Origin of the sequence: Pseudoclavibacter sp. AY1F1, from assembly GCF_002931075.1 — a bacterium.
Classification (GTDB): Bacteria; Actinomycetota; Actinomycetes; order Actinomycetales; family Microbacteriaceae; genus Pseudoclavibacter.
The window spans coordinates 227,422-285,092 of record NZ_PSTQ01000001.1 but is presented as its reverse complement, the minus strand read 5'-3'; the positions used below and the strand labels follow the sequence as shown (position 1 = coordinate 285,092).

At 67.4% G+C, this 57,671-nt stretch carries 52 protein-coding genes and 1 tRNA gene; 14 read left to right on the top strand and 39 right to left on the bottom strand.

Annotated elements, in window-relative coordinates:
• Positions 1–63: 63 nt before the first annotated feature.
• From C5B85_RS01350 to C5B85_RS01340, 3 genes are all read right to left on the bottom strand, one after another.
• Entirely contained in the window at positions 64–558 is a 495-nt protein-coding gene (locus C5B85_RS01350; protein ID WP_104284265.1) for a prepilin peptidase, read from the bottom strand.
• A gap of 236 nt (positions 559–794) precedes the next feature.
• A complete protein-coding gene (locus tag C5B85_RS01345) occupies positions 795–2,114 on the bottom strand; it encodes a PhoH family protein (RefSeq protein WP_258070576.1) in 1,320 nt (439 codons plus the stop codon).
• Between the two features lie 258 nt (positions 2,115–2,372).
• A complete protein-coding gene (locus C5B85_RS01340) occupies positions 2,373–3,155 on the bottom strand; it encodes an isoprenyl transferase (protein ID WP_104284263.1) in 783 nt (260 codons plus the stop codon).
• A gap of 64 nt (positions 3,156–3,219) precedes the next feature.
• On the opposite strand from C5B85_RS01340, the gene C5B85_RS01335 reads away from it, so the two are divergent.
• Positions 3,220–3,960, top strand: coding sequence for a hemolysin III family protein (locus tag C5B85_RS01335; protein WP_374953070.1), 741 nt, complete (start codon positions 3,220–3,222; stop codon positions 3,958–3,960).
• On the opposite strand, the gene C5B85_RS01330 is transcribed toward C5B85_RS01335, so the two are convergent.
• Positions 3,957–4,325 carry a hypothetical protein gene (locus tag C5B85_RS01330; protein ID WP_104284262.1) on the bottom strand — a complete coding sequence of 123 codons (369 nt, stop codon included), beginning with the start codon at positions 4,323–4,325 and terminating at the stop codon, positions 3,957–3,959. The genes C5B85_RS01335 and C5B85_RS01330 overlap by 4 nt on opposite strands.
• Positions 4,325–5,221: a mycothiol conjugate amidase Mca gene (gene mca, locus C5B85_RS01325; protein ID WP_181064220.1), complete on the bottom strand. Its 897-nt coding sequence runs from the start codon at positions 5,219–5,221 to the stop codon at positions 4,325–4,327. Before mca ends, C5B85_RS01330 begins: the two co-directional genes overlap by 1 nt.
• A 96-nt stretch (positions 5,222–5,317) precedes the next feature.
• On the opposite strand from mca, the gene C5B85_RS01320 reads away from it, so the two are divergent.
• Both C5B85_RS01320 and greA read left to right on the top strand, forming a co-directional pair.
• A complete protein-coding gene (locus C5B85_RS01320) occupies positions 5,318–5,767 on the top strand; it encodes a DUF4307 domain-containing protein (RefSeq protein WP_104284260.1) in 450 nt (149 codons plus the stop codon).
• A 67-nt stretch (positions 5,768–5,834) separates the two neighbouring features.
• Positions 5,835–6,320, top strand: coding sequence for a transcription elongation factor GreA (gene greA / locus C5B85_RS01315; RefSeq protein WP_068479509.1), 486 nt, complete (start codon positions 5,835–5,837; stop codon positions 6,318–6,320).
• Positions 6,321–6,442: 122 nt separating this feature from the next.
• On the opposite strand, the gene ilvA is transcribed toward greA, so the two are convergent.
• The 4 genes from ilvA to C5B85_RS01295 all read right to left on the bottom strand — a co-directional run bounded on the left by ilvA (position 6,443) and on the right by C5B85_RS01295 (position 10,089).
• Positions 6,443–7,690, bottom strand: a complete 1,248-nt coding sequence (ilvA, locus tag C5B85_RS01310; protein ID WP_104284259.1) for a threonine ammonia-lyase — start codon at positions 7,688–7,690, stop codon at positions 6,443–6,445.
• Complete coding sequence (locus C5B85_RS01305; protein WP_181064219.1) at positions 7,687–8,919, bottom strand: AI-2E family transporter; 1,233 nt, start codon at positions 8,917–8,919, stop codon at positions 7,687–7,689. Before C5B85_RS01305 ends, ilvA begins: the two co-directional genes overlap by 4 nt.
• Before the next feature lie 40 nt (positions 8,920–8,959).
• On the bottom strand, positions 8,960–9,529 hold the full coding sequence (locus C5B85_RS01300; protein ID WP_104284257.1) for a LemA family protein: 570 nt from the start codon (positions 9,527–9,529) through the stop codon (positions 8,960–8,962).
• Positions 9,530–9,720: 191 nt separating this feature from the next.
• On the bottom strand, positions 9,721–10,089 hold the full coding sequence (locus C5B85_RS01295; RefSeq protein ID WP_104284256.1) for a hypothetical protein: 369 nt from the start codon (positions 10,087–10,089) through the stop codon (positions 9,721–9,723).
• A gap of 482 nt (positions 10,090–10,571) precedes the next feature.
• Between C5B85_RS01295 and C5B85_RS01290 the strand changes: the two genes are divergently transcribed.
• A complete protein-coding gene (locus tag C5B85_RS01290; protein WP_104284255.1) occupies positions 10,572–12,068 on the top strand; it encodes an ATP-binding cassette domain-containing protein in 1,497 nt (498 codons plus the stop codon).
• A 74-nt stretch (positions 12,069–12,142) separates the two neighbouring features.
• Here C5B85_RS01290 and C5B85_RS01285 read toward each other — a convergent pair whose 3' ends face one another.
• From C5B85_RS01285 to hisS, 9 genes are all read right to left on the bottom strand, one after another.
• A complete protein-coding gene (locus C5B85_RS01285; protein WP_104284254.1) occupies positions 12,143–12,958 on the bottom strand; it encodes a shikimate 5-dehydrogenase in 816 nt (271 codons plus the stop codon).
• 90 nt (positions 12,959–13,048) lie between these two features.
• A complete protein-coding gene (locus C5B85_RS01280) occupies positions 13,049–13,327 on the bottom strand; it encodes a hypothetical protein (RefSeq protein WP_219819320.1) in 279 nt (92 codons plus the stop codon).
• Positions 13,328–13,380: 53 nt separating this feature from the next.
• Positions 13,381–13,454, bottom strand: a tRNA-Leu gene (locus tag C5B85_RS01275).
• Positions 13,455–13,506: 52 nt separating this feature from the next.
• The gene (locus C5B85_RS01270) at positions 13,507–15,030 is read right to left on the bottom strand and encodes an NAD(P)/FAD-dependent oxidoreductase (protein ID WP_104284253.1); all 1,524 of its coding nucleotides are present in this window, start codon (positions 15,028–15,030) and stop codon (positions 13,507–13,509) included.
• A 51-nt stretch (positions 15,031–15,081) separates the two neighbouring features.
• Entirely contained in the window at positions 15,082–15,612 is a 531-nt protein-coding gene (locus C5B85_RS01265; RefSeq protein WP_258070536.1) for a DUF501 domain-containing protein, read from the bottom strand.
• 71 nt (positions 15,613–15,683) lie between these two features.
• Positions 15,684–16,358, bottom strand: coding sequence for a septum formation initiator family protein (locus C5B85_RS01260; RefSeq protein ID WP_181064218.1), 675 nt, complete (start codon positions 16,356–16,358; stop codon positions 15,684–15,686).
• 138 nt (positions 16,359–16,496) lie between these two features.
• Entirely contained in the window at positions 16,497–17,777 is a 1,281-nt protein-coding gene (gene eno / locus C5B85_RS01255; protein WP_104284251.1) for a phosphopyruvate hydratase, read from the bottom strand.
• Between the two features lie 102 nt (positions 17,778–17,879).
• The gene (locus C5B85_RS01250) at positions 17,880–18,554 is read right to left on the bottom strand and encodes a hypothetical protein (protein WP_146077793.1); all 675 of its coding nucleotides are present in this window, start codon (positions 18,552–18,554) and stop codon (positions 17,880–17,882) included.
• A 36-nt stretch (positions 18,555–18,590) separates the two neighbouring features.
• On the bottom strand, positions 18,591–19,904 hold the full coding sequence (gene hisS, locus C5B85_RS01245; RefSeq protein ID WP_104284249.1) for a histidine--tRNA ligase: 1,314 nt from the start codon (positions 19,902–19,904) through the stop codon (positions 18,591–18,593).
• A gap of 49 nt (positions 19,905–19,953) precedes the next feature.
• Here hisS and C5B85_RS01240 point away from each other — a divergent pair, with 49 nt between their 5' ends.
• Together C5B85_RS01240 and C5B85_RS01235 are read left to right on the top strand one after the other, a co-directional pair.
• A complete protein-coding gene (locus C5B85_RS01240; protein WP_104284248.1) occupies positions 19,954–20,232 on the top strand; it encodes a hypothetical protein in 279 nt (92 codons plus the stop codon).
• Positions 20,229–21,455, top strand: a complete 1,227-nt coding sequence (locus C5B85_RS01235; RefSeq protein WP_104284247.1) for a winged helix-turn-helix domain-containing protein — start codon at positions 20,229–20,231, stop codon at positions 21,453–21,455. Before C5B85_RS01240 ends, C5B85_RS01235 begins: the two co-directional genes overlap by 4 nt.
• A gap of 118 nt (positions 21,456–21,573) precedes the next feature.
• On the opposite strand, the gene C5B85_RS19475 is transcribed toward C5B85_RS01235, so the two are convergent.
• From C5B85_RS19475 to C5B85_RS01205, 6 genes are all read right to left on the bottom strand, one after another.
• Positions 21,574–22,473: a MazG nucleotide pyrophosphohydrolase domain-containing protein gene (locus C5B85_RS19475; RefSeq protein ID WP_258070535.1), complete on the bottom strand. Its 900-nt coding sequence runs from the start codon at positions 22,471–22,473 to the stop codon at positions 21,574–21,576.
• 2 nt (positions 22,474–22,475) lie between these two features.
• Positions 22,476–26,090, bottom strand: coding sequence for a transcription-repair coupling factor (gene mfd, locus C5B85_RS01225; RefSeq protein ID WP_374953069.1), 3,615 nt, complete (start codon positions 26,088–26,090; stop codon positions 22,476–22,478).
• A 70-nt stretch (positions 26,091–26,160) separates the two neighbouring features.
• A complete protein-coding gene (dtd, locus tag C5B85_RS01220) occupies positions 26,161–26,598 on the bottom strand; it encodes a D-aminoacyl-tRNA deacylase (protein ID WP_104284246.1) in 438 nt (145 codons plus the stop codon).
• Positions 26,595–27,188 carry an aminoacyl-tRNA hydrolase gene (gene pth / locus C5B85_RS01215; protein WP_104284245.1) on the bottom strand — a complete coding sequence of 198 codons (594 nt, stop codon included), beginning with the start codon at positions 27,186–27,188 and terminating at the stop codon, positions 26,595–26,597. Before pth ends, dtd begins: the two co-directional genes overlap by 4 nt.
• 133 nt (positions 27,189–27,321) lie before the next feature.
• Positions 27,322–27,921, bottom strand: coding sequence for a 50S ribosomal protein L25/general stress protein Ctc (locus tag C5B85_RS01210; protein WP_104284244.1), 600 nt, complete (start codon positions 27,919–27,921; stop codon positions 27,322–27,324).
• Positions 27,922–28,098: 177 nt separating this feature from the next.
• Positions 28,099–28,938, bottom strand: coding sequence for a hypothetical protein (locus C5B85_RS01205; protein ID WP_104284243.1), 840 nt, complete (start codon positions 28,936–28,938; stop codon positions 28,099–28,101).
• Positions 28,939–29,150: 212 nt separating this feature from the next.
• Between C5B85_RS01205 and gndA the strand changes: the two genes are divergently transcribed.
• The gene (gndA, locus tag C5B85_RS01200) at positions 29,151–30,623 is read left to right on the top strand and encodes an NADP-dependent phosphogluconate dehydrogenase (RefSeq protein ID WP_104284242.1); all 1,473 of its coding nucleotides are present in this window, start codon (positions 29,151–29,153) and stop codon (positions 30,621–30,623) included.
• A 409-nt stretch (positions 30,624–31,032) separates the two neighbouring features.
• On the opposite strand, the gene C5B85_RS01195 is transcribed toward gndA, so the two are convergent.
• The 10 genes from C5B85_RS01195 to C5B85_RS01150 all read right to left on the bottom strand — a co-directional run bounded on the left by C5B85_RS01195 (position 31,033) and on the right by C5B85_RS01150 (position 43,685).
• The gene (locus tag C5B85_RS01195) at positions 31,033–31,899 is read right to left on the bottom strand and encodes a formate/nitrite transporter family protein (protein WP_104284757.1); all 867 of its coding nucleotides are present in this window, start codon (positions 31,897–31,899) and stop codon (positions 31,033–31,035) included.
• 149 nt (positions 31,900–32,048) lie between these two features.
• Positions 32,049–32,774, bottom strand: a complete 726-nt coding sequence (locus C5B85_RS01190) for a sirohydrochlorin chelatase (protein ID WP_104284241.1) — start codon at positions 32,772–32,774, stop codon at positions 32,049–32,051.
• A 179-nt stretch (positions 32,775–32,953) separates the two neighbouring features.
• Positions 32,954–34,150: a uroporphyrinogen-III synthase gene (locus C5B85_RS01185; RefSeq protein ID WP_104284240.1), complete on the bottom strand. Its 1,197-nt coding sequence runs from the start codon at positions 34,148–34,150 to the stop codon at positions 32,954–32,956.
• A complete protein-coding gene (cobA, locus tag C5B85_RS01180; RefSeq protein WP_104284239.1) occupies positions 34,147–35,382 on the bottom strand; it encodes a uroporphyrinogen-III C-methyltransferase in 1,236 nt (411 codons plus the stop codon). Before cobA ends, C5B85_RS01185 begins: the two co-directional genes overlap by 4 nt.
• Positions 35,379–35,798 carry a nitrite reductase small subunit NirD gene (gene nirD, locus C5B85_RS01175; protein ID WP_104284238.1) on the bottom strand — a complete coding sequence of 140 codons (420 nt, stop codon included), beginning with the start codon at positions 35,796–35,798 and terminating at the stop codon, positions 35,379–35,381. Before nirD ends, cobA begins: the two co-directional genes overlap by 4 nt.
• Positions 35,795–38,380, bottom strand: coding sequence for a nitrite reductase large subunit NirB (nirB, locus tag C5B85_RS01170; protein ID WP_104284756.1), 2,586 nt, complete (start codon positions 38,378–38,380; stop codon positions 35,795–35,797). The genes nirD and nirB overlap by 4 nt, the downstream gene beginning before the upstream one ends.
• 318 nt (positions 38,381–38,698) lie before the next feature.
• Positions 38,699–39,637, bottom strand: coding sequence for an alpha/beta fold hydrolase (locus C5B85_RS01165; protein ID WP_104284237.1), 939 nt, complete (start codon positions 39,635–39,637; stop codon positions 38,699–38,701).
• 112 nt (positions 39,638–39,749) lie between these two features.
• Positions 39,750–40,808, bottom strand: coding sequence for a magnesium and cobalt transport protein CorA (locus tag C5B85_RS01160; protein WP_104284236.1), 1,059 nt, complete (start codon positions 40,806–40,808; stop codon positions 39,750–39,752).
• Positions 40,809–41,049: 241 nt separating this feature from the next.
• Positions 41,050–42,291 carry a glycoside hydrolase family 1 protein gene (locus tag C5B85_RS01155; RefSeq protein ID WP_104284235.1) on the bottom strand — a complete coding sequence of 414 codons (1,242 nt, stop codon included), beginning with the start codon at positions 42,289–42,291 and terminating at the stop codon, positions 41,050–41,052.
• Positions 42,292–42,335: 44 nt separating this feature from the next.
• Positions 42,336–43,685, bottom strand: coding sequence for an MFS transporter (locus C5B85_RS01150; RefSeq protein WP_181064217.1), 1,350 nt, complete (start codon positions 43,683–43,685; stop codon positions 42,336–42,338).
• Positions 43,686–43,825: 140 nt separating this feature from the next.
• Between C5B85_RS01150 and C5B85_RS01145 the strand changes: the two genes are divergently transcribed.
• Complete coding sequence (locus C5B85_RS01145) at positions 43,826–44,416, top strand: TetR/AcrR family transcriptional regulator (protein ID WP_146077792.1); 591 nt, start codon at positions 43,826–43,828, stop codon at positions 44,414–44,416.
• Positions 44,417–44,537: 121 nt separating this feature from the next.
• Complete coding sequence (locus tag C5B85_RS01140) at positions 44,538–47,177, top strand: glycoside hydrolase family 78 protein (protein ID WP_104284232.1); 2,640 nt, start codon at positions 44,538–44,540, stop codon at positions 47,175–47,177.
• 30 nt (positions 47,178–47,207) lie between these two features.
• Here the strand turns inward: C5B85_RS01140 and C5B85_RS01135 are convergent, their stop codons facing one another.
• The 3 genes from C5B85_RS01135 to C5B85_RS01125 form a co-directional block, all read right to left on the bottom strand.
• Positions 47,208–47,390: a hypothetical protein gene (locus C5B85_RS01135; RefSeq protein ID WP_104284231.1), complete on the bottom strand. Its 183-nt coding sequence runs from the start codon at positions 47,388–47,390 to the stop codon at positions 47,208–47,210.
• A 137-nt stretch (positions 47,391–47,527) separates the two neighbouring features.
• Positions 47,528–48,028: an Asp23/Gls24 family envelope stress response protein gene (locus tag C5B85_RS01130; protein ID WP_104284230.1), complete on the bottom strand. Its 501-nt coding sequence runs from the start codon at positions 48,026–48,028 to the stop codon at positions 47,528–47,530.
• Positions 48,029–48,173: 145 nt separating this feature from the next.
• Positions 48,174–48,614, bottom strand: a complete 441-nt coding sequence (locus C5B85_RS01125) for a MarR family winged helix-turn-helix transcriptional regulator (RefSeq protein ID WP_104284229.1) — start codon at positions 48,612–48,614, stop codon at positions 48,174–48,176.
• A 63-nt stretch (positions 48,615–48,677) separates the two neighbouring features.
• On the opposite strand from C5B85_RS01125, the gene C5B85_RS01120 reads away from it, so the two are divergent.
• Entirely contained in the window at positions 48,678–49,043 is a 366-nt protein-coding gene (locus tag C5B85_RS01120) for a VOC family protein (protein ID WP_104284228.1), read from the top strand.
• Complete coding sequence (locus C5B85_RS01115) at positions 49,036–49,944, top strand: DNA-3-methyladenine glycosylase (protein ID WP_219819319.1); 909 nt, start codon at positions 49,036–49,038, stop codon at positions 49,942–49,944. Before C5B85_RS01120 ends, C5B85_RS01115 begins: the two co-directional genes overlap by 8 nt.
• 28 nt (positions 49,945–49,972) lie before the next feature.
• Here the strand turns inward: C5B85_RS01115 and C5B85_RS01110 are convergent, their stop codons facing one another.
• Complete coding sequence (locus C5B85_RS01110; protein ID WP_104284227.1) at positions 49,973–51,004, bottom strand: aldo/keto reductase; 1,032 nt, start codon at positions 51,002–51,004, stop codon at positions 49,973–49,975.
• Positions 51,005–51,094: 90 nt separating this feature from the next.
• Between C5B85_RS01110 and C5B85_RS01105 the strand changes: the two genes are divergently transcribed.
• From C5B85_RS01105 to C5B85_RS01095, 3 genes are all read left to right on the top strand, one after another.
• Positions 51,095–53,077 carry a beta-galactosidase gene (locus C5B85_RS01105; RefSeq protein WP_104284226.1) on the top strand — a complete coding sequence of 661 codons (1,983 nt, stop codon included), beginning with the start codon at positions 51,095–51,097 and terminating at the stop codon, positions 53,075–53,077.
• Between the two features lie 46 nt (positions 53,078–53,123).
• On the top strand, positions 53,124–54,080 hold the full coding sequence (locus C5B85_RS01100) for an SDR family NAD(P)-dependent oxidoreductase (protein ID WP_104284225.1): 957 nt from the start codon (positions 53,124–53,126) through the stop codon (positions 54,078–54,080).
• Positions 54,081–54,325: 245 nt separating this feature from the next.
• Positions 54,326–55,873 carry an HNH endonuclease signature motif containing protein gene (locus tag C5B85_RS01095; protein ID WP_181064216.1) on the top strand — a complete coding sequence of 516 codons (1,548 nt, stop codon included), beginning with the start codon at positions 54,326–54,328 and terminating at the stop codon, positions 55,871–55,873.
• Between the two features lie 95 nt (positions 55,874–55,968).
• Here C5B85_RS01095 and C5B85_RS01090 read toward each other — a convergent pair whose 3' ends face one another.
• Positions 55,969–57,666 (bottom strand): alpha-amylase family glycosyl hydrolase, encoded by a 1,698-nt coding sequence (locus C5B85_RS01090; protein ID WP_104284223.1) that lies wholly within the window; start codon positions 57,664–57,666, stop codon positions 55,969–55,971.
• Between the last annotated feature and the right edge of the window lie 5 nt (positions 57,667–57,671).

The window sequence follows — 57,671 nt, the reverse complement described above, 5'->3', positions numbered from 1 at the left end:
AACACGGCGGGCCTTCGCGCGTCTCAAGCGTTGGCGGGCACCACAGCGACGGACGCGCCGCTGTCAGCATGACAGGACGGCGAGCCAGGCGACAGGTAGCCAGTAGCCCGCGAGCAGGGCTGGCCCAAAGGCGATACTGCGCCGTCGGTCGCGCGTCCGCAGGAGCACGATGGCGCTCTGCACTCCGCCGAGCACGACGGCAAGCAGGACAAGCACAACCGCGAGCGACGGATCAACCAGCGCAGCTGCCCAGGCGAGCACGGCTCCGAGCTTCACGTCGCCCATGCCGAGGCCGCCGACAAGCGACAGAATCAGCAGCAGGATACCGATGATCGCGCCAGTGCCGACGGCGAGCAGGTCGGGCCTACCGGTCAGGAGCCAGTCCGCCAGACTCGCCAGGATCACGCCGAGGGCGGCCACTCCCACGAGGCCGTTCGGCAGCCGATGCTCTCGCACGTCGACCGCGACGAGGCGTGGAGTGACCACGGCCAGCGCCACGAGCGCCGGCAGGAGGACCAGTTGCCCCGGAACTGCCGCCGCCAGGGCGATTGCGATCAACGCGCAGACGCAGAGCGCCTCCCACAGCCCCCGCTGCTGTGACGATGAGACTGGACTCCGCGCTCCCCCAACACCGCGCGCGGAGCCCAGCCCCGTCACAGCAGAGGAGCTCCCCCCAGCTCTCTCTGCCATGCCAGAACGCTAGTCACCTCTTGTTCTCGTTGCAGAAGTTATCCACAGATCAAAACGAGCTGCGGCGGAACGAGGCTTCGTCTCACCCGCGTGTTTCTGGCGACTCACACCTCGTAGTCCCCGAGGAGCTCGGTCACGAGGGCGGCGATATCGCTGCGCTCGGACCGCGTGAGCGTCATGTGGGCGAACAACTTGTGTCCCTTGAGCGTCTCGATGACCGAGGCGACGCCGTCATGTCTTCCGACACGCAGGTTGTCGCGCTGAGCCACGTCATGTGTGAGCACAACCCGCGAGTTCTTCCCGATCCGAGAGAGCATCGTGAGGAGCACGTTCCGCTCGAGCGACTGGGCCTCATCCACGATCACGAACGCGTCGTGCAGAGAGCGTCCCCGGATGTGCGTGAGCGGTAGGATCTCGAGCATCCCCCGGTCCATGACCTCGTCGATGACGTTCTCCGAGACGATCGCCGACAGCGCGTCGTACACCGCCTGCCCCCACGGATTCATCTTTTCGCCCTGATCGCCAGGCAAGAACCCGAGTTCTTGCCCGCCAACCGCGAAGAGCGGCCGGAAGACCATGATCTTCCGGTGCAGTCCGCGCTCGAGCACCGACTCGAGACCCGCCGCCAGGGCGAGGGCACTCTTACCCGTGCCCGCACGCCCGCCGAGCGAGACGATGCCGATGGATGGGTCGAGAAGCAGGTCGATGGCGAGGCGCTGCTCCGCGGAGCGACCGTGGACGCCGAACACGTCCAAGTCTCCGCGGACAAGTCGGACGGCGCCCTTCCCCGACACGCGTCCGAGAGCCGAGCCGCGGTCCGAGTGGATCACGAGGCTGGTGTTGACGGGCAGTTCATCGACAACCGCGGTCGCGACGGTCTCGTCCGTGTAGAGCGTGTCCAGCTCATCCGCGCCCAGCGAGATCTCCGCGACGCCCGTGTAGCCCGTGTCGCGCGCCAGCTCCGCCCGGTACTCCTCCGCGGCGAGCCCGATCGCTGAGGCCTTGACACGCATGGGCAGATCCTTGGACACGACGGTGACCGCGAGCCCCTCGCCAGCGAGGTTCTGCGCAACTGCCAGGATGCGCGTGTCGTTGTCGCCCAGCTGCATACCGCTCGGGAGTACGCTCATGTTCGAGTGGTTGAGCTCGACGCGCAACGTGCCTCCCGTCTCGCCGATGGCGATCGGGAAATCCAGGCGCTCGTGTTTGATGCGCAGCTCGTCGAGGAACCTGAGCGCCTGACGCGCGAAGTAGCCGATCTCAGGGTCGTGTCGCTTCTTCTCGAGCTCCGTGATGACGACGACGGGAATCACGACGGCGTGCTCCGCAAAGCGGAAGAGCGCCCTCGGATCGCTGAGCAGCACCGACGTGTCGAGCACGTAGGTGCGGGTCGAGACCGAGGAGTCGGGAACCGCGGTAGACACGGCGCCCCCTTCCTCGTTCTCGAGGTGGTCGGTGTTGCGCTGTGCGGGTGTCACGGCAGTTCCGCTCCTTCGCCAAGCTCTCGCTCGTCGTTGGGTTACGTTACGACCACAGGGGGACTCGGTAGGTTGAAACGAACTTCGGGAACCTGTGGCCGTTTCGATCAGGCACCGTACCTGATGGCATTAACGTACGACGATGGCCAGCGCGCCACGCGCAGGCAAAAGTTAAATCTTGTGTCGTGTCTGTGAACGTCGCCGCTACTGGCCGAAGCGACGCTGACGCGACGCGAAATCGCGTAGGGCTCGGAGGAAATCCACCTCGCGCAGGTCGGGCCCGAGCGCCTCGACGAAGTAGAACTCCGAGTGCGCCGACTGCCAGAGCATGAAGTCGCTGAGACGCTGCTCACCGGAAGTGCGGATCACGAGGTCCGGGTCGGGCTGCCCGCCCGTGTAGAGGTGCTCCGCGATGAGGTCGGGCGTGAGGATGTCCGCGAGGGCCGCAACATCGCCACCATCCGCGGCATGGGCGCGCACGATCCTTCGCATGGCATCGACGATCTCGCTGCGGCCCCCGTACCCGACGGCCAGGTTCACGTGCATCCCCCGACGTTGTGCCGTGTCGCGCTGGAGACGCTCAAGGGTCGCGCCGAGGCCCGCGGGCAGGTGCTCGGGCGAGCCGGCGTGGTGCACGCGCCAGCGTGCGTTCTCAGCGATCTGCATCGCGAGCTTCTCGATGATGTCGATGAGCGCGTCGAGCTCTTCGCTGCTGCGATTCTTGAGGTTGTCGTTCGACAGGAGGTAGAGGGTGACGACCTGAACCCCTTCACGGTCGCACCAGGCGAGGAACTCCATCATCTTGGCAGCACCCGCCGCGTGCCCCTGAGCGGCATCCCTCAGGCCGAGCTGCCTCGCCCAACGCCTGTTGCCATCGATGATCATCGCGACATGCTTCGGCTTGGGGCGTCCGTGCAGAGAACGACGCAGCCGCCTCGTGTACAGCCCGTACAGGAAGCTCCGCAAGCTGGTTGGAATCATCGACATGGTTCAAACAACGTACCGGACCCCAGGTCCGATCTGCGTGCACAAGGCCGCGTAGAGTGCCAGGGTGGCATCAGAACATCACGCTGACGCGGAACTCGACCCGGGACCAGAGCCCACGGTGCATTTGCCCCTGCTCGAAGCAGAAACCGGGGCCCCCACCACCGAGCCGAAACCGTCCTGGCGCGGCTGGGTGCACGCAGGCACCCTGCCCGTTTCCATCGCCGCGGGAATCATCCTCGTCGTGCTCGCAGAGGGCACCACCGCGAAGCTTGCCTGCGCGCTGTACGCGGTCTGCTCGTGGCTGCTCTTCGGCATCTCCGCGCTCTACCACCGCTTCAACTGGAACGAGAAGACGCGCGTCGCCCTCAAGCGCTTCGACCACGCGAACATCTTCCTCCTCATCTCGGGCACGTACGCCCCGATCGCGCTCGTCGCTCTGCCGCCGGACAAGGGCTGGCCGTTGTTCGCGATCGTCTGGGGCGCGGCTCTGCTTGGCATCTGTTTCCGCGTGTTCTGGATCGGCGCACCGCGCTGGCTCTACGTCGCGCTCTACATCGCCCTGGGCTGGGCCGCGGTGGCCTACCTCGGCGACATCGCGGCCGTGAACGTCGCGACGGTCGTGCTCATCGTGGTCGGCGGCCTCTTCTACACCGCTGGCGCAGTCTTCTACGCGCTCAAGCGGCCGAACCTCTGGCCAGGCCACTTCGGTTTCCACGAGCTGTTCCACGTCTTCACAGTGCTCGCGTTCCTCAGCCAGTGGACCGGCATTCTGCTGCTCTGCATCGACCCCCCGGTCTTCGCCTAGTCGGCAGCCTTCCTCGCCTCGTCGGAAGGCTTCTTCGAGTCGGGCGCGACGCCACCATCGGTCGTCGGGCTCGACTCATCTGGCACCCCGGCGGCGCCCTCGGCTGGGACCTCGGTTGCTGCAGCCGCGTTGGCTGCGACCTCGGCCTGCAGCTGCTCGCGGATGCGGGCCCTCGCCTGCACTCGGCTCGTGCGGCGAATCAGGTCCATGACAAGCAGCCCGGTCGCGACGGCGACGAAGATGAAGACGAAGAACCCGAGCGGCCCCGGCGTAACGTCATCAGGGTTGAAGGGAAGCTCCTCCCCCGGCGTCGGTGCCGTCGCGGCCAGCGAGAGCGCCCAGGTCTGGGCATGCGCGAGGAGCATCACTCGGAAGCCTCCGCGGCGCCCTGCTTGTCATCGTTACGCTCGTCGACACCGGCGAACAGGTCGGTCTCAGGCGTGGGCGCGTCAACCCTCGAATCGATGAGTTCGAAATCGTCGAACGGGTACGCGGCGACCTCGATGTCCCGGGGGATAGCGAAGAAGCCGCTGTCGGGCGCAACCTGGCTCGCGTGTGAGCGCAACGCGGAGTCGCGAGCATCGAGGAACTTGTCGATCTGGATCTGTGTCGTCACGTTGCTCGGCTTGTCTCGCATCCACGCGAGCATCTGCTCGAGGCGCTCCAGGAGCGGCGACTCCGGGTCGAGCGCCTTGATGTGCTGCAGGAGGCTGTCGGCCCGCTTGCCGTTCATCGTGCGGTCGTAGTACAGCTTCGAGATCCTCCACGGTGCACCCAGCTCAGGGTGAGTGGCGAGACCAGACTCACGCCAGACCCGCATCGACACATCGTGGGTGCGGATGTGATCCGGATGCGGGTAGCCGCCGTTCTCGTCGTACGTGACGAGCACGTGCGGCCGGAACTCCCGGACGATGCGCAGCAATGGGCGCGAGGAGATGTCGAGCGGGATGCTCGCGAACGAGTTGACCGGGAGCGATCCGTCTTCGGACGCCATCCCTGAGTCGACGTACCCGAGCCAACGGTGCTCGACCCCGAGGAACTCCTGGGCCGCGGCCATCTCCACGCGGCGAAGGCCCGCCAGGTCACGCTGCGCATGGTGCACGGATTCCAGGCCTGGATTGAGGATGTCGCCAGCCTCGCCGCCGGTGCAGCTGACCACCATGACTTCGGCGCCTTTGGCACGGTAGGCGGCGTACGTCGCCGCGCCCTTGCTTGACTCGTCATCGGGATGGGCGTGGACCGCCAACAGTCGAAGTGTCACTGGTCTCCTCGTGGAACGTTAACCTAGATAGAGAGCCTATCTCGCGCGGCCGCCTCTTTCTGGCCGTGCACGACCTCCCGCCGAGAGGAACCCCCTGTGTCAGCTGAACGCGAAACCGTCGCGGATGCCGCCCCCGCAGCTGACCCCGCAGCCGACCTGGTGGACCGCTACGGCACCCGCGCACGGCGATCGGAGAAGAAGCCGGAACGCTGGATCTGGATGGTCGTCGGCATCTTCGTCATCGCCGTCGTCGCGTTCTGGGCGACAACAACGGTCGGCCCCGTCTCCTCATCGGCGATCCGCGCCGACACGGTGCGGTTCTCGATCGTCGACAGTGCGAACGTCAGCTTCGACTACCGCATCACGGCGCCAGCCGGCACCGAGGTCACCTGCGCCATCGAGATCCGCGACGAGCAGCAGGCAGTTGTCGGGTGGGACATCGTGGACGTTCCCCCGAGCGATGAGCCATCCCAGGTGCTCAACGTGCAGGTGCGCACGACGAAGGCGGGCACTACGGCTTTGGTGAAGGAATGCTGGTTGCCGTAGAATGAGTGGCGAGGCCCTGACTCGCGTCAGGGCTTTGGTCGTATCCGGCTGCACAAGGAGTTCCAGCATGGCTAACCCATCGGTGACCTGGCTTACCCAGGAGACTTATGACCGTCTCAAGGCAGAGCTCGACGAGCTCGCCGTGAACGGTCGCGAAGAGATCGCCAAGCGCATCGAGGAGGCGCGGGAGGACGGCGACCTCAAGGAGAACGCCGGCTACCACGCGGCGAAGGACGAACAGGGCAAGATCGAGGCCCGCATCAACCAGCTCGAGACGATGCTGAAGAACTCCGAGGTGCGTGAAGCCCCCGAAGCGTCAGGCATTGTCGAGACCGGGACTGTCGTCACGGCCAAGATCGGCGGCAAAGAACAGAAGTTCCTCCTCGGCAGCCGCGAGATGGCGGACCAGACGCAGCTTCGCGTGTACTCGGGCGAGAGCCCGCTCGGAGCTTCGATTCTCGGCCTTGCCGTCGGTGGGTCCACGAGCTACGAGGCGCCGAACGGCAACTCCATCGAGGTCGAGATCGTCGAAGTCGAGACTTTCCACCCGTAGGCACGGGACCACCCGTACGTACGAGACACAAGAAGAGGGCCTCCCAGCGGGAGGCCCTCTTCTTGTTGGTACGGATTCTTGTTGGCGCGGAACCGGGTGGTGCTCCGGAGCGGATGCTCAGATCACGGCATGGGAGCAGCGTCGCGGCTCGTGCGGGGCTGGTAGCCCAGGGCTCGAAGCGCATCCATGACCTGATGCGAGTGCTCGGTGCCCCGAGTCTCGACGGAGACCTCGAGCTCGACGTGACTCACCTGCAGACCCTTGTTGTGGCGGGTGTGCAGCACCTCCACGACGTTCGCGTTGACCTCGCTGATGGTCTTCGCGATGAGCGCGAGCTGACCCGGCACGTCCTGCAGCTCGATGACGAGCTTAAGGTAGCGGTCCGAGGCGGCGAGACCTCGGCTGAGGACCTTCTCGAGCATGAGCGGGTCAATGTTGCCGCCAGAGAGGATCGCGACGGTCGTCCCTGCATCCTTGATCTGGTCGGCGAGGATCGCGGCCACGGCGGTCGCTCCCGCTGGCTCCGCGACGAGCTTTGCACGCTCCACGAGGAGCAGGATCGCGCGCGAGATGTCGTCTTCCGAGACGGTCACGACCTCGTCGACGAGCTCGCGGACGACCTCGAACGTGATGTCGCCAGGCACGTCGACGGCAATACCGTCGGCGATCGTCGGACGGGCCTGGATCTTGACCGGGTGCCCCGCCTCCAGCGAGACGGGGAAGGGCGCGGAGTTCGCCGCCTGCACGCCGATGATGCGAATCGGACGGCCGCGCTGCTCGCCGAGGAGCTTCGCTGCGACGCTCACGCCGGAGATGAGCCCACCGCCGCCGATGGGCACGATGATCGTGTCCACGTCAGGAGCCTGCTCGAGGATGTCCAGTGCGAGCGTCGCCTGGCCCGTGATGATGTCGGTGTGGTCGTACGGGTGGATGAACTCCGCCCCCGTATCTGCAGCGAACTGCTTCGCCGCGACAAGCGCATCGGCAACGTTCACGCCGGTCAGCACGACCTCCGCGCCGTACCCGCGGGTGGCCTGCAGCTTGGGCAGTGGCACACCGACGGGCATGAAAATCGTCGCCTTGATGCCGAGCTGGCGCGCCGCGAACGCGACACCCTGGGCGTGGTTGCCTGCCGATGCGGCAACAACCCCGCGGGACCGCTGCTCTTCACTCAACTGCGACAGGCGGTACGTCGCACCTCGGATCTTGTACGAGCCAGTGCGCTGCATGTTCTCGCACTTGAGGAGCACCGGCGAGCCGAGCTTCTCCGAGAGGAAGCGGGCCGAGTCGATGGGCGTCTGCGAGATGACCTGCCGCACGATTTCGCGTGCAGCGACGATCTGTTCCAGCGTGATGGTGGGAGCGGTCATACCGTGCTTGCCTTCTGTTCGCGCTGTGACTTCTCGCGCTTGGATGTTGGGGGGTGTGCAATCTTCGTCGGGTCGGGGTCGTCGCGCCAGGTGCCACGTGAGATGAACTGGACCATCACCTTGCCGGCCGCAACCAGCGGAACCGCGAAGACGGCGCCGGCTATGCCGCCGAAGATCGTGCCGGCGCTGACTGAAAGCAGGACGGCGAGCGGGTGCAGCTTGACCGCACTGCCCATGATCAGCGGCTGCAGAATGTGCGACTCGATCTGCATGACGGCGACAACGACGATGAGCATGATGACCGCGTTCAGGAAGCCGTTGTAGGCCAGCGCCACAGCCACGGCGATCGTTCCAGCCGAGATGGCACCGATATAGGGGACAAACGAGGCCAGGAAGACGATCACGCCGATGGGCAGCGCAAACGGCACCTGCAGGATGACGGCGCCGAGGTAGATCCCGATGGCATCGATGAGTGCGACGAGCACCTGCACCCGTACGTAGTGGCCAACGGAGATCCAGCCGCGCTGGCCAGCCCCGTCGATAGCGGCGCGCGCCTTCTTGGGGAAGATCGAGACGATGAACAGCCAGATGCTGCGGCCATCCAGCAGGTAGAAGATCAACGCGAACGCCGTCACGAGCGTCCCCGCGAGGAACGCGGCGACGTTGGAGCCGACAGAGACCGCCTGCGAGGCGATCGAGTTGACGTTCGACTGGACCCACTCGACAAGCTGGCCGAGTCCATCGTCGACCTGCTGCTCGGTGACGTGGAGTGGGGAGTCCGCGAGGAACTGCAACGCAAGCTGGTACTGCGCCTCGAGCTTGCCGAGGTCGAGGTTGAACCCCTGCGCGAACTGGCTGATGACGAGGGTGATCAGCGTGCCGATCGCCATGAGGAGCACGATGAGCGACAAGATGAGGGCTGCCCACCTTGGCAGACCGCTTCCTACAAGCCACTTCATGAGCGGCGCGAGCAGAGACGCGAGGAGGGCCGCCACCAGTAGCGGGATGACGAGGATCGACGCCTGCGCGACCAGCCACCCGAGCGGGATCAGCGCGAGCAGGATCGCAACGCTGCGCCAGGCCCAGGCCGCGCCGATGCGCAGCCCACGCGGGACGAGCTCGTCCTCGCTCTCGTTGCGCTGTGCTGGGGTGGGGTTCGCCGCCAGAGTGGAGCCGGTTCTCGGCGATGCCGCCTTGGCGGCTAGCTCGTCGAGGTCGCGTTCGGTCATAGGCTCAATACTACGAGCGCCTGCGGGCGCGGGAGTGCCACTAGAACTGCACTCGCGGGGGCTGCGAGATGGCGGCGCGATCGGCCACTTCGAAGAACGTTCGCTGCTCATAGTGCAACGGACCGGCCACAAGATTGTTGGGGAACACCTTCACCTTGGTGTTGTACTCGCGGACGCCGCCGTTGTAGAAGCGGCGGGACGCCTGGATCCGGTTCTCGATGTCGACGAGGTCGGACTGGAGCTGCAGGAACTCTCGACTCGACTGCAGCTGCGGGTACGCCTCGGACGCGGCGAACAGCCCCCGAAGTGCGCCCTGCACGCGGTTTTCGGCGGCGCTCACTTCTTCGGGTGTCTCCGCCTGCGAGCTCGCCTGGCGGGCCTCCGCGAACGCTGCGAACACCTTGTCTTCGTGGGTCGCGAACCCTCGTACGCGCGTCTCGAGCTGCGGCAGCAGCTCCTCACGAGCTGCCAGTTGCGCGGTGATGTCACCCCAAGCGCCGTCGACTCTCGACCTCAAGCGCTTGAGAGACCGGCTCGTGGCGACCACGTACACGGCAACGGCGATGGCGATGAGGAGCACGGCTCCGACGGCGATCCAGACTTCGAGCATGCCGGAATGGTATCCCGCCTCGACTGCAAGACGGCGGGGTCACCCCGCAGCCCGGGCGAATTCGCTTGACGTTGTCTCGGCCAGGGCCAGGTGGCCAGGAGGCTTCGGGAAGCGCATTTGGTGCACTAGAAGCAAGGGATCAAGCAGGAGGGGCGACCCAGGCCGCCCCTCCGCTCGACGAACCTCCGTCGTCACACCGCGATCTGCGAGGAGACCGCCTTGAGTTTGTGACGCGCGAGCGCCAGGTTCGCGCTCGTGCGGCTCAGCACGAGGTAGATGAACAGCCCGTTCGATCCCTGTGTATTGAGGACATTGATCAGGTGATACTGCGAGCTGAGCGTGATCAGGATGTCATCGATCTCGTCGGTGACACCGAGCTCGCTCATCGTTGCGAGCTTGGCTCGCACGACGTTCGAGTTGCCGGCGGCAGCGATGCCGAGATCGAAGGACGGGTTCCCGCCCTGCGCGAGTGCCATCCCGCTGGCGTAGTCGACAATCGCAGCACCAGTGGCGCCCTCGATGCTGAGCAGCTGCTTGATGGCTTCGTCGAGTGAACTCATGTGGTGTTTCCCCTTTACGTTTCGAGTCGCCGACTCCGCACCTTCAGGAACGGCAGGCCAAAAATAGTCCTGCGTTATCGTCCATTCCGAGATGGATTCGTCGTCCGACTCCCCCTTGCCGACTGGATCCGCGACCGCGTCCGCACTGCCGTCGGCGATCTCTGGAGGGAGACCCACAACTGGCGACACGTCGGCGTCTCCTGCGCTCTCAGTGCCAGCGCGGCCCAGGAGACGCCGCCACCATGGCAGTGAATCGGGTGCGTGCACGTCAAACCTCAGTCGCGTCGATGATCCTGTCGGTGTCGGCTGCCGGCGGCAGCCGACATGACAATAACTCACACAGGAACCGCGCCAACACGCGGGTGATCGCACGCGTCGTATAGATTTAGCTCGTCCGAGTTCGCGGTACGCCGCGAGGGGGCGGGCAAACGACGCGTTGTCGATCCCAGAATCGCGCGTCGCAGAGCTATCGAGGGGGAACGATGGACACTCTTGTACACATGACCGGCGCGACGGCTTCGTACGGCAACCGGCAGGTGCTTCGAGAGATTGATCTCACCCTCTACCGGGGCCAGATCGTCGGACTCATCGGCATCAACGGGGCTGGCAAGAGCACGCTCGTCAGCGCCCTCGTCGGGCGGCACCAGCTCGATTCCGGAACCATGATTCTCGACGCTGAGCCGTACGCGCCCGAGTCGCTTGACGAGGCGCAGGCCTGCGGAGTCGGCGTCATCACGCAGAACGCGGAGCCGCCGGCCGGCCTGACGGTGGCGCAGGCGCTCTTCCGTAATACCTACAGGGCCGGCGAGTCGCACGAGGCCGTACTCGAACGCGCGCAGGAGCTCTCGGAGCAGACCGGGGCCGAGCTCGATCTCGGGGCGATGATCGACGAACTCGACCGCGGCCGCCGTGCGCTCGTCGAAGTGGTGCGCATGCTCGCCGAAGAGGCCCAGCTTGTGGTCATCGACGAGGTGGCAGTCACGCTCGCCGACCACGAGATCGCACTGCTCCACCGCGTTCTCCGCCAGCTTGCGGCCCAGGGGCGTGGAATCCTCTACATCACGCACCGCATGGACGAAGTGCAGTCCATCGTCGACCGCGTGCTTGTGCTTCGCGAGGGCAAGATCGCGATCGACACCCCCATTGCAGGCCTCAGCTCCGAGGAGCTCACGATCATGCTCATCGGCGAGCTCCCCGAAGCGGATGCGACGCTCGCCGCGGCCGCCGACGACGCCCATAGAGCCGCCCTCGCCGCTTTCGGTGTCGGAGACGGCCACCTGCTGCACGGCGTGGACCTGCACGTTCGCCCAGGAGAGGTCGTCGGCATCACCGGCACTCACGATTCCGGAGTCCGCCAGCTGATCGAGATCCTCGGGGGTGCTGCACGCCCCAGGGAAGGGCACGTCGAGCTCTTCGGAGCGCCCGTGGACCTCACGGAAGAAGGCGTCGCGGAAGCACACGGCGTGAGCTACCTTCCCGACGCCGTCCCATCGTTCGCGTCCGATCGGAGCCTTATCCAAGGAGTCGACAAGGCAGACGGCTCGCTCAGCGCCGAGATCTCTCGGGCACGGAAGATGATCGACCTCGTACACCGTCTGCGCATCAACACCACGAACATCAACGCCGCCCTCGACGAGCTCTCAGGTGGCGACCAGCAGAAGGCCGAGTTCATTCGGGCCGTTGAACGAGGCGGCAACGTGCTCGTGCTGGCCCACCCGACTCAGGGCGTGGATGTCGGAGCGCGACGCTCGGTTTTCGCGTTCCTCCACAGCCTCGCCGAAACCGGCACTTCAGTTGTCTTCCTCGGAACCGACATGACGGAGCTCCTGCAGTGGAGCCACCGAGTTGTGGTGCTCGCCAACGGGCGCACTGCCCTGGAAGGACGCTCCGAGCTCCTCGACGAGGACATGATCGTGCAGGCCATGCTCGGCGCGCAGCGACCAGAGCGCGTCGGACGCCGCGCCGCGATCACCACCTAGCAAGCAAGCGCCCTGCAGACTCTGCTCCCGCTCACCGCGAGCCACGTCTGCAGGGCGCTCGTCAGGCTCGATCTTCAGCTCTGCCTGGAGAAGGTGGCTGCGCGGGCGACCTGCTCGGCCGTGATGCTCCTGCCCGTGTACTTCTCAAATTGCCGCGCAGCCTGCAGCGCGGCGACCGCGGCACCTGTGACGACGGGAACCCCGTTGGCCCGAGCGAGGCGGATGAGCGGCGTCTCGGCCGGGAAGGCGACCACATCGAACACCAGCTTCGCCACGGCCACCTGCTTCTCGCCAAAGGCGAGCGCGTCTTCATCCGCCCCCGTCATACCGATGGGGGTGACATTCACCAGCACGACCGGCCCCGGCGCCGGATCCGTGGCCTGCCAGCGGTAGCCGTACTTCTCGGCAAGCGCCGACCCGGCTGCTTCGTTGCGCGCGACAACCGTGACCTCGGCGAAGCCCGCATCCCGGAACGCCGCCACGACGGCCTTAGCCATGCCGCCCGCGCCCCGCACGACGACCGGCAGCGATGGGTCGATGTTGTGCTCGGAGATGAGATCCGCGATGGCTTCGTAATCGGTGTTGGAGGCGACGAGCCTGCCGCCGTCGTTGACGATCGTATTGACCGATTCGATGGCAAGCGCCGAGGGGTCAAGCTCGTCAACGAGCGGGATGACGGCTTCCTTGAACGGCATCGACACCGAGCATCCCCGGATCCCGAGCGCCCTGACGCCCCGGATCGCCCCCTCGATATCGTCCGTCGTGAAGGCCTTGTAGATGAAGTTGAGGCCGAGCTCCTCGTAGAGGAAGTTATGGAAGCGCGTCCCCAGGTTCGACGGCCGGGCCGCGAGCGAGATGCAGAGGGTCATGTCCTTGTTGAGAATCGGCATGCCGCCAGTATCCTCCTTCCCGAGACGACCATCGGGTGCTGAACGATCCCTCAGCGAAGGTCGAGCCGCATCAGCACCCTGGGAAACCGTTCAACACCGAGTCGGTGTCGGAGACCTTCGAGACGGTGGGAGAGCCCGCGGCCACGAAAGCCGGCAGCCGACGACCTCATCGCCGTCGTACGCGAGCACACTGGGCGGAAACTGCTGACGCAGCAGGCGCTTGACGCGTTCGGCGCCGACCAGCGACTGATTCTCTTTGGCCGGAATGCGGTAGCTGAGGCACCAGCACACGTTCGCGTCGGGCCGCTTCGGCCCGACTATCGTCTTCACATCGGCGAAGCGCTGCGCCGCTCGAACGTCGATCACCATGGCGGCATGGTGCCACGCGAGCCTCGACGGTCGCGCAATCCGATCAGTTGTTGTGCCCCCACTGGGATTCGAACCCAGAACACAAGGATTTTAAGTCCTCTGCCTCTGCCAGTTGGGCCATAGGGGCGTACAAGTCGGGGCCGCCGCATCCGAAGATGTGGCGGCCCCGACGAGGTCAGCTACTTGCTGTCGCCAGCAGGCGCCTTGGCCGCGCGGGCGGGCGCAGGCTTTGCAGCAGCCGGCTTGGCAGCAGCCGAAGCCTCAGCCGCTACCTTCTCTGGCGCGGACTTCTCGCTGGAGTCGGCGGCGGGCTTGTCGGACTTCTCGCCGTGCTCGCTCGAGGCAGGCAGCTTGGCCGGTGCGGCCTCGGCAGCCGGAGCCGCCGGGCGCGGGCGCGACGCGAAGCGCTCGAAGGCGGCGCGAGGTGTCTCGCGGGCGCTGATCGATACGAAGTCGCGGCCGAGCACGAAGTTGTTGATCCAGCCCGTGAGCACGCGGATCTTGCGCTCGACGGTCGGGATCGCGAGGTCGTGGTAGCCACGGTGCGCGAGCCAGGCGAGCACCCCGGTCAAGGCGAACGTGCCCGACTGGAATGCGCCGACGCCGATGCCGAGACCGGCTACCGCGCCCATGTTCTCGTGGTAGTAGTCCTTCGGAGTTCCGCCGCGGAGCGTTGCGACGAGGTTCGAGGCCATGAGCTTGCCCTGGCGAACGGCGTGCTGAGCGTTCGGCACGCAGAAGCCGCCGACTCCGCCACCGGACAGGTCAGGCACAGCCGACACGTCGCCAGCCGCCCAGGCGTCCTGCACGATGCCGTTGTCGCCCTCGACCCGAAGGTCGGCGCGTGCGCGGAGACGTCCACGCTCGTCGACGGGCAGGTCGCTGTTGCTCTTGATGACCGGAGCGGCCATGACACCAGCGGTCCAGACGATGACGTCGGTGGGGAACTTGTCGCCAGCGGAGGTCTCGACGACGCCGTCAACGGCCGAGGTGACCTGCGTGTTGAGGTGCACCGTCGCGCCGCGCTCTGCGAGGTTCTTGATGACCCACAGCGCGGTGTCCTCGGACACCTCTGGCATGATGCGCCCGGCAGCCTCGATGAGGTGGAAGTGCACGTCGTCGAACTGCAGCGACGGGTAGTCCTCGAGGAGCGCGGTCGCGAGCGAGCGCATCTCGGCGAACGACTCGATGCCGGCGAAGCCACCGCCGACGACGACGAAGGTCAGGAGGCGCGTGCGCTCCGGGCCCGGTGCCATGGTGGACGCCTTGTTGAAGTTGTCGATCATCGTGTCGCGGATCCACGTGGCCTCTTCGACCGTCTTCACGCCGATGGCGTTGTCGGCGATGCCCGGGATCGGGAACGTGCGCGAAACAGCGCCAGCGGTGACCACGATGATGTCGTAGTTGACCGTGTAGGGCTCGCCGATCTCCGGCTTGATGGTCGCCGTCTTCGTGGAGTGGTCGATGTTCGTGACCTCAGCCGTGATGACGCGCGAACGCTTGAGGTGACGACGCAGCGAGACGACTGCGTGACGCGGCTCGATGTTTCCGCTGATGACCTCTGGGAGGAATGGCTGGTACGTCATGTACGGCAGCGGGTCGACAACTGTGACCTGGGCTTCGCCCGGGTTGAGCTGCTTCTCGAGCTGCCACGCCGTGTAGAAGCCGGCGTAGCCTCCGCCAACGATGAGAATCTTAGTCACGTACTTGTACTCCCTGCATGCGATGGTTGGGCGAGGAAAACCTTGTCAAGTCTACTCCTGCGCGTCACCGGCGAGTGCATCGCCGGGGTTAGCGCACACGCAGCGCTGCGGTGACCACGTGGAGAGCTCGAGCGCCCAGTCGCCGACAGGGTTCACACCCGGGCCCGCGACGAGGGAATGCGCCGCGAGAGCGTGCAGGCACTTGACCCGGCTCGGCATGCCTCCAGCTGTGATCCCGGAGATCTCCTCGACCACCTCAAGCGATTCACGCTCCGCGAGATAGCGCTCGTGCGCGGCGAGGTAGGCGGCGCGGAACTCATCATCGTCGCTGAGCCGCTGCTGCATCTCCGGCATGATCTGGTCCGCCTCGATCTGCGACATGGCGATCGTCGCGGCGGGGTGTGACAGGTAGTAGAGAGTCGGGAAAGGCGTGCCGTCTGGGAGGCGAGGGCGTGTAACCACAACCGTCGGGTTGCCGCACGCACAGCGCGCTCCGATCCCGACGACGCCCCGCATGGGTCGGCCGAGCTGCTCGCGCATGACCTCGAGGTCGCGTTCGGTGGCTTCTGAGTACTCGAGCATTGGTCGCTTTCGGCTCTGCGTGGCGGATGCGGGGTGATCTGCATCCGCTGGTCTCGTTCGTGAAGGTGCTGCTAGTCGCTTGGCGTGGGTGCCGGGGCGGTGCCCGCCGTGACAAGCGACTCGACAAAGCTGTCGAGCCAGCTCGACTGCGTCTCGTGGAGTTCCGTGCTGATGTTGCTCTGCTGCTGCTTGTTCGTCGCCGGCGGGTCGAGCACAAGATAGCTCGTGTCGCCAGGCATCACGAAAAGCAGCCGGCCGCGAGCCTGGGACTGGATGTAAGCGGGGTCGCTCCACCTGTCGCGTTCGGTGGCGATCTCATCCACGCTCTTCTGCGTCTCGGCGAGCTCAGCCTGCAGCTGCGCGACATACTGGCGCTGCGCGATGTAGCGCTGCGCGGTCGGTGCCAACACAGCGATGCCGAGGATCACGACAATCGCCACGAGCACTGTCGCACCATTGGGGCGAACCGTCGGGAGACGACGACGGGAGGTCGCACCGCTCGCGGTGGACTTGCGGGGCGACTTCGACGCTGGCTTCGTGCCCGACTTGGGCTTCGGCTGCGCCTTCGAGGGCGAGTGAGTCTTCGAGGTCGCCTTGGAGGTTGCACCCCCGGTTGGCCTGGCCTTCGGGCTCGACTTCGGCGAGGCCTTGCTCTTCGGAGTCGACGTGGAGCTTGCCTTCGCTCCAGAGCCGGAGCCGGAGGCCGGCTTGCCGGGAGCGCCCGACTTGCCTGACGTGTTGGCCATGCACATCCCCCTCTCCGTGTCGGCTTCCCATCATGCCGAACGGGCCGGGGACTTGCCCCGACCCGTTCGTGTGTCGCGATGATCCGCGCGACTCAGCCGTTACGCCGTGCGGCGTGACTTACGCCTGTCGCGAGACCCTTACGCCTTGTGGCGCGGGAAGGCGCTGCGTCCTGCGTAGACGGCGGCGTCGCCGAGCTCTTCCTCGATGCGGAGGAGCTCGTTGTACTTCGCGACGCGGTCGGTGCGAGCAGGCGCACCCGTCTTGATCTGGCCCGAGTTCGTGGCGACCGCCAGGTGCGCGATCGTTGCATCCTCGGTCTCACCCGAACGGTGCGACAGGATGGCCGTGTACCCGGCGCGCTGCGCGAGCGAGACAGCGTCGAGCGTCTCCGTGAGCGTGCCGATCTGGTTGACCTTCACGAGGAGCGAGTTGGCTGCGCCCTCGGTGATGCCGCGCTGGAGGCGCTCGGGGTTGGTGACGAAGAGGTCGTCTCCGACGATCTGCACCTTGTCGCCGATGGCCGCGGTCAGGGCCTGGTAGCCCGACCAGTCGTCCTCGTCCAGCGGGTCCTCGATGGTGACGATCGGGTAGTCGGCGACGAGCTTCTCGTAGAAGGCCGTCATCTCCTCAGCCGAGACCTCAGCACCTTCGAAGTGGTACTTGCCGTCCTTGAAGAACTCGCTCGAGGCGACGTCCATGCCGAGCACGATGTCGGTGCCGATCTCGTACTTCGTCGCGCCGATGGCCTCGACGATGAGGTCGAGTGCCGCACGCGTGTTTGGCAGGTCGGGAGCGAAGCCGCCCTCGTCGCCGAGGCCCGTCGCGTACCCCTTCGAGTGCAGTGTCTTCTTCAGCTGGTGGTACACCTCGGTGCCCCAGCGAAGCGCTTCGCTGAAGGTCTCTGCACCGATGGGGAGGATCATGAACTCCTGCACGTCGATGCCGTTGTCAGCGTGCGCGCCGCCGTTGATGATGTTCATCATCGGCACGGGAAGCACGTGAGCGTTCGGGCCACCGACGTAGCGGAAGAGCGGGAGGCCAGCCGAGTCGGCTGCAGCCTTCGCGACTGCGAGGCTCACGCCGAGGATGGCGTTCGCACCGAGGCGCTTCTTGTTCGGGGTGCCGTCGAGCTCCTTGAGCTCCTCGTCGACGAGGCGCTGGTCGCTTGCGTCGAAGAACTCGATGGCGGGGTCGATCTCGTCGATGACGGCCTCGACGGCCTTCTGGACGCCCTTGCCGAGGTAGCGGTCGGCGTCGCCGTCGCGCAGCTCGAAGGCTTCGAAGGCACCGGTGGATGCACCGGACGGCACGGCCGCGCGGCCGGTCGATCCGTCATCGAGCAGAACCTCGACCTCGACGGTTGGGTTGCCTCGGGAATCGAGGATCTCGCGGGCGTGGACGACGTCAATAAGGGCCACAGGATGCTCCTTGCGAATCAGTAGCGTACGGACCGCCAGAGACGCGGTCCTTCGCCAGTGTATAGGGGCAGAAGGAACGTGAGGAAGGCGCGGCGCCTCCGGTCACGAGGTCGGTGCGGGCATCTTCGCCAGCTCCTCCGTCATGAGCTCCTCCATGCTTGGCACTCGCCAAGTGACCGGGCGCTCTTGGTAGCCGGACTCAGCATCCACGGGCACCCAGCGGACTTCGATGAGCTCACGTCCCGCCGGAACGAGGTAGATCGCGCACCGAAGTTGCTGAGAATCCGCGTCATCCTGTTCTGGGACCTGAAGAAGCAGATCGCAGGCGACCGCGTCGGGAGCCTCCTCCACCGTTGCTCGAGCAGCAACGGAGCCGTCATCGAGGATGCCGACGAGGTCAGGCGGGAGCGCCGACACCCCATGCGCCGCGTCGCCTTGCATGCCGATGGTGACGTTCATTGACCCCGGAGTCGTCCAATCTGGTCCGATCTCCGCGAGCCCGGCGTTCTCGTGGAGGCCCGTCATGACCTGAGTGAACGTTACGGCGACCTCGCGACCGTCCTCAAGCGGAAGCAGCGCCGTCTCCCGGTACTCGAAACGGCTTCCGGGCTCAGCAACGGACTCCGGGATCACAACTTCCTGGTAAGCGAAGGGCTCATCCCATTCGCCGAGCAGTGAGCATCCGCTCAGTGACGTTGCCGTTGTTACCGCGAGGCCCACGGACGCGAGCCAACGCTTCCGGACTCTGTCGGCTGGTTTCCCCTGTCGAGTGCTCAATTCCAAAGCTCCCCCTCGTTCGGAGGTGCCAGGCTATTACTGCTGGAGCGCTTCGAAGCTGAGCATTTCAGGCGCCGCAACGTGCTCGTCACGGACGTGCGCCGCGTGCGTGAACCCCTGCTCGGCGAGCGAGGCAAGAAGGCCGCGCACGTTCTTGGGCTTCTTCGCCACGCGCACGCGCGAGGCCCCCGAGCGCACAACCGCACCCTTGACCTTCGCGATGTCAGCGACGGATGCTCGCTTGTCGAAGAGCAGAGCAACGGCCCGCTCCTCCCCCGTCTCGGGCAGCTTTGCAAGGTCGACGATGCGCTCGAAGCCGATCGAGAAACCACAGGCCGGCACATCCTGACCGAGGAAGCGGCCGATCATGCCGTCGTAACGCCCTCCGCCGCCGACCGACGACCCAGACTCGGGGTGAGCCGCCTCGAAGATCGTGCCCGTGTAGTAGCCCATGCCGCGCACGAGGCTCGGGTCGAACACAAGCCGAATGGATGCACCCGCCGCGGCAGCCGCATCCGCGATCTCAACCATGCCCTCGACGACCTCGACAACGGCAGGGTCCTCGCGGAGCGCGCCGGGCAGGCTCGTGAGGATCGTCTCGAGGTCGAGACGGATACCCGTCTCCAGCAGTGGCGCCCACGTGGCGAGGGCCGCGGCGAGTTGCAGGGCCGCCGTCGCGTTGAGCGTCGCGAGTTCGGCCGCGACCCCTTCGGGCCCGACCTTGTCGAGCTTGTCGATCGTGATGAGCGCGGCGCCGTGCTCCGATTCCGCGAACCCGCAGTGCACCAGCAGTGCCGTCAGGAGGCGCCGGTCGTTGACTCGGATCGTGCAGTTGTCGAGGCCGAGCTCAACAAGCGCGGCTGAGGAGGCCACAAGCAATTCGACCTCCGCAAGCGCCCCTGGCTCGCCGATGATGTCGATGTCGCACTGCACGAACTGGCGGTACCGCCCCTTCTGCGGGCGTTCAGCGCGCCAGACCGGGGCCATCTGCAGGCTGCGGAACACGCCAGGCAGCGTGCCGCGGTGCGTTGCGACGAAGCGGGCGAGCGGCACCGTCAGGTCGAAGCGCAGGCCCAGATCGCTGAGAGAGAGCGAATCGCCGGATTCAGCGGCGGCAGCAAGCGCGTCGCCGTCGAGCGCACGCTTCATGACGGCGAAGGACAGCTTCTCGTTGTCGCCACCGAGCCCCGAGTGCAGGCGAGCCGTGTCCTCGACCACGGGCGTCTCGATCTCATCGAAGCCGTGCCTCGTGTACACCTCCCGGATCGTTCCGAGGATGCGCTCTCGCCTGCGCTTGTCTGCCGGGAGGAAATCGCGCATGCCACGAGGCGGAGTGATCTGAGAAGCCATTGCACTATTCTCGCAGGATGATTGCACGCGAAGGGTTCGAGGGCGCGCTGTGACCGGCATCGTTCTCCTCTCAGTGGCGCTCCTCTTCGCAGTCGGCATGTTCTGGAGCTTCTCGCGAATCGGCCGCCCAGGCCGCCCACGCGTCGGAGGTGCCCTGTCTGGCGCGATGACCGGGGTCGACCAGGCGTTTGCACCCACCCACGCCGAGGCCGCGGCGACTCTCGAGGCGGAGCGCGTGATTCCGGCCCCCACACCTGTCGCCGGCGGCCCGCTGCCCGTCGAAAGCGGCCGCGTCGAGATCACGCTCGAACGGCGCGACGAGGCATGACCACCCGACTCCCCCTCATCGGTGCGGCTCAGGCCCGGCGCATCGCGCTCGCAGCCCAAGGGTTCGGCGCGCGAAGCACCGCGACCCAAACCGGAACGAGGCAGCTGAGCTCGCTGCTCTCGCGCATCCACCTGCTGCAGATCGACTCCGTGAACGTGTGGGAGCGGAGCCACTACATGCCGGTGTTTTCTCGACTGGGCGGCTACGACAAGGCGGCGCTCGACCGGCTCGCGTCCGGTCGCCAACCGCGCCTCACCGAGTACTGGGCCCACGAGGCGGCTATCCTCCCCGTCTCGTCACTGCCGCTGTTCGCGTGGCGGATGCGCGACAAAGAGCAGAGAGACCGCCGCAAGAACGCGGAGTTCCTCGAGGGCCATGCGGCGACGATCGCTTGGCTGCGCGCCGAGCTCCTCGAGCGAGGCCCGCTCGCCGCCAGCGAGTTCGAACACGAGGCGAACAAGCGGCGCGGAACCTGGTGGGAATGGTCCGACGTCAAGATCGTGCTCGAATACCTCTTCCGCTGGGGCGAGCTCGCATCCGCTCCCCGCAAGGGATTCGAGCGGAGATACGCCTTGCCAGAGCAGGTGCTTCCCCCCGAAGTCCTGGGTGCTGAGGTGAGCACGCGCGACGCCGTCCGCGAGCTCACCGGCATGGCAGCCGCCGCCCACGGCATCGGCACGACGGCTGACCTGGCCGACTACTTCCGCGTGCCGATGGCGCTCACGAAGACCGCGCTCGAGGAGCTCTCTGACTCTGGCGAGGTCCTGCCCGTGCAAGTCGCCGAGTGGGGCAAAGAGGGCCAACCCGGCCTCGCCTGGCTGCACCGCGACGCCCGCCACCCGCGCACCATGGACGCCGCGGCGCTCCTCTCCCCCTTCGACCCAGTCGTCTGGTTCCGGCCACGAGGCGAGCGGATGCACGACTTCCACTACCGCATCGAGATCTACACACCGGCGCACAAGCGCGTGTACGGCTACTACTCGCTGCCCATCCTCCTCGGCGATGCGATTGTCGGCCGCATCGACCTGAAGAACGACCGCCAGTCGCGCATCCTGCGTGTGCAATCGGCGTGGAGCGAAGCGGATGCGCCCGCCGACATCGCCGAACGCACGGCGCTGCTGCTTGGCGACGCGGCCGCCTGGCAGAACCTCGACGACATCGTCGTGGCCGACCGCGGTAACCTCGCCGGCGACCTGTCGAGCGCGCTGACCTCCAACCGCTGACCCACCCCGCATCCTGCCGGCCGGCCTGGCCAGGCCTGGCCCGGCCGAACGCTGCCCGGCGATTCGCCCTGTGAGCCTCACCCCAGAGGGCGAATCGCCGGGCAGCGTTCGAGCAGGGTCAGACGTCTCGGGTTTCGGCCGCGCGGATGCTCTGCTCGAGTTCGCGGTTCGCGAGCCGCATGGCGCGCTCGGCGTCGAGGCCACGCGCATCCGCGTGGCGCACGAGCGCCAGCAGCGTTCGCCCGAGCGCCAGCTCATCATCGGCGTCGGCGTCCGCGCCGCCCTTGAGTCTCGCCTCGGCTTCGGAGACAACAGCAGGCGCCGCGAGCTCCGCGGCCGCAGGACTCGGGATGGCTTTCTCGCTTCCGGATGGGTTGCAACCCATCCCGAGGTGAGAAACCCATCCCGAATCGGACGTGAAGACGTCAACGCTGACCGGCGCCGCGGGCACCGCGCCGACCTGGCGCTCCTTGCCGAGGAGCTTCTGGGCAAGCGCAATCGCCGACATATCGCGGGGCACACCGTCGAGGACGCTCGTGCGGTCGCGCTTCTCGATGGCTTTCGCTTCCTGCCACAGGCGGATGATCTCGTCGATGTCGCGGGTGGGATTCGGCCCGAAGACATGTGGGTTCCGGCGCAGGAGCTTGTCGGCCTGCTCGCGGGCGACGTCCTCGAGGGTGAAGGCGCCGCTCCCCCGTTGGGCCGCGATGTCGGAGTGGAAGAGCACCTGGAAAAGAACGTCCCCCAGCTCCTCCTTGATATCTGCCGGGTTGTCGTCCTCGAGGGCCTCGACGAGCTCCGCGGTCTCCTCCGTGAGGTACTTCACGAGCGACGCGTGGGTCTGCTCCTCGTACCAGGCGCATCCGCCCGCACCGCGAAACGCATCCACCACGGCGAGCAGCCGGTTCAGCTCCGGATGCGCCGACAGTCCAGGGTGGCCCGAACGAGCGGGATGCTCGTAACGCGCTGGGAGCCCGGAACGCATCAGAGGCTCGGAGCCCTCGCTCGCGTCGACCACGGCTACTTGGCCTCCGTGTCGCTCGGCACCTCGACTGCTTCGTCCTCGATCTCGAAGATCGCCTTGAGGATGCCGCGCACCCAGATCAGCATCTCCTCGTCGCTCGGCTGGTTGCCGTCGCGGCCCTCCAGCACGGGGATGGCGAGCGAGTTCGTGGCGTCGACGATCTTCGACCCCGGGTACATTCGGCGCAGGCGCATCTGCTTCGAGTCGCTCAGCTCGGCTGGCCCGATACGGAGCGTCTTGCCGAAGACGACAAGCTCGCCGAGGCCCGCCTTGACGGCGAGTCGCCGCAGCTTCGAGACCTCGATGAGACGCTGCACCTCGATGGGCGGCTCACCGTAGCGGTCCTGGAGCTCTTCGAGGACAAGCCCGATCTGCCCGGGCTTGGCGTTGGGGCTCGAGGCGCTCGACAGCTTCTGGTAGGCCTCGAGGCGCAGTCGCTCGCTCGCGACGTAGTCCTCCGGCACGCGTGCATCCACGGGGATCTCGAGGCGAAGCTCGGTCTGGCCTTCCGCGACCTCGCCGCGGAACGTGTTGACTGCCTCGCCGATCATGCGCAGGTACAGGTCGAAGCCGACGCCTGCGATATGCCCGGACTGCTCGCCGCCGAGGAGGTTCCCGGCGCCTCGGATCTCGAGGTCCTTGAGCGCGACCTGCATACCCGAGCCGAGCTCGTTGTTCGCGGCGATCGTCTCGAGGCGGTCCGTGGCGGTCTCCGTGAGCGGACGCGTTCCGTCGTAGAGAAGGTAGGCGTAGGCGCGCTCGCGGCCGCGGCCGACGCGTCCGCGCAGCTGGTGCAGCTGGCTGAGGCCGTACCGCTCCGCGTCGTCGATGATGAGCGTGTTGGCGTTCGCGATGTCGAGCCCTGTCTCGACGATCGTCGTCGACACGAGCACGTCGAACTTGCGCTCCCAGAAGTCGACGATGATCTGCTCGAGCCGGTTCTCGCTGAGCTTGCCGTGTGCCACAGCGACGCGGGCCTCAGGCACGAGCTCGGCGATCTCGGCCGCGACCCGGTTGATGGATGCGGTGCGGTTGTGGACGTAGAAGACCTGGCCCTCACGCAGCAGTTCGCGACGGATCGCCGCCGCCACCTGCCGGTCGGACTTCGCGCCGACGAACGTGAGGATCGGGTGGCGGTCTTCCGGCGGGGTGGCGAGCGTCGACATCTCGCGGATCCCCGTGACGGCCATCTCGAGGGTTCGAGGAATGGGCGTCGCACTCATGGCGAGGATGTCGACGTTTGCCTTGAGCTTCTTGAGAGCGTCCTTGTGCTCGACGCCGAACCGCTGCTCCTCGTCGATCACGATGAGCCCGACATCCTTATACGCGATGGAGTCGGTGAGCAGCCGGTGCGTTCCGATGACGATGTCGACCGAACCGTCGGCGAGTCCACGGATCGTCTCCTCCGACTCCTTCTTCGACTGGAACCGGCTGAGGGGCTTGATGGTGACGGGGAAGCCCGCCATGCGCTCGGAGAACGTCTCATGGTGCTGGCGCACGAGCAGCGTCGTCGGTACGAGGATGACCACCTGCTTGCCATCCTGGACCGCCTTGAACGCGGCGCGCACGGCGACTTCCGTCTTGCCGAAGCCGACGTCACCGGAGACAAGGCGATCCATCGGGATGGGACGCTCCATGTCGCGCTTGATCTCATCGACCGTCTGCAGCTGGTCGGGCGTCTCGACGAACGGGAACGCCTCCTCGAGCTCGTGCTGCCAGGGAGTATCCGGCCCGAAGGCGTGCCCCTTCGACGCCATGCGCGTGCTGTAGAGCTTCACGAGCTCGACCGCGATGTCGCGGACGGCCTTGCGCGCCTTGCCCTTGGCGGCTGACCAGTCGGAGCCGCCCATCTTCGACAGGGCTGGCGCCTCGCCGCCGACGTACTTCGTGAGCTGGTCGAGCTGCTCGGTCGGGATGAAGAGCTTGTCACCCGGTTGGCCACGCTTGGAGGGCGCGTACTCGATGAGGAGGTACTCGCGCACGGTCTTCGGGGCATTGCGGCCGCCGGCCTGCACCTCGCGCTGGCGCAGCTCGACGAACTTGCCGATGCCGTGCGTCTCGTGCACGACGAAGTCGCCCGCCTTGAGCTGCAGCGGGTCGACAACCGAGTTCGCGCGACGCCTCGCGAGCTTCTTGGGCTGCCGGGAGTCGTAACCCACCGAGCGCCCGAAGAAGTCGGTCTCGGTGACCAGGGCGAGCTTCTCGCCCGGCACCTGCACACCGGTGGATACGGGCGACTGGGTGAGGTACGCGACCCCGGTCTCGAGCTCATCCGGCAGCTCGTCGACGAGCCTGGCCCCGTCTCCGTGCTCGGACAGCAGCTGGCTCGCGCGCTCCACGAGGCCGGGTCCCTGGCTCGTGACGACAACCCGCCAGCCGTCTTTGAGGAGTGCGGACACGTGCTCGATGGCGCCGTCGGCGTTGCCGGCGAAACTCGGCACGGCGTCGCCCTCGATCTTGACCGCGAGGATCTCGCTCGCATCGAGCTGCTCCTCCGGGATCTCCAGCGTCTGGAACGGGGAGAACGACCACCACGGCCGCGCCCCGCGAGCATCCCGCAGCCCCGAGACGGTGAGGAAGTCACCGGAGCTGAGGTCGATGGGCGCGTCCGCACCTGCGGTCGCCGCGCTCCAGGCGGCCTCGAGGAACTCGTGGTTGGTCTCGGAGAGGTGCACGGCGCGCGTCGCGACGCGCTCGGGCGAGAGCACCGCCATGGCGGCGTCCTCTGGCAGGTAGCTCGTGATGGGGACAAGCTCGCTCACGAGCGCCGGCGCAAGCGATTCCATGCCCTCCGATGGGATGCCTTCGGCGATCTTGGCGAGCATCTGCTGCAGGTTCGGGAACTCGTGCTGCATCTCGCGGGCCCGCTGGCGCACGCTCTCGGTGAGGAGCAGCTCACGCGCGGGCGTGATGAGCGCCTCGGTGACCTCGGACTCGAGCGAGCGCTGGTCGGCCACGGAGAACACGCGGATCTCGTCGACCTCGTCGCCGAAGAAGTCGATGCGCAGCGCGTGCGATGCGTCGGGCGGGAACACATCGAGGATGCCGCCGCGCACGGCGAACTCTCCACGACGGGTGACCATGTCCACGCGCGAGTACGCGAGGTCGACAAGCTGCAGGGCGAGGCTGGACAGGTCGTTGCCGCGCGAGCCGCGCTCGAGGCGGATGGTCGTGGCGGCATCGAGGCCGGGCAGCAGGGGCTGGAGGGCGGCGCGCACCGAGGCGAGCAGCACAAACGGCGCCGTCTTGTCGCCAGCCTTCCACTCCGTGAGCTCGCGCATGGCTCGCAGACGCCGGCCCGTGGTCTCCACCGACGGACTCAGGCGCTCGTGCGGGAGCGTCTCCCAAGCGGGGAACTCCGCGATGTGCGCATCCGGGACAAACGTCTGCAGGTCAGCACCGAACTGCTCGGTCTCGCGGCTCGTGGCCGTGAGCACGAACAGCATGGGGGCAGAGCCCAGCTCCGCCTGGCGCGCGGCGAGGAGGTTCGCGATGAGCGGCGCCCGTGCGCCGTCGACAAGCGAGAAGTCGGTGTCACGACCGGCGCGCCCCATGGCGCGCTCGAAAGAAGGGGTGGACTGGATGGAGCGTACGAAGCCGTGCAGAGTCACTCGGGGAATTGTACGCGCAGAGCCGAAGATACTTCCTACACTCCCGAGACCGGGCCGTGCTGAAGGGCGTCTAGGCGAGGTCTGCCGACTCCAGGAGCACGGTGAAGGGTCCGTCGTTGATGCTCGCGACCTGCATCATGGCCCCGAACTCGCCCGTCTCGACGCGCACGCCCCCGTCGCGCAAAGCCTCGATGAAGGCGTCGACCAGCGGCTCCGAATGCGCTCGGCCGCTCGCGAGCGACCACGACGGCCGACGTCCCTTCCGCGCGTCCCCGTAGAGCGTGAATTGGCTGACGACCAGCACGGGCGCGCCGATGTCGAGCACGGACTTCTCGTCGTTCAGGATGCGCAACCCGAGCACCTTGCGGGCGAGCTTGCCCGCATCCGCTTCGGTGTCGGAGTGCGTGACTCCGACGAGGATGAGCAGGCCTGGCTCCGCGATGCTGCCCACAACACGGTTTTCGACCGTGACGCTCGCCTCGGAAACGCGCTGGATGACGAGCTTCACGCGCCGGCTGCCGTGTGGACGCGAAGCTGCGCGGCCTGGATGCCCTCGCTGGCGATCAGCTCGACAGCGTCTGCCGCATCGCCCACAAGCACGGGAAGCAGCTCGCGCTCGCTGCCCGCGAAGTCCTTCAGCACGAAGTCGGCGGCGTCCTGCCTGCCCGGCGGGCGCCCGATGCCGACGCGCACACGCAGGTAGCCGGGGTCGCCGAGAGCAGCGCTGATGTCACGGAGCCCGTTGTGTCCACCGTGGCCACCACCCACCTTGAGCTTGAGCGTGTCGAAGGGCAGATCGAGCTCGTCGTGCACGACGACGACGTGGTCGACGTCGACACCGTAGTAGTCGACGAGCTGCGAGACCGGCCCGCCGGAGGTGTTCATGTACCCGTTCGACTTCGCGAGCACGAGCTTCGGGCCGCCGGGCGCCGTGCGCCCCTCTGCCGTGCGGGCGTTCGCCTTGTTGTGCCTCGAGAAGCTGGCTCCGAGTCGCTTCGCGAGCTCGTCCACGACGAACTGCCCGACGTTGTGCCGGTTCTTCGCGTACTTCTCCCCCGGGTTGCCGAGTCCGACCACGAGCCAGGTGTCTGCTGCCATGCTGCAAAGCCTTTCATGTGACGGGACGCTCTGCTCGGCGGCTCGTCGTATCGATGGGAACGCGAAAGGCGGGCGGCCGAAGCCACCCGCCTTCCGACGAAGCTGCGTCGAAGCGACGACGCCAGACGGGAAATTACTCGGCTGCTGCTTCTTCGGACTCTGCGTCCTCGTCCTCGTCCTCGCCGCGAGGCGTCTGGATCGAGACGAGAGCGACCTCTTCGGCGTCCTCAGCGAGGTCGACGAGCACGGTGCCTTCTGGGAGCTTGAGGTCTTCGCGGTGGATGAGCGTGCCGTCCTCGAGGCCCTCGACCGAGACCTCGATGAAGCTCGGGATGGCCGTCGCGTCTGCGGCGACGAGGATCGTCGTCGCGTCCTGGACGGCGATCGTGCCGGGGAACGGGTCGCCGATGAGGTGCAGCGGCACGTCGACCTCGACGCGCTCACCCTTGCGGATGACCGCGAGGTCGAGGTGCTCGATGATCTGACGCACTGGGTCGCGCTGGACGTCGCGGACAAGCGCGAGCTGCGCGTCACCCTCGATGTCGAGCTCGATGAGCGCGTTTGCCTTGCGGATGAGCAGCATCGTCTCGTGACCCGGGAGGGTCAGGTGGCGGGGCTCGGTGCCGTGGCCGTAGAGGACCGCGGGGATCTTGCCAGCGGCACGGATCTTGCGGGCTGCGCCCTTGCCGAACTTGTCGCGCAGTTCAACGCTGAGCTTGTTGGTCTCTGCCATGTTGTCTCCTTGATGGTGGTTCTCGACAGACTGAGGAAGCGTGTGGAGGCCCGTTCAAGGACACATCACCGCGTCGATCACGGGCCTAACGGCCCCTCGCCGAAGTTCAGCCCCCTACTTTACGTCATACCGAGCGCTGTGGGGGCTCGTTCTCGAAAACCGCTGTGCAGAGCCTCGTCAGAAGCCGACGGCCTTGCGCCAGCCATGGCGGCGGGCGCTGCTCACGGCGGCGCCTGCGCCCAGCATGGCGAACCCGAAGACCACTAGCTCGGCTGCGAGCAGCGAGACCGCCATTCCGGATGCGGGGCCGGCGAACAGCGCGAAGGTGGCGAGCTCGTCCTGCCAGAGCGGGGCGGCGGCGATAGCGGCGGTGAGCTGAGCGTGGAGAAGGAAGCAGCCGAGCCCCGCGAGCACCGAGAGCGCCCCGGCGACGACGGAGCCAGTGCCGGACAACCGCATCGTGAGGGCCATGAGGAAGAAACCGACAGCCGCCAGCATGGTGACGAGCATCGTCCAGACGGGCGAGACTCCCCCACCGTCCCCGAGGAAGCTGCCGGCGGAGGCCGAGACACCAGACACGATGATGAGCACCGGAATCGCGCTGAAGGCGGCGAGGCAGACGACGTAGAGCGGGACGGCGAGGAAGACGGATCCGATACGCGCCCAGACGCTGGGGCTGGCCGACTCGCGGCCGCGGCCGTTCCTGCTGTCGGCACCCCGAGCATCCGTCAGACCGGCCTGCTGCGGGGCACGCGGCTGCTGCCTGGCTTCCTTCGCGGGACGGCCCGGCGCGACTGCTGCCGGCGCGGGCGGCGGTGCCTGCTGCGGGATGACGCGCGTCGACTCCTCGCTCCCCGCGTACAGGCTCGACGACGGGGCGCGTTGGGACGACGGAGCGCTCGGCGTTGCGCGAGTTCTGGGCATCGCCGTCGTCGGCTGCTCGTCGGTGATGGCGTCGCCGTCATCGTCTGGGCGCCCGAAATCGTAGGCTCTCGTGCGGGCGTCGTGATCAGCCACTGGGTGTCTCCCTGTCTTGGTGCTCGCGGTCACGCACGCAGCCAGCTATCGTCCTGGCTGTGTGCCGAGTTCGGCGCCGTTTCGTCATGTTCGGAAATGGTTGCCTTGCTCGTGCCACAAGTCAGGGTACGACTGCCCGTCGTGCAATACCGTGGAGTGTCCCGTGCATCGCCCTGACGGGAGCTCGCATCCACTTTGAAAGAGACGCATCTATGACCACTGACGCTGCCCCCTCGATCTCCTCGGAAACCGGCTCGTCCCCAAGCGCGAACATCGGCGTTGTCGGCATGGCCGTCATGGGCTCCAACCTCGCACGCAACCTCGCGAGCCGCGAGGGCAACACCGTCGCCGTGTACAACCGCTCCCCCGAGCGCACCCGCACGCTCGTCGCGGAACACCCCGAGGCCGGGTTCGTGCCCTCCGAGAGCGTGGCCGACTTCGCGGCTTCCCTCCAGAAGCCCCGCACGGCGATCATCATGGTGCAGGCAGGCGCCGGCACCGACGCGGTCATCAACCAGCTCGTCGAGGCGTTCGAGCCGGGCGACATCATCGTGGATGGCGGCAACGCCCTCTTCACCGACACCCGCCGCCGCGAGGCTGCCGTGCGCGAGACGGGCATCCACTTCGTGGGCTGCGGCATCTCCGGCGGCGAAGAAGGCGCCCTCAACGGCCCCTCCCTCATGCCAGGCGGCACCGTCGAGTCGTACGAGACCCTCGGCCCCATCCTGCGCGGCATCGCCGCGGTCGCCGAGGGCGAGCCCTGCGTCACCCACGTCGGCACCGACGGCGCCGGCCACTTCGTGAAGATGATCCACAACGGCATCGAGTACGCCGACATGCAGCTCATCGCCGAGGCCTACGACCTCATCCGCCGCGGCACGGGCAAGTCGCCAGCAGAGATCGCGGAGATCTTCGCCGAATGGAACAAGGGCGAGCTCGAGTCGTACCTCATCGAGATCACCGCAGAGGTGCTACGCCAGGTCGACGCCGACACGCAGCTCCCGCTCGTGGATGTCATCCTCGACGCCGCCGGTGCCAAGGGCACCGGCGCCTGGACCGTGCAGACCGCCCTCGATCTGGGCGTGCCCGTCTCCGGCATCGCGGAAGCCGTGTTCGCGCGCTCCGTGTCCTCCAAGCTCGAGCAGCGCGCCGCATCCCGCACCCTGCCAGGCCCCGACGGCTTCCAGGTCGAAGACGCCGACGGCTTCGTAGAAGACGTGCGCCTCGCGCTCTACGCGTCCAAGATCATCGCCTACTCGCAGGGCTTCGACGCCATCATCGCCGGCGCCGAGCAGTACGGGTGGGACATCAAGAAGGGCGACATCGCCGCAATCTGGCGAGCAGGCTGCATCATCCGCGCCCGCTTCCTGAACCGCATCACCGACGCGTACGCCGAGAACCCGAACCTTGTGGCCCTCGTCACCGCGCCCTTCTTCACCGACGCCGTCAACACCGCCCAGGCAGCATGGCGCCGCGTCGTCGTCCAGGCAGCGCAGGCCGGCATCCCCGCCCCCGCGTTCTCCTCCTCGCTGTCGTACTACGACGGACTGCGCGCCGAGCGCCTCCCCGCCGCCCTCATCCAAGGCCAGCGCGACTTCTTCGGCGCCCACACCTACAAGCGCGTCGACCGCGACGGCGTCTTCCACACCGACTGGTCCGGCGACCGCACCGAGCACAACGCGTAACTCGCCAGGCGAGCGGCCGACGCAACGCGAGAGGCCCCGGCCTTCAGGTACCCACCTGAAGGCCGGGGCCTTTTTGCGTCCGCGGAGAAGCCGCGGAGCTTCCCCGCCGGGCTGTCGCCGCAAACGGATGCCCTTGCCCTCGCGCCACAACCGCCGTATCCGCCGCATCCGCCGCATGCGTCAGCTAGACGCACCTTCACAACGACGTGAGCGTGCAACTCACCGACTTCTGCTGCCAGGGGTAGGGCCAGGCCGGACGGCTGGGCGCACACACAGGAAGGCAGGCAGGGAGGGAGGGGGCTGAAACAGCGCCGAAACGCTGAAAAAAGTCAGCCAGATGCAGGCTCCCGAACGAAGGAGGATGCATCTGGCCGATTTTTCGAAGTGGAGGCGGGGAGGGGGAAGGAACTCAGGCGGCGGCGGGGGCCTTCGCCTCGGTCTCGGCGAGCGCTGCGGCGGCCTTCGGCGCGAGCGCCCGGGATGCTCGCGTGCGGCCGTGGGTGTAGTACAGCGGGAGCCCGACGAAGAGGAGTCCGCCGACGAGGTTGCCGACGACCGTGGGGATCTCGTTCCAGATGAGGTAGTCCATGAGCGTGAAGTCGGCGCCGAGGAGCAAGCCGGAGGGGAACAGGAACATGTTCACGATGGAGTGCTCGAAGCCCATGAAGAAGAACAGCATGATGGGCATCCACATTGCGATGACCTTGCCGGAGACGCTCTTGGAGATCATCGCGAGGGCCACACCGGTCGCGACCATGGCGTTGCACAGCACGGCGCGGACGAACAGGGTGAGCATGCCGGATGCGCCGTGCTCGGCGTAGCCGACGGTCCTGCCCTCGCCGATGTGCCCGATGGCCTCGCCGACCGCGTTCGGCGGAGTGGCGAAGCCGTTCGTCACGACGATGGCCATGAGCACGGCGATGGTGAAGGCGCCGATGAAGTTGCCGATGAACACGAGGCCCCAGTTGCGGAGCACCCCGCGGAGGGTGATGCCTGGGCGCTTGTCGAGCCAGGCGAGGGGGCCGAGCACAAACACTCCCGTCAGGAGGTCGTAGCCGAGGAGGTACAGCATGATGAAGCCGACGGGGAAGAGGAGCGCGCCGAGCAGTGGGACGCCGGTCGTGACGCTGACGGTCACCGCGAAGGCGGCCGCGATGGTGAGGAATGCGCCGCCCATGGTCGAGCGGATGATGGTGTCGCGAGTCGACAGGAAGATCTTGCTCTCCCCGGCATCGATCATGGTGGTGACGAGGTCATTCGGCTTGACGTAGGACACGGGTTCCCTTTCGCTCTGGCGATGCTCTGCGGCCACATTCGGCCCGATATCCACAAGCTATTCGGGTGCAGTTTCGGCCCCGTGGCTCGTGCGGTGCGTTCTGGTTTCTTTTCCCTCTCGCCCTCGCCCCGGGGCTGTGAGAAGTGCGATCAGACGGAGGCCGCGGCGGGGGCGACGGCGTCGAATCGCTCGAGGATGATCTGGGCGATGCGATCGTCGACGCCGAGGGGCGCCGCCACGATGTCGGCGCCGGACTCGGTGACCCGGTCGTGGAAGAAGCCGGGTGTGAGCAGGTAGCTGGCGATGCTGACCCGGCGCGACTCGGCGCCTCCCGAGCCTCGCGCCAGGTCGACGGCCGCCGGCACTCGTGGGTCGAGGGCCGCGCCGTAGCCGAGCCGAGCATCCGCGCCGCCGATGGCGTTGAACTGCTCGCGCAGCTCGTGGAAGCGGGGCACGGCGGCGGCCGCCGTGGAGCCCGCGACGGCAATGACGACGCCGTCGTCGGCGCTGCCGCCAGCTTCGACGAATCGGTCCCAGAGCAGCTGCGAGAGCCTGGTGTCCGGCCCGAGAGGCGCCGCGACCGAGGTGCCGGGGCGTGCCGCGGCGGCCTCGGCGATGTCGACCTGCGTGTGGAAGCCGACCGTGAGCAGCACTGGCACGATGACGACGTCAGCTTCAGCGGGCAGGCCGGCGAGCACCTCGACGAGGCTCGGCTGCTGCACGTCGACAAACGCCTCGACGACCAGTACGCTGGGCCGCATCGCCCGCACGCGGCGCAGGAGCTCGCGGATGACGGCCTGACCGTCTGCGTTGTCGGTGCCGTGGGACGCCCCGACCAGAATCGTCGGCCGCGGGTGCTGCTCGTTGTCGTTCATTTGGTGCTCACTCTCGCTGTCCTCGTGCGCTGTCCTCGCGCTGTATCCTGATGCGCTGTCCTCATGCGCCGCTCCCGTGCGCTGTCCTCGCGCGCTACCCCTGATGCTCGTCCCTCGGATCGCGCCGTCACGCGGCGCTGCGACACCGCGCGTGCTGCGGTTGTGTTCCCCTGCTCCGCTCACGTCGCGCGGATGCGCAGCCGGTAGCCGCGCTTCACGACGGTCTGCACGATGGCCCGGTCGCCGAACGACTCGCGAAGGCGCGCGACGGCGACGTCCGCCGCGTGATTGGTGGTCGGGTTGCCTGGCAGCCTGGCGAGGATCTGCTCGCGGCTCACGACGCCGCCCGGGTTGGCGGCCAGCAGTCGCAGGACGCGCAGCGCGCCCGGCGACAGCTCGATGACGTCGTCGCCGATGACGGCGCAGCTCGAGCGGAGGAAGAGGCGGCCCGCCTCGGTCTCGATGCCCTCGGCAGCTCGCTGGGCGTAGTGCTCGATGAGTTCGCGGATGAGCGCGCCGAGTCGTCCGCGCTTCGGAACGACGGGCTCGATGCCGACGGCCCGCAGGGGCGCCGCGGTGATGGGGCCGACTGCGACGGTGACGAGGGAGCCGTCACGGCAGCGTGCCTTGAGCCGCTCGAGGGCACCGGAAGCGCCCACGTCAAGCGCATCCTCGCCGCCTGACGAGTCCGACTCGTCCGAGAAGGAACCGAGCCACGCCACCACCCCGGGTGCCGATGTGAAGACGATGGCGTCGACCTCCCCGTCGGCCGCCTTGAGCGCCCAGCGGGCGAGCAGGGCGGGGTCGGCTGGCGGTCCCCACTTGTAGACGATGAGGCTCTCGACGTCGGCGCCGGCCGCCGCGAACTCCTCGTCGAGGCCGTCTGCGCCGGAGCCGTGGTGCTGGAGCGCGATGCGCGCACCCTCGACGCCCTCGGCGAGGAGGAACTGGGCGAGCTCCGCGGAGGTCTCCGATTCGGCGACCCAGTCGGCGTTGAGGCCCGCGGCCTGGATGGCCCCGCGTGCCTTCGGGCCCCTCGCCACGATGCGCGCGCGGGAGAGCACCGCGACGAGGTCCTCGGCCAGCCCGTGTGCATCCGCCGCGTCGATCCAGCCGCGGAAGCCGACGCCCGTCGTCGCGACGACGATGTCGGGCGGGTTGGCGATGACGCGCTTCGTCGCGTCGAGGAGGTCGGCGTCGTCTTCGACCGCGGTCATGCTGAGCGACGGCGAGTGGCGGATGATCGCCCCACGTCGCTCGAGAGCCGTCGCGAGCTCACCGGAACGGCGGTCGCTCGTCACGACGACGACGACGCCGGCCAGGTGCTGTTCCTGGGGTGCGCGGCCGCGCGCCCCGCTCGCGGGTTCGGGGCTCATGCTGACAGTGCGTCCTGTTCCTGGAGCGTGCGTGCGGCCTGCAGGAGGCCGAACTGGGCCACCTCGCCGATGACGATGATGGCGGGGTTGGCGACGCCGACGCTGCGCGCGGTCGCGTCGATCGTGCGGAGGCTTCCCCTCGTCACACGCTGGCGTGGGGTGTGGCCGTTCTCGACGATCGCGACGGGCATGTCGTCGCGCACCCCCGCATCCACGAGCTCCCCGCAGATGCGGCCGAGCGCAGAGACGCCCATGAGCACGACGAGCGTGCAGGTGTCTCCCTTGACCGAGCGCAGCAGCTCGGCGCCGAGGCGCTGGTGGCCGGTCACGACCTGGAAGGAGTTGGCGACGCCCCGGTGCGTGACGGGGATGCCCGCCGCGGCTGGCACCGAGATGGAGCTGCTGATGCCGGGCACAACTTCGACGGGGATACCCGCCGCGTTGCATGCCAGTACCTCTTCACCGCCGCGCCCGTAGACGAACGGGTCGCCGCCCTTGAGCCGCACGACGACAAGTCCCTGCTGGGCCTTCTCGACGAGGATGCGGTTGATCTCCTCCTGCGGCACGGGGTGGTGCCTTGGCTGCTTGCCGACATCGATGATCTCGACATCGGCGGGCAGCTCGGCGAGCACGGAGCGCGGACCGAGGCGGTCGGACACGACGACGTCGGCTTCCGCGAGGGCGCGACGGCCGCGGAGCGTCATGAGGTCGGCGTCGCCGGGCCCTCCGCCGACAAGCACCACGCGCCCGGCGCCTTTCCGGTGCCTGCGCAGGTCGATATCCCCGGCGCGGAGCCCTTCGGCGAGCTGGTCACAGATGAGGCGGCTGCGGCGCGGGTCGGCGCCCTCCTTGGAGACGACGCCGATCTCGACGGCTCCGGAATCCGAGGTTGCTGGGGTCTTGGCGCTGCCTGCAGATGCGTCGCTCGCGTTGACGCACCACACGCGGCGCTCGTTCGCCCATTCGGCGACGAGGAGGTCGGTGGCCTTGTCGCCGGTCGCGGTGTGCACGAACCAGGCCCCATCGAGGTGCGCGGCTCGCACGGGTTCGTCGAGCCAGGTGACGAGGCCGTCGGCGACGAGACCGCCGAGGGTGCCGCCGAGTTCGGGGGCGACGACGGTGACGGATGCGCCTGCCGTGACGAACTTCTGTGCTCGCCTCGCGGAGACGGCGCCCGCTCCCACGATGAGGACGTCGCGGCCCGTGAAGTCGAGGGCCATGAGGGTGCTCATCGCGACTGCCGTCCCTCGATGCCGATCCCCATGTCGACGAGGACCGTACCGTCTTCGATGCGCACCGGGTAGGTGGACAGGGTGCGTGCATCCTTGCCCACCGTGTCGAGGCACTCTCCGGTGGCGAGGTCGAAGACCTGCTTGAACATCGGGGATGCGACGGTGACGCTTGCACCACGCGTGCCGATGAGCCCGCGGCTCATGACCTGGGCCCCAGAGTATGGGTCGGCCTGCTGTACGGCGAACACCCGGTCGTCGCCCAGCCGAAACAGCGCGATCTGGGTGCCGTCCAAGATGGCGGCGACGCCACGCTCCGGGTGGAGCGCCTGGATGGGACAGACGGCGACCCAGCGCTGCGGGGCGTCCTCGAGCAGGTGGTCGAAGGCGGTGCCTCTGGTATCGAGTGCGATGGTCATCGTCGGACCTCCAGGGTCGTTCCTGCGATTACTGTTCCGGCGCTTCGGTCGGCCTCGTTGGCCGGGCGGAGCTGGCCTCGCTCCGGCACGTAGCCGAGCGAGGGGTCTGGTGTGGTCGGGGCGTTGACGAAGGAGACGAAGCGCTGCATGACCTCGGGGTCGTTCAGCGCCTCCTGCCACTCGTCTTTGTAGTTGTCGACGTGGTTCGCGACCATGGCGTCGAGGTCGGCCGCGATGCCGAGGCTGTCCTCGAGGACGACGGCGCGCAGCGTGTCGATGCCGCCGTCGAGGTCCTCGATCCAGCGCGCGGTGCGCTGCATGCGGTCGGCGGTTCGGATGTAGTAGCCGATGAAGCGGTCGATGGCGGTGATGAGCTGCTCGTCGTCGAGGTCTTCGACGAGGAGCTCCGCGTGGCGGGGCGTGAACCCGCCGTTGCCGCCGACGTAGAGGTTCCAGCCCTTCTCGGTGGCGATGACGCCGACGTCCTTGGCCCGCGCCTCGGCGCACTCGCGCGCGCATCCGGAGACCCCGAACTTCAGCTTGTGCGGCGAGCGGAGGCCACGGAAGCGCAGCTCGAGGAAGATGGCCATCGCGACCGAGTCCTGCACGCCGTAGCGGCACCAGGTCGAGCCGACGCACGACTTCACGTTGCGCAGGGCCTTGCCGTAGGCCTGGCCCGACTCGAAGCCGGCGTCGATGAGCTTCTTCCAGATCTCCGGCATCTGCTCGATGCGGGCCCCGAAGAGGTCGATGCGCTGGCCGCCCGTGATCTTCGTGTAGAGCCCGTACTCCTTGGCCACGGCGCCGATCGCGATGAGCCCGTCGGGCGTGACCTCACCGCCGGGGATGCGCGGGACGACCGAGTAGGTGCCGTCCTTCTGCATGTTCGCCATGACGTGGTCGTTCGTGTCCTGCAAGGCCGCCTGCTCGCCCTTGAGGATGTGCCCGTTGCCAAGCGAGGCGAGGATGGAGGCGACGACGGGGCGGCAGATGTCGCAGCCGCGACCGCCGTTGCCGTGGCGTTCGATGATGCTCGTGAAGGTGGAGAGGCCAGTGACGCGCACGGCGTCGAAGAGCCCGGCCCTCGAGAGCGCGAAGTGCTCACAGAGCGCGTTGCTGACCTCGACGCCCGTCTTGGCGAGCTCCGTCGAGAAGATCTTCTTGACCAGCGGCACGCAGGAGCCGCAGGCGGTGCCGGCGTTGGTGCAGGCCTTGACGCCCGCGAGGTCGGTGCAAGCGTGTTCGGTGACGGCGCCGCGGACCGCGCCGACGGAGACGTTGTTGCACGAGCAGACGGTGGCGTCGTCAGGTAGGTCGCTGCCGACCTCCGGCATGCCATCGGCCGGGAGCAGGTAGGCGGCGGGGTCGGTGCCGAGCTCGCGTCCGACCATGGGGCGCAGCGAGGTGTAGGCGGAGGCGTCTCCGACGAGCATGCCGCCGAGCAGCACCTTGCCGTCGTCCGACATGACGAGCTTCTTGTAGACGCCACCGACCGGGTCGGCGTAGGTGACCTCGAGCGCGCCCGGCGACTCGGCGAAGGCGTCTCCGAAGCTGGCGACGTCGACGCCCGTGAGCTTGAGCTTCGTCGAGAGATCGACGCCGGGGAACGTCGCAGCTCCCCCGGTGAGCCGATTGGCGACGACCTCCGCCATCGAGTAGCCGGGGGCGACGAGACCGAAGCACTCGCCCTCAATCGAGGCGACCTCGCCGATCGCCGAGATGTTCGCAGCGGATGCGCGGCACGCCTCGTCGACCTCGATGCCACCGCGAGCGCCGAGCGCAAGCCCCGCGTCGCGGGCGAGCTCGTCGCGGGGCGTGATGCCGACCGCGAAGACGACGAGGTCGGCGAGCTCGGGCTCGCCGTCCGGGAACTCGAGGCCGGCCGCGCGGCCGTCGGCGTCGAGGACAACAGCGCTCGCGCGGGACCCGGTGCGCACATCCACCCCGAGGTGCTCGATGAGGAGCCGAAGGGCTTCACCGCCGCCCGCATCGAGCTGCGCGGACATGAGGTGGCCGGAGGACTGGACCACGGTGCACTCGGCGCCGAGTGCGACCATGGCGCCAGCCGCCTCCAGCCCGAGCAGGCCGCCACCGACGACCGCGCCGCAGACCTTGCGGCCGAGCCGCTGTGACAACTCGGCAACCTCGGCCTTCAGCTGGACCACATCCTGGACCGTGCGGTAGACGTGCACGCCTGGTGCATGCACCCCGACGATGGGAGGCTTCGCGGCGGATGACCCGGTGGCGATGACCAGCTCGTCGTAGTGCTCGGTCGCGCCGAGCGACGTCACGACGGTGCGGGTCTCCGGGTGGATGCTCGTCACCGTCTCGGAGGTGCGGAGCGTCACGTTCGGGTGCGACCACATGAGCGGCCTGCCCAGCTCGAGGGCGGCCGGGTCGACGCCGGAGAAGGTGCTCGTGAGCTGCACCCGGTCGTAGGGACGCCAGGGCTCGTCACCGATGACGGTGACGGCCCACACCCCGTCGGAATCCTGCGAACGCAGCGACTCGATGAAGCGGTGCGCGACCATGCCCGCGCCGATCACCACGACGTGACGGGAGCGCGGTGCCGGGGGGAGCATGTCGTGAGCGTAGGTCGGGGATGTTTCGTCGCCGTGCGGCAATTGTTTCGTGCTCATCACAGCGCGTCTCGGTGACTTCGAGTTGGTGCTCGCATGGTGGCTCCTCCGTGGATGAACGGCGACGGTGGTCGCTGACATGCTCAGAGCGTAGGAACCGCATGTTTCACGGGGCGATTGCTGCTGTTTCCCCGAGGCAACTTCCTTGGCACACGGATTCGGGGAAGGTGTGAGAAGTGAGAAACCGGAAACGGGTGACTGCGTCGGCGCGCCACCTCGACCCTCTCGGAATCGATTGCCCCCTGGATGAGCGAGGGGGCGCTAGACCCGTTCGTCCGCCCAGGCCCGGAAATCGGCTGCGATCTCGGCTGCGTGCGATTGGTGTAGGTAGTGCTCCCCATCGATCGGGATGACCGTTCCGTCGGCGACCTCGGACGCCTGCCGTTCGTGCAGGCCGATCCAGTCGGGGTTGTTCGAGTTGTCGGCCTCGACGAACAGCAGAAGCGGGAGCTGCTCGGGGAATTTCGCGCCGAGGGCGTCCTCGAAGTTGGTGCTGATGTGCGCCATCTCGTCGAGGTAGCTCGGGCTCAGCGAGTTTCTGTTGCTGATGAGTGCGATCTGCTCTCTGGCCTCGTCTGAGTAGGCGGGGAGTTCGTAGCCAACTCCCCCGACGGCGGCGACGAGCCGCATGAGACCGAGGTTCTTCACAGCTGCGAACAGCCCAGTGGGAAACTGCGTGTCCATGCCAGGCTGCCCTGGAACGCTGGTGTCGATGCCGACGAACGCCGTCACCTCATCCGGGTAGCGCTCGGCGTACTCGAGCCCGTAGATGCCGGCGATGGAGTGCCCCATCAGGACGTAGTTGTATGCGCCGAGCGCCTGCAGGGCACTGTGCACCTCCGTGACGATGTTCTCCGTGGTGCGCTCCCGGTCGGTACCGTCGCTCAGGCCGTACCCGAACGGCTCGACGACGATCACGCGGTGGTCCTTGGCGAGGTCGTCAACAAGCGGCTGGAAGTCCAGCGCCGGAGCGGCGGTGCCGAAGCCTGGGAGCAGCACAACGGTGTCCCCCGCGTCGCCGGCCACGACGACGTTCATCTGGCGCCCGTCGACCGCGACCCTCTGCCCGTAGGCCTCGATCCTGCCGCCCTCGATGCCAGACGCGACCGCGTTCACGGACGTGGTTGCCACGAGGGCCACAGCGATCAGCGTGCATCCGGCGGCGACGATCTTGAGCAACGTCTTGACGAACTTCTTCACACGAGCCTTCCCGACCGGCGCACAGCGCACTGGTCAGCCCAGTCTCGCGTTCGCCCACCCGGCGCGCATCAGCCAGAAGTACGGGAGACCCGCTTCTTTCTGCCCGCGTCGCCTACAGCCACTTCCTCCACTTGAAGACTGACCACAGACCGACTCCGAGCAGCAACATCGCCAACAACGAGAGGGGGTAACCCCACTCTGCGTCGAGCTCGGGCATGTTCGTGAAGTTCATGCCGTAAACCGTGCCGACGAGGCTCGGTGCGAAGAGGATCGCCGCCCAGCTGGTGATCTTCTTGATCTCCTCGTTCTGGGCGATGCTCTGCTCCGACAGCTTCTTCGTCTCCTCGCTCTGCGCGAGGCTCGCCTCCGAGAGCTCCCGCATCGCCTCATTCTGCTGCTGCGTGACCAAGGTGCTGTGCACCGTCAGTGCGTTCTCGAGCAGCACGCGGAAAGAGTCGGCGCGCTCCGCGATGCGCAGCGAGTGGTCGAGGACGTCGCGGTAGCGGGCTCGAATCTCCTCGCTGGTCTGGTACTTCTCTGCGCCGCGAAGGAGCGCCTCGAGGATTGTCCGCAGTGGGCTCGTCGCGCGCTGGAAGTTGATGACCTCGCCGAGCAGCTCGTAGATGCGGCGCGTGACCCGTTCGTCACCGGCGAAGAGCTGGTCCTCGATCTCGTCGATGTCGTTTTCGAGGCCAGCAGTGACCGGGGTGTATCCGTCGACGACCTCATCGAGCACCGAGTACAGGATCGCCTCTGGCCCGAGGCTCAGCAGGGCTGGGCTGCGCTCCATGCGCTGACGCACGTCCCCGAGCTCGGGTCTCGCAGCCTGTCTCACGGTGACGACGAACTCGGGACCGACGAACAGGTGGATCTCGCCGAAGTGCACGGTCTCGGTCGCGTCGACGTACCAGGCCGGCCGAAGCACGACGAAGAGCGTGGTGCCGTAGCGCTCGATCTTCGGCCGCTGGTGCCCGACCCGCGCATCCTCGACGGCAAGCGGATGCAGGTCGAATTCGCGTGCGACCGCGTCCAGTTCGTCGTCGCTCGGCTGGAAGAGGCCGATCCAGGCCATGCCAGCGTGCTCTCGCAGCTTCTCGAACGTCTCGTCGAGCGTCGCAGGCGTGAAGCAGCGGCGCCCGTTTACGTAGATCCCGTTGTCGATCAGAGCCACGGACTGTCCTCCTCGCGCGTCGGGTGCAATCGAGGCTCGGCCCAACAGCACACGACGTCGGCCGCGTGAGGACGGCCTGAGCCCGCCGAGGGGGCACGCTATCAGTTCGTCACGACCATTGGGGGTCAGCAGGCCACAGGGCATCGACGCGCGTATCGTCTGGTGGCGTGACGCGGCAGCCCACGGAGCTCCACAGGGCGGGACCGTGGGCCTGCGTGCAAGCCCACGGTCGAAGAAACGCTCAGGCGCGCACAGACCGCGCGGCGGCGACCACCTCCGCGTACGCCGCCGCGCTCGGCTTGGCCGTGCGCTGGAACGTCGCCCGGTCGACGCTGAAGAGGCCGAGCTTGGGGCCGTAGCCGAAGATCCACTCGAAGTTGTCCATGAGCGTCCAGTGCTGGTAGCCCAGGACGGGCACGCCCTCGGCGAGCAGCTCTCCGAGTGACTCCAGTGCGGCAGGAATGAACGCGGCACGCTGCGCGTCGTCGTCGGTCTGGATGCCGTGCTCGGTCACGAGCACCGGAACGCCAGACACCTCGTGCGCGTAACGCACCGCACCCGCGAGCGAGGCTGGCTCGATGACGGTGCCCATCCCGTTCCGCGGCCCCTCGCCGACGAAGGGGCCGTCTGGACCATGGACATCGCGCTCGTAGTTCTGCACGCCGATGAAGTCGTCATCCTGAGCGACCCGCAGCCAGTGGTCGTAGACCGCGGCGCGCTTCGCATCCCGGCTCGACTCCCCGCCCGGAATGGCGACGTCGTCGCTAATAGCGATCGAGACGCCGACCGGGAGCTCAGGGCAGACAGCCTTGATCGCAGCCCGGGCAGCGACGTGCGCGAGAGTGAAGGCATCGCGAAACTCAACCTGCGCCGTCACGGGGATCACGTTCGAGGCGAAATAGCGCTCCGTGCCCGCAGCCTCAGCTGCCGCCGCGAGCATGTCGAGCTTCAGCACCTCGAGCTCCGGCGGCAGCTTCCCGCCCGCCTGCAGCAGCTGCTCCAGGTTCGGCTCGTTCAGCGTGACGACGGCCCGGATGCGATCGCCGAACCTCGCGACCACCCGAGCGCTGTGCTCCGCGAAAAGCGACGCGGCGTCCTCCGCCAGCCACGACCCCGCGGCCGAGAACCAGTGCGGCGCCGCGAAGTGGTTGAGCGTGACGATCGGCGCAACCCCGCGGGCAACGCATCCATCGACAAGCGCCTCGTAGTGGTCGAGGACCGACTCGTCGATGACGCCGCGCTGCGGCTCAACCCTGGCCCACTCCACCGAGAACCGATACGAGTTCAGGCCGAGCCCCACGACCAGGTCCAGGTCGGACTCCCAGCGCGAGTAGCCGTCGCAGGCCGCCCCGCTGCGCTCGCGGAAGAGCGACGGCATCGTGTGTTCGAGGAACCAGATGTCGCTGTGGCGGTTGTCGCCCTCGTTCTGGTGGCCGGCCTGCGCCACACCCCAGAGGAAGTCGACGGGGAATGAGGTGATCATGTGTTGCCTTTCGGGGAATACGGGGAAGCTGGCAGCGGAGCGGGTCAGCGCGCCGAGCGGACGAAGAGGATGGCGAACCCGCCGAGCACGGCCGATGCCGCGCCGATGACGAAGAGCGCCGCGAAGTTCTGCCCACCGGCGGCGCCGACGCCGATCGCGAGGATCGCCGGGGCCAGCGCGGACACGATCGAGACGGGGAGGTTGTCGGCGATCTTGATGATCGCGAGGTCCTTGGCGGGGTTCTCGGGGTCGGGCACGACGCGGGTCGCGAGGGCGAGCTCGACCGCGAAGTACACCCCCTGCCCGAGGGCGACCACTCCGCACGCGATGAGGTACACGCCGAAGTCAGGTGCCATGGCGGCGAAGACAAGACCGGCACCGAGGATGACGGCGGCGGCGAAGATGAACGGCTTGCGGACGCCGAGCCTGTCGCTGAGCTTCCCGATGGCCGGCGCGACGGCGAGTGAAACTCCCGTGTTGACGATGACGGTGAGGAGGATGGCCCCACCGAGCTCGGCAGGCTCGAGTCCGATGTTCATGAGCAGGTAGATCGCCTGGTAGCCGTTCAGGGCCGCGACGCCGGAGAAGACGAGCATGCGGCTCGTGAAGACCGCGGCGAAGTCGGGGAACTTGATCGGGTTGACCCAGAAGATGCCGAGCAGCTCCCGCAGCGAGCGGCTCGCGCGGCGCTCCTCGAACTGTGGGTCGCGGATGACAATGGCGAGGACCAGGAGGGCGATGACTGCGAGTGCGGTCGGGATGCCGACGAGCGGGACGAGATCGGCACCGAAGGGCAGGGCGATCGCCGTGCCGAGGAGCGCCCCCATTGGCGTGCCGAGGCTCACGAACGCTGAAGCGACGCCGCGGCGGTTGGGTGGCAGCTGGTCGGCGATGAGCGCGATCGTCACGATGCCGGTCGCGACGAAGCCGATCGTGATGAAGATGTGCGCGGTAACGAACATCCAGGTATTGAGAGCGGCCACCAGCAGGATGCCACCGATCGCGAACGAGACGGCACCGGCGAAAAGGAAGGGTCGTCGACGCCCGAAGCGGGACCGCGAGCGGTCGCTCAGTGACCCGATGATCGGGAGGGCGAAGAGGGTCAGGATGCCCGCAATGCCGCTGGAGATCGAGATGATCGTCGTGGCCGCGTCGGCGTTGAGCTCGGTCGCCTTGAGCGTGAGCGTGAGCAACGCCGCCGACATCTGGGCCGCGCCCGCGCCGACCATGGCAAGGACGACGAAGAACACGAAGCCGCGGCGCGGGCTGGCCTGCGCCCGGAACGCCTCGGTGGGGGTCGGTTCGTGCATTGCGGTGTCGAGATTCGGGCCGTCGCCGCCGAGGGATGCCGCCGCCGAGGCGGTCGGGATCTGGGGTGTGGTTGGTGTTGTCATGTGGCTTCCTTGCCTGACGATGCGCCTGAAGGCGTCTGGTTCTGCAGTGAACGAGGTTCCTCTGGCCGAGAGTGAGAGGAACGTAACACGAAAATATGCAGGTCTCAATATTTTCATCGAAAGGCTGATACCGTAACGCTGTGGCCGGACCAAGAGGCGAGTACAAGAAGAGCGCGATGCGGCGCGAGCAGATCCTCGACGCCGCCTTCACGATCTTCTCCAAAGGCGGATACTCGGCGAGCTCGGTGAACGAGATCGCCCGCGCCGTCGGCATGACGCAGACGGGCCTGCTGCACCACTTCGCCGGCGGCAAGGTCGCCCTGCTGCGAGCGATCCTCGAGCAACGAGATGCCCGGGCCCAGACGATCCTGGCCGAGCAGCACGGTCGGGAGTTCCTCTCCGGCCTCGTCGAGATCTCCCGCACCCAGGAGACGCAGCGCGGCGCCGTTCAGCTGTACACGATCCTCGCCGCAGAGGCCACAGACCCTGACCACCCCGCGCACGACTACTTCACGGAGCGCTTCACGCGCATCACCGGGGCCGTCGCCGCCGCAATCGAAGAAGTGGGCGAAGCCGGTGGACTTGTCGAGGGGGTCGACCCGCGCCGCAGCGCCATCGAACTGATCGCCATGGTCGAGGGCCTCGAGCTGCTCTGGCTCAACGGGCTCGACGTCGACATGGCCGAGGACATGCGCAGACGCATCAACAGCATCCTCACGACCCCGATCTGACGGGCAGCCCGCACCCCCGTTCACACACCACAACGCCTCACGACCGCGCCGAGGCGGTATCCCCCGTACCCGAAACCTCCGCACCCGATGCCGGGTGCCCACCCGAAAGCGAAGGACCCTCATGAGCGTCATCGTGCACCCTGTCTCCGTTGAGCACCACCGCGAGCCGTTCGGCATCGGGGAGGCCACGCCACGCCTCTCGTGGGTGACGGATGCGGCAGAGCCGGGCTGGACCCAGGGCGGTTACGAGATCGAGGTCAGCGACCCGGCTGCGCAGCCCGGAGGCGCGCGCTTCTCGACCGGGCGGCAAGCATCCACGGACCAGGTGCTCGTCGACTGGCCGACGATTCGCCTCGAGAGCCGTGACCGCCGCTCGGTTCGGGTGCGCGTGTGGGGAACGGCAGACGAGACCGCCTCGGAGTGGAGTGAGCCGACCGTGATCGAGGCCGGGCTGCTCGATGCGAACCTGTGGGAGGCAGCACTCGTCGAACCCGCATTGCCCGAAACCTCCGAAGCAGGTGGCCCCGTCATGCTGCTGCGCGGCGAGCTCGAGCTGCCGACGGAGTTCGTCCGCGCGCGGATCCGCGCGACGGCACACGGCGTCATGACGCTGCGCGTGAACGGCTCCCCCGTCGGCGACGACGTGCTCCACCCCGGTTGGACCAGCTACGCCAAGCGCCTGCGCTACCGGAGCTGGGACGTCACTCCGCTGGTCCGGGGCGGCGCAAACGCCATCGGCGTGCAGCTCGCGGACGGCTGGTACCGCGGATTCCTCGGCTTTGCTGGCCTGCGCGAGGTCTACGGCGACCGGACGGGCGCGCTTGTGCAGCTCGAGGTGGAACTCGCCGACGGGTCCCTCATGGTGGCCGGCACGGATGGCACCTGGCGCTCGACGCCCTCCCCCATCGTGAGCGCCGACCTCTACCAGGGCGAGACCTTCGACGCCCGGCTCGTGATCGATGGTTGGGACCAGCCCGGGTTCGACGACCACGAGTGGACCCCGGTGTCGGTCTCCGAGCTGGATGTGCACACGCTTGTTGCGCCCGACGGGCCACCCGTCCGCCGGATCGAGTCGTTGAAGCCGGTCAAGACCTTCCTCTCCCCCTCGGGCCGGACCCTCCTGGACTTCGGCCAGAACCTCGTCGGCCGCCTGCGAGTGCAGGTACCGGCGGGAACGGCCGGGCAGCGCATCCGCTTCCGCCACGCGGAGGTGCTCGAACATGGCGAGCTTGGTACGCGCCCACTGCGCGCGGCGAGAGCAACTGACGAGATCATCCTCGACGGCCCTCCCCGGGTCTGGGAGCCGGAGTTCACGTTCCACGGCTTCCGGTATGTCGAAGTCGAGGGGTGGCCAGGCCAGTTCGCGCCGACCGCCTTCGAGGCGATCGTGCTGCACACCGACATGCGACGGACCGGCACCTTCGAGTGCTCCGACCCCCAGCTCAGCCGCCTGCACGAGAACGTCGTCTGGGGCATGCGGGGCAACTTCCTCGACGTCCCGACCGACTGCCCGCAGCGCGACGAGCGGCTCGGATGGACCGGCGACCTGCAGGTGTTCGCTCCAACGGCAAGTTTCCTCTACGACACGGCCGGCATTCTGACGGGCTGGCTCGCAGACCTCGCCGCAGACCAGCATCCGAACGGCAATGTTCCGGTGTACGTGCCGTGGGCAGATGTCGACCCGCACCTCCCGCCCCTCGGGGCCGAGGCCGGCTGGGGCGATGCGGCCACGGTGGTGCCATGGACGATGTACGAGCGCACGGGCGACGTCGGCATCCTCCGACGCCAGTGGTCCTCGATGTCAGCCTGGGTTGAGGCGTTCGCGGCGCGAGCCGGCGAGCAGCTCGACTTCTCCAGCGGGGGTTTCTCCTTCGGCGACTGGCTCGACTCGGCGGCCCCCGACGACCAGCCGTGGGCGGCGCGGCTCCCCTGGCAGGCCGTATCCACCGCCTACCTGGCACGCTCAGCGCAGATCGCTCGCGACGCCGCCGGCCTGCTCGGCGAAGTGGATGCGGAGGCCAGGTACGCGGCGCTCGCCTCGCGCTCGGCCGAACGGTTCCGCACCGAATACGTGACGCCGAGCGGACGTGCGGCGTTCCCATCGCAGACCGCCTACGCGTTGGGACTCTCATTCGGGCTGCTGCTCCCCGCTCAAGTCTCGCGGGCGAGCGAACTGCTGGCAGCCCAGGTCGCGGCCGACGGCTACCGGATCGGCTCAGGGTTCCTCGGAACCCCGCTCGTCTGCGATGCGCTTGCCGACCACGGTCACGGCGGCACTGCCTGGGAGTTGTTGCTGCAGACAGAAAGCCCTTCCTGGCTCTACGCCGTCACGATGGGAGCGACAACGATCTGGGAGCGCTGGAACTCGATGCTGCCCGACGGCACGATCAACCCCGGCGACATGACTTCCTTCAACCACTACGCCTTCGGTGCTGTTGCCGACTTCCTCCACCGACGCGTGGCGGGCCTCGCCCCGGCCGCCCCCGGTTACCGCAGGCTGCGCATAGCCCCGTTGCCGGATGCACGGCTCACCTGGGCGAAGGCCGCACACGAAACCCCGTACGGTCCGGCGTTCGTGTCCTGGACCCTCGAGGGGACTGCCTTCTCCCTCGAAGTGGTTGTGCCGCCATCGACCACGGCTGAGGTTGTGCTCCCGGACGGCTCGGCACCGGTCACGGTCGGGTCAGGGACGCACCGGTTCGGCTGCGAGTTCCGGCCGAGCGAGGCGGCTTCGAAGCCGACGAGCTTCCTCGACGCATAGGTACGAGGGTCCGAGAGAGGCCTGGTCCGATCAGCGTCGGCGGTTGCGCTTGCGCTTGCTCGAGGGACGCTTGCTCGAGGAACGCTTCGAGGATCCCGACTTCTTGTGCTTCGCGGACTTCGAGCGAGCTGCAGCCTGCTGCTCGCGCTTCTTCTTGGCGCTCTGCTTCTTGACGACGATTCCGAGCACAAACGTGACGATGCGGAGGAACATGATGGACCTGCTTTCTGGTTGATGCGAGTTTCTGGGCGTTAACGGCCGGGGCCTGGCCACCGATCGGCGGCCAGGCCGGCTGAGGGGGATCAATCAGCGCCGGACGCCTCGAAGAGGCGCTCGAGCTGACGTGGGAACTACTGGACGCGTGCGTCTGCGGGCTCTTCGTCGCGCTCGTCACTGGGCAGGTGCACGTCGTTGATCGTGACGTTGACCTCGGTGACCTCGAGGCCGACGATCGTCTCGACGGCGCGGATCACATCGGCGCGAACGCCGTTGGCCACGTCCTGCAGTGCGACGGGGTATTCGGCGACGATGGTTACGTCGACGGCAACCTGCGTCTCGCCGACCTCGACGCTGACGCCCTGGCTCTGGTCTGTGGCGTTGATGGCGTTGCGGATCGCGCCGATCGCACGAGCGGCGCCACCGCCGAGGTCGTAGACACCGTGCGCCTCGCGGGCGGCGATGCCGGCGACGCGGGCGACGACGCTGTCGACGACCGTCGTCGTGCCGTGGCCCACAACCTCCGAGCCGGCACCGTTGGTTGGAACGACACTCTTCTCCGTGGTCCCCGTGCCTGCCTGGGTCGGAGCGACGATGTTCGGGGTGGCAGTCGTGTTGGGGGTGACGTTCGACATGTGCGGGTCTCCTTGAGTTCGAGCCCTGGTGCCTGTGCACCGATCGTGGGCGTTACAGAGGAGACGTTGGCGGGGGCTCGAGCGTCACAAACCTCGCGCCACTCCCAGATGACGCTCAGGTACGGCGTTTGGCGAGGAGCCTGACTCAGCGAAGCGAGGCGACACACCTGGTCAGGAGCCCATGGAGCGTCGCACGCTCATCCTCGCTGAGTTCGGACTTCATCTTGTCTTCGACCCCCCGCACGGCAGCGCTTGCTGCGGTCAACTGACGTCGGCCCCGATCCGTGAGCTCAGCGGGGAGCGCGCGTCCTACGGTCGGCTGCTCCGGCCTCCGCACGAGACCGTCGCGCTCGAGCGCCTGGAGGAGCACGTTCATGGACTGGCGAGTGACAAACGCCCCGCGCGCAAGCTCCGAATTGGAGAGGCCGGGGCGCTGAGCCAGCAGCTCGAGGCACGAGTAATGCGTGATGGTCATGCCAAGGGGGCGCAGGACGGCCTCCATCGAGGCGCGGAGCGCACTCGCCGTCTCCTTCAGGAGGTAGCCGAGCGAGGTGTCCAGTTCGATCTGCGGGTCAGCTTGACGCATGTCAGTATTCTGACATACTCTTCCGAGTGTCAGCTAACTGACATCGAACGAAAGCGAGAGCACATGCCACACGCATCCGGTCCCGGATTCATCTCACTGCAGGTCCGCGACATCGAAGCGTCCGCCCGGTTCTACGAGACTTACCTCGGTTTCGCGCGCCAGCCCGGCCCGCCCCACGCTGTTGTCTTCGACACCGCCCCCGCCGCCTTCGCCGTTCGCGACGCTGCTCCCGGTGTGGACCTCGAGTCCGCACCACTCGGCTTTGGCGTCGGCATCTGGCTCCACGCGTCCGTGGCCCAGGAAGTGCACGACGCGATGGTCGCCGACGGTGTAGTGATCTCCGCCAGCCCAGTCGACGGCCCGTTTGGCCGAACGTTCACGTTCGTCGACCCCGACGGCTACCAGATCACGCTGCACGACCGTGCCTGACCAGGGCACCCCGGGCATCCCGAGCACCCCGAGCTTTGAGAGCTTCCACCCTGTCACCGGGCCGTGGTCACTGGCGACCAGCCGCCGCTTCTGGGAGGGCTTCGCCCCATCGGAGCTCGCCCCGCAGGGCGAGGCGAACCAGATTGCGGCCACCTTTCTGAGCGACACGGACTGGCACCGCGTAGAGGCCACCATCGGCCAAGTGGCCGGCGGCGTCAGCGTCTCCGTGCGAGGTGACGGCGACCTCGAATCCGCTACCCGCCAGGTGCTGCGCTTCATGTCGCTGGACATCGACGGCAGTGGATGGCCGGCCGTCGGTCAGCGCGACCCGATCATCGGCGAACTGCAGCGTGACCTGCCAGGCTTCCGGCCGTGCGGATTCTCCTCGCCGTATGAGGCCGCGGCCTGGTCGGTGCTCTCGCAGCGCGTGCCGATGCGCCAGGCTGCGACCCTCTCGAAGCGTCTCACCGAGCAGCACGGTGACCGTGGCGCGTTCCCAGCGCCGGCGGTACTCCGGAGCTTGGACCTGGACCTCCCTGGGCGAAAGGCGGAGTACCTGCGCGCCGTCGCGACGGCCGCACTCGACGGCGTGCTCGAGGGGAGGCGACTGCGCTCCCTCGACGCTGGAGAGGCCCTCCGACAGGTGCGCGAGATCCTCGGCATCGGGCCATTCGCGGCGGAGCTCATCGTCATCCGCGGCGCAAACTTCCCGGACGTGCTGCCGCGCAACGAGCATCGCCTCGACGCGGAGATCGCCGAGCAGTACGGCGCCGACCGCCCTATCGAGGAGATCACGCAGCACTGGCGGCCATTCCGCGCCTGGGCAGGCGTGCACCTCCGCGCATCCCGCGAGAATCGGACGCACGAGATCGCGCGCGGCCGAGGCCCGTCCCGCCACTAAACGCAGAGGGAGAGCATCGATCTCCCGACTACCTGGCTACCTGGCCGGTGCCGTCCACGGCAAACGGCTCGATCTTCGCGATCTCCTCATGCGTGAGCTCGGGCGCATCCAGGGCGGCGACGTTCTGCTCGAGCTGCCCGACACTCGAGGCGCCGATGAGCGCGCTTGTGACCTGCGGGTGGCGAAGCACCCAGCTCAGAGCAAGCTGGGCGAGCGTCTGCCCCCGGCTCGCGGCGACCTCGTTGAGCGCCCGTGCCCGCGCGAGGTACTCCCCGTCGATCCCCGACGCGGACAGGAACTTCGAGGTCGCGGCCCGTGAGGATGCTGGCACCTCGCCGTCGAGGTAGCGGTCGGTGAGCAGGCCTTGCGCGAGCGGCGAGAAGACGATGCCGCCGGCACCGACCTCGTCGAGCACCGGCAGGAGTCCGTGCTCGATGCGCCGGTCGAACATGGAGTAGCGCGGCTGGTGGATCGTGAGCGGGATGCCGTGGCCCGCCAGGACGCGCGCGGCATCCCGCGTCTGGGCCGGGTCGTAATTCGAGACTCCGACATACAGCGCACGCCCCGAGGTCACGGCAGTGGCAAGCGCGCCCATAGTCTCCTCGAGCGGCGTCTCGGGATCGAAGCGGTGCGAGTAGAAGATGTCGACGTAGTCGAGGCCGAGCCGCTTGAGCGACTGATCCAGCGAGGCGAGCACACTCTTGCGAGAGCCCCACTCACCATACGGCCCCGGCCACATCGAATAGCCGGCTTTAGACGACACGATGAGTTCGTCTCGGTGCGCGGCGAGATCCTCGGAGAGGATTCGCCCGAAGTTCTCCTCAGCCGACCCGGGCGGCGGGCCGTAGTTGTTCGCGAGATCGAAGTGGGTAATCCCCAGGTCGAACGCTCGGCGGATGATCGCTCGCTGCGTCGCGATCGGTCGCTCGAGCCCGAAGTTGTGCCAGAGGCCGAGGGAGAGCTCCGGGAGCTTGAGCCCGCTCCGCCCCGATCGGGCGTAGCGCATCCGCTCGTACCGGTCAGGGGCCGCCGCATACACATCGCGCACGTCTTCAGTCATCCCACGATTCAGCCACTTTCACATTCGTAAGTCAATGGTGGGCCCGATTTACGATGACGTAAGCTTGCGCGAGTGAAGACATCGACGTGGATGCCCGGCCGCCAGACAATCCGCTTCGGCGGCGACTACAACCCCGAACAGTGGCCGCGAGAGGTCTGGGATGAAGACATACGCCTCATGCGAGAGGCCGGAGTCAACCTCGTCAGCATCGGCATCTTCTCGTGGGCGCTCCTCGAACCCGAGGAAGGGACCTACGACTTCTCAGTGCTAGACGAGATCATCTCGCTCCTCCACACCGCCGACATCGACGTGGACCTCGCCACCCCCACGGCGTCACCGCCCGCATGGTTCTACCGGAAGTACCCGCACGCTCGAGCGGTGACTCGCGACGGGGTTCCCCTTGCGTTCGGCTCGCGCGGCATCGTCAGCCCAAGCTCGCCAGAGTACCGACGCGCCGCGACGGCGATCGCGGCAAAGCTCGCCGAGCGCTACGCCGAGCATCCCGCTGTTGTGCTCTGGCACGTGCACAACGAGTACGGGACGCCGGTCACGGAAAGCTACGACGACGCTTCCGTGGCGGCGTTCAGGCTCTGGCTGCAGGATCGCTACTCGTCATTGGATGCGCTCAACGCGGCCTGGGGCACGAACTTCTGGGGACAGCGCTACGGCGCTTGGGATGAGATCGACGCGCCACGCACATCAGGCACGGCCAGCAACCCCGCACACCGCCTCGACTTCGCGCGCTTCAGCTCGGCGGCGCTCCTCGAATGCTTCAAAGCCGAGCGCGACGCGATTCGCGTGCACTCCTCGCAGCCGATCACGACGAATTTCATGGCCGGCATGTGCCCAAGCGTGGACCTGTGGAAGTGGGCAGACGAGGTCGACATCGTCGCGAACGACCACTACCTCGCAGCCGAGCAGGACAACAACCACATCCAGCTCTCGCGCGCCGCCGACCTGACCCGCTCACTTGCGCGGGGTAAGCCCTGGATCCTCATGGAGCACTCGACATCGGCCGTCAACTGGCAGCCCCGCAACATCGCGAAGCGGCCTGGCGAGATGCGCCGCAACAGCCTCGCCCACGCGGCGCGGGGCGCCGACGCCGTGCTCTTCTTCCAAGTTCGGGCAGGGCAGCGAGGTGCCGAGAAATTCCACTCGGCCCTCATCCCGCAGGCCGGCGAGACGTCGCGGAAGTGGCGGGAATCGGTGGCCCTCGGGGCCGACGTCGCGGCTCTGGCGCCAGTTCTCGGGTCGCAAGTGGATGCCCGGGTCGCGCTGGCCTGGGACTGGGAGTCGTTCTGGGCGCAGGATCTCGACTGGCGGCCGTCCGTCGACCTCGATCACCGGGAGCGGATCGAAGCGTTCTACGCGGCCCTGTGGCGCCGCGGCGTGACCGTCGACTTCGTGCATCCAGCCGCCGACCTCAGCGGCTACGACGCCGTCTTCGCGCCCTCGCTCTACCTCATCGAGGACGACGCGGCTGAGAACCTGCGCACGTATGCGGCACAGGGCGGCACGCTCGCGTTCTCCTACTTCTCCGGAGTCGTCTCAACCAACGACAACGTACCCTCCGGCCCGTACCCGGGTCAGCTGCGCGACGTCCTCGGTCTCATCATCGAGGAGTTCCTGCCATTGCGCGCCGGCGAACAGGTCACGCTCAGCGACGGAACGCGCGGGCGAATCTGGAGCGACGACATCGAACTGCGGGGCGCAACGAGCGTCGCCGAGTTCGCCGACGGGCCGGGCGTCGGCCGCCCGGCGGTCACGAAGAACAGCTTCGGCGACGGCACGGCCTGGTACCTGGCAACCGCGCTCGACGGCGCCGACCTCGACGGCTTCGTGACCCGCGTGCTCGACGAAGCAGGAGTCGGCTACTCCCCTATCGGCGATATCGAGAGCATTGTCCGACGCGGTGAAGGCGTCAACTACGTGTTCCAGATCAACCACGGCGCCCAGGATGCGGGGGCCGGGGTTGCAGGACTGGACCTGCTGACCGGCAACCATGTCACGTCGAACGATCCAGTGCCCGCAGGGAGCGTGCGCGTCATAGCCGTCCGGGATGAGCAGGAGTGACGAGTCCAGCCGGGGAACAGCAAAGCTGAACTGGTAGGAACAAGCCATGACAGAAACCGGCTCCCCCTCGTTCGGTGCAGACTCGACAGCCCTCCAGGTGGTCGAAGGCGTCGACCTCAGCGACAAGACGGCACTCGTGACAGGAGCGAGCTCCGGCATCGGCATCGAGACCGCACGCGCGCTCGCGGCGGCGGGAGCTCATGTGACGCTCGCTGTGCGAGACACGGAGGCTGGTGAGCGAGGTGCGGCCGAGCTACGAGCATCCACTGGCAACGACAATGTGCACGTGGCGCACCTCGACCTCGCCGACCTCGCCACGGTACGCGAGCTCGCCTCAGCCTGGTCGGGCCCCCTGCATCTGCTCATCAACAACGCCGGGATCATGGACACCCCGGAACTCCGCACCGCGGACGGCTATGAGATGCAGTTCGCCGTCAACCACCTCGGGCACTTCGCGCTCGCCAACGCACTCCTCCCCGCGCTCACAGAGGCGGGAAACGCGCGCATCGTGGCCGTGAGCTCGAGCGGCCACGCCTCGAGCGGCATCCGCTTCGACGACCCGTTCTTCGTGCGCGATGCGTACGACCGTGGACTCGCCTACGGTCAGTCGAAGACGGCGAACGTGCTCTTCGCGCTCGAGGCGACAAGGCGTTGGACAGACCGCGGCATCACGGCGGCAGCGCTCATGCCGGGTGGGATCTGGACGAACCTGCAGCGACACTGGGACCCGGAGGTGCTCGCCGACATGAAGCGGCGCTTCCCGACCAAGACACCGGAACAGGGTGCCGCGACTTCGGTGTTCGTCGCGACTCGGGCGACGCTCGGCCCCGGCACGCCCGCCTACTACGAGGACTGCCACCCGGCGGAAGTTGTCGATGAGATCGTCGACGGGGTGCACGGCGTCGTCCCCCACGCGCTCGACGCGGCTGCCGCCCGCCGCCTGTGGGAGCTCTCAGAGTCGCTGGCCTCTTCCGCGGTTGAACGTTCGCGGTCGCTCGGGTGATCAAGGTTCCGCCCGCGGATCCCAGTTCGAGAGCGTGTTGAGGCCACTCGTCGAAGAAATTTGAGTTACGGCCGATTCACATGTTCCTTGACGGCTCATGCGAACACAGCTTCGACTTTAGCTGTGAATAAGTTCAATTCACCTCTGGGGATAAGTCTCGGAACACCCTGTGGACAGCGGATTTCTGGTTTGAAAGTTATCCACGAACCTCTCGAATGTCGGTGGTGGTCCGTAGTGTTGTGGGCATGCAACAGCACTCCGACGCCGCTCTCCGGGCCCTTGGGTTTGATCCCTCGGATCCGGCGTCGGTGGCGGCCCGGTGGTCGGAGATTCTCACGTTGGAGGAGCAGGCAGCCGCGATGGTCGCGAGCGGTACCGCGCTGCAGTTGCGGGCCCACGCGGCGGCGTACGACTTCGCCCACGCGCTCGATATCGTTGACGGATGCGCGGAGTCCGCGATGCACGTCCGCTCGATCGCGGACGAGGTCGCGCTGGTCGTGAAGGTGACCTCCGGCGTCGCGCAGGGGCAGCTGGCGCTCGCGTCGAAGACGCAGGACGACTTCCCGGCGCTCGTCGTCGCGCTCGACGAGAACGTCGCGACCCCCGCCCAAGTCCACAAACTCGTCGAGGTGGGCTTCAAAGTCAACCACGACGACCCCGCCGAGCAAGCCGAGCGGCGAGCCCTGTTCGTGGAGGTGATGCTCGAACGCATCCGGCAAGAGCCCCTCCCACCCCGGGCGCTGCAAAAAGCGGCCGAGCGAGTCGCGGAAGAACTCACCGGGGAATCCATCGACCAACGACACGCACGAGCCCGCCGGCAACGCCGCACGAGCGTGGAAGACCTCGGGGACGGCATGAGCATCCTCAGGGTCACGACCGACTCGTTCGTCGCGCACGCCATCCACGACCGAGTCCGGAAGCAAGCACTCGCGATCATCAAGGCACGACCGAACCCCGGAACTGCGCCCCACGCCAGCGAAGAAGCCGAAGATGGAACAGGGTCGCCCGGAGCTGGGAGTGCGTTCGGGGCCGCTGTCGACGAGGCTCACGCGACCGCCAAAACTGCAGAAACTGCCGAGGAACTGGACGAGCGGAGCCTGAACGAGGTCATGTCCGACGTCGTCGCCGACATGCTTCTCACCAGCGACCCCATGGGCAACTCCGCGGCCGCCGGCATCCAAGCCAACGTGCAACTCTCCATCCCCATCACAACCGCACTCACCGAGACGCCCAGGGCCGGACAAGCACCAGCACTGCTCGAGGGCATGACCCCGATGCCCATCGAAGACGCGAAACGTCTCGCCGCGACCGCGCCCGCGTTCATCCGAGTGCTCACGCACCCCATCACGGGCGCCGTGCAAGCCGTCGACTCCTACAAACCCACCGCGGCGATGCGCGCGTTCCTCCACGCCCGCGACGTGCACTGCCGCTTCATCGGCTGCCGACAACCCGCAGTGGCCTGCGAACTCGACCACACCGAGGACTACCAATACGGCGGCAAAACCGCGATCTGGAACCTCAGCGACTTCTGCAAAAACCACCACATCGTGAAACACCACACCGCCTGGAAAGTCAGACAACTCGGCGGCGGCATCCTCGAATGGACCACACCAAGCGGGAAGGTCTACATCAGCAGACCAGAACCCCACGGCGTGATCTTCCGACCGACCGATCAACTCATCAGACCGACGGAAAAGCCCCCGCGGCCGGACACGAGTGTGAGCCCGGCCGCGAGCCCTGGAGATGCCCCGGCGCCGCAACTCGGACGATCGACGAAAACACCGCCGTTCTGACCAGACGATGCACTGCGCTGAAGTGCGCCCTCTCTTCCTAATCGAGCGAGAGAGCTGATCGAGAGAGGGCGCACCACACTGGCTGTCCGAGCTGGCTACCCGCGGCGGCGCACCCAGGCGGTGGTCTCCCCCGCCAGCGTCGCGTCATCCTCGAGGTCGCTGCGCAGCAGCACGTCGGCGTCGGCACCCAACTCGAACGACTCCTCACCGAAGTTCGTCACGATCTCCCACCCGTTCGGACGAGCGAAGCGCAGCACATCCGCTCGCCCGCTCGGCAGCCACTCGAGGTGCTCCCCGCTCTGCAGCTCGTGCCGCAGCGCGAGCGCCCGACGGTACAAAGCGAGCACAGAAGCATTGTCCGCTTCCTGTACCTCAACCGCGGACGGGCCGAACCACCCGGGCTGGGGAAGGTGCGCATCCGCTCCCCCGAACCCGAACGACTGACCATCCGCCACCCACGGCAGGGGAACACGGCAGCCATCGCGGCCGATGTCGATTCCCGGGTTGCGGAAGAACGTGGGGTCCTGGCGGTCTGCATCTGGGATCTCGGCAACCTCGTGCAGGCCGAGCTCCTCGCCCTGGTAGAGGTACGCCGAGCCAGGCAGGCCAAGAGTGAACAGTGTCGCCGCGCGAGCACGCCGCAGGCCGCCCTCAGCATCGAGCACCGGACGTTCCCCACCAGACAGCAACCACTCCGAGCCGTGCTTCGCGAGCGGGTGCCCCTTCTTGTTGCGCTCCGGATGCGGCAGCCCATATCTGGTCGCGTGCCGCACAACGTCGTGGTTCGACAGCACCCAGGTCGTCGAGGAACCCGAGCGCTCCGCCAGCTCGAGGTTGTCGGCGACGATGCTCGAGAACTGCTCCGCGTCGAAGTCAGCCTCGAGGAGGTCGAAGTTGAACGCCTGACCAAGCCCCTCCGGGCTCGCGTAGCGCGGCCGACGGTCACGCTCGACCCACGCCTCGGCAACTGCAGTGCGCGGCGGCTCGTAGGCGTTGAAGACCTTGCGCCACTCCGCGTAGACCTCGTGCACGTCGTCGCGGTCGATGATCGGGTGATGGCCATCGAACGCCATGGCGTCGAGCTCAGCCTTGCTCGGCAGCTCACCGCTGAGGTCCTTCGTCAGCATGTGCGCCACATCGATGCGGAAACCGTCGACGCCCCGGTCGGACCAGAAGCGGAGCGTGTGCAGGAAGTCGGCCCTCACCTCCGGGTTCGCCCAGTTGAAGTCCGGCTGCTCGACCGCGAAGTTGTGGAAGTACCACTGACCGTCTTCCACGCGGTGCCAGGCCGGCCCGCCGAACACCGACTCCCAGTCGGTTGGCGCCTCAGCCCCGTCCGGCCCCTTGCCGTCACGGAAGATATAGCGGTCGCGCTCGGGAGATCCTGGGCCCGCTGCCAGCGCCGCCTGGAACCACTCATGCTGGTCGGACGAATGGTTCGGCACGATGTCGACAATCACGCGGATTCCCGCCGCGTGAAGCGCCGCCACCATGACGTCGAAGTCGTCGAGCGTGCCGAGGCGCGCATCCACGTTGCGGTAGTCGGCGACGTCGTAGCCCCCATCGGCGAGCTCCGACGGGTAGAAGGGGCTGAGCCAGACGGCATCGATGCCGAGCGCCTGCAGGTAGGACACTTTCGCGGTGATGCCAGGCAGGTCGCCCAGCCCATCACCGTTCGCGTCCGCGAAGCTGCGCGGGTAGATCTGGTAGACGGCCGCCTGACGCCACCAGTCGGCGTCGTGCGGGTTGGTGCGGGTGAGGAGGTCGGTCTCTGCCGAGAAGGTCGAGCTCATAGTGG

Bases quoted from the DNA above. Each gene is read 5' to 3' on its own strand.
- C5B85_RS01340 (WP_104284263.1), bottom strand. From the start codon at position 3,155: ATGTCGATGATTCCAACCAGCTTGCGGAGCTTCCTGTACGGGCTGTAC.
- C5B85_RS01330 (WP_104284262.1), bottom strand. From the start codon at position 4,325: ATGCTCCTCGCGCATGCCCAGACCTGGGCGCTCTCGCTGGCCGCGACG.
- greA (WP_068479509.1), top strand. From the start codon at position 5,835: ATGGCTAACCCATCGGTGACCTGGCTTACCCAGGAGACTTATGACCGT.
- ilvA (WP_104284259.1), bottom strand. From the start codon at position 7,690: ATGACCGCTCCCACCATCACGCTGGAACAGATCGTCGCTGCACGCGAA.
- C5B85_RS01305 (WP_181064219.1), bottom strand. From the start codon at position 8,919: ATGACCGAACGCGACCTCGACGAGCTAGCCGCCAAGGCGGCATCGCCG.
- C5B85_RS01300 (WP_104284257.1), bottom strand. From the start codon at position 9,529: ATGCTCGAAGTCTGGATCGCCGTCGGAGCCGTGCTCCTCATCGCCATC.
- C5B85_RS01295 (WP_104284256.1), bottom strand. From the start codon at position 10,089: ATGAGTTCACTCGACGAAGCCATCAAGCAGCTGCTCAGCATCGAGGGC.
- C5B85_RS01290 (WP_104284255.1), top strand. From the start codon at position 10,572: ATGGACACTCTTGTACACATGACCGGCGCGACGGCTTCGTACGGCAAC.
- C5B85_RS01285 (WP_104284254.1), bottom strand. From the start codon at position 12,958: ATGCCGATTCTCAACAAGGACATGACCCTCTGCATCTCGCTCGCGGCC.
- C5B85_RS01280 (WP_219819320.1), bottom strand. From the start codon at position 13,327: ATGGTGATCGACGTTCGAGCGGCGCAGCGCTTCGCCGATGTGAAGACG.
- C5B85_RS01265 (WP_258070536.1), bottom strand. From the start codon at position 15,612: ATGCTCGAGTACTCAGAAGCCACCGAACGCGACCTCGAGGTCATGCGC.
- C5B85_RS01260 (WP_181064218.1), bottom strand. From the start codon at position 16,358: ATGGCCAACACGTCAGGCAAGTCGGGCGCTCCCGGCAAGCCGGCCTCC.
- hisS (WP_104284249.1), bottom strand. From the start codon at position 19,904: ATGGCTTCTCAGATCACTCCGCCTCGTGGCATGCGCGATTTCCTCCCG.
- C5B85_RS01235 (WP_104284247.1), top strand. From the start codon at position 20,229: ATGACCACCCGACTCCCCCTCATCGGTGCGGCTCAGGCCCGGCGCATC.
- pth (WP_104284245.1), bottom strand. From the start codon at position 27,188: ATGGCAGCAGACACCTGGCTCGTGGTCGGACTCGGCAACCCGGGGGAG.
- C5B85_RS01210 (WP_104284244.1), bottom strand. From the start codon at position 27,921: ATGGCAGAGACCAACAAGCTCAGCGTTGAACTGCGCGACAAGTTCGGC.
- gndA (WP_104284242.1), top strand. From the start codon at position 29,151: ATGACCACTGACGCTGCCCCCTCGATCTCCTCGGAAACCGGCTCGTCC.
- C5B85_RS01190 (WP_104284241.1), bottom strand. From the start codon at position 32,774: ATGAACGACAACGAGCAGCACCCGCGGCCGACGATTCTGGTCGGGGCG.
- C5B85_RS01185 (WP_104284240.1), bottom strand. From the start codon at position 34,150: ATGAGCCCCGAACCCGCGAGCGGGGCGCGCGGCCGCGCACCCCAGGAA.
- cobA (WP_104284239.1), bottom strand. From the start codon at position 35,382: ATGAGCACCCTCATGGCCCTCGACTTCACGGGCCGCGACGTCCTCATC.
- nirD (WP_104284238.1), bottom strand. From the start codon at position 35,798: ATGACCATCGCACTCGATACCAGAGGCACCGCCTTCGACCACCTGCTC.
- nirB (WP_104284756.1), bottom strand. From the start codon at position 38,380: ATGCTCCCCCCGGCACCGCGCTCCCGTCACGTCGTGGTGATCGGCGCG.
- C5B85_RS01155 (WP_104284235.1), bottom strand. From the start codon at position 42,291: ATGATCACCTCATTCCCCGTCGACTTCCTCTGGGGTGTGGCGCAGGCC.
- C5B85_RS01150 (WP_181064217.1), bottom strand. From the start codon at position 43,685: ATGACAACACCAACCACACCCCAGATCCCGACCGCCTCGGCGGCGGCA.
- C5B85_RS01140 (WP_104284232.1), top strand. From the start codon at position 44,538: ATGAGCGTCATCGTGCACCCTGTCTCCGTTGAGCACCACCGCGAGCCG.
- C5B85_RS01135 (WP_104284231.1), bottom strand. From the start codon at position 47,390: ATGTTCCTCCGCATCGTCACGTTTGTGCTCGGAATCGTCGTCAAGAAG.
- C5B85_RS01130 (WP_104284230.1), bottom strand. From the start codon at position 48,028: ATGTCGAACGTCACCCCCAACACGACTGCCACCCCGAACATCGTCGCT.
- C5B85_RS01125 (WP_104284229.1), bottom strand. From the start codon at position 48,614: ATGCGTCAAGCTGACCCGCAGATCGAACTGGACACCTCGCTCGGCTAC.
- C5B85_RS01120 (WP_104284228.1), top strand. From the start codon at position 48,678: ATGCCACACGCATCCGGTCCCGGATTCATCTCACTGCAGGTCCGCGAC.
- C5B85_RS01110 (WP_104284227.1), bottom strand. From the start codon at position 51,004: ATGACTGAAGACGTGCGCGATGTGTATGCGGCGGCCCCTGACCGGTAC.
- C5B85_RS01105 (WP_104284226.1), top strand. From the start codon at position 51,095: ATGCCCGGCCGCCAGACAATCCGCTTCGGCGGCGACTACAACCCCGAA.
- C5B85_RS01100 (WP_104284225.1), top strand. From the start codon at position 53,124: ATGACAGAAACCGGCTCCCCCTCGTTCGGTGCAGACTCGACAGCCCTC.
- C5B85_RS01095 (WP_181064216.1), top strand. From the start codon at position 54,326: ATGCAACAGCACTCCGACGCCGCTCTCCGGGCCCTTGGGTTTGATCCC.
- C5B85_RS01090 (WP_104284223.1), bottom strand. From the start codon at position 57,666: ATGAGCTCGACCTTCTCGGCAGAGACCGACCTCCTCACCCGCACCAAC.